The organism is Ramlibacter sp. WS9, from assembly GCF_003797765.1.
In the GTDB taxonomy this organism is placed as follows: domain Bacteria; phylum Pseudomonadota; class Gammaproteobacteria; order Burkholderiales; family Burkholderiaceae_C; genus Ramlibacter.
Genome location: NZ_RKMB01000007.1, coordinates 1 through 55792 on the forward strand (window position 1 = coordinate 1; position 55792 = coordinate 55792).

At 64.3% G+C, this 55792-nt stretch carries 53 protein-coding genes and 1 tRNA gene (1 of these 54 cut by a window edge); 30 read left to right on the forward strand and 24 right to left on the reverse strand.

What is annotated here, in order from left to right:
- The first annotated feature begins 55 nt into the window (after nt 1–55).
- The 5 genes from ugpA (at nt 56) to EEB15_RS12695 (ending at nt 6265) form a co-directional block, all read left to right on the forward strand.
- A complete protein-coding gene (gene ugpA, locus EEB15_RS12675; protein WP_141510231.1) occupies nt 56–937 on the forward strand; it encodes a sn-glycerol-3-phosphate ABC transporter permease UgpA in 882 nt (293 codons plus the stop codon).
- Between the two features lie 86 nt (nt 938–1023).
- On the forward strand, nt 1024–1878 hold the full coding sequence (gene ugpE, locus EEB15_RS12680; RefSeq protein WP_141510232.1) for a sn-glycerol-3-phosphate ABC transporter permease UgpE: 855 nt from the start codon (nt 1024–1026) through the stop codon (nt 1876–1878).
- Nucleotides 1879–1888: 10 nt separating this feature from the next.
- Nucleotides 1889–2893 (forward strand): sn-glycerol-3-phosphate import ATP-binding protein UgpC, encoded by a 1005-nt coding sequence (locus EEB15_RS12685; RefSeq protein WP_141510233.1) that lies wholly within the window; start codon nt 1889–1891, stop codon nt 2891–2893.
- On the forward strand, nt 2893–3651 hold the full coding sequence (ugpQ, locus tag EEB15_RS12690) for a glycerophosphodiester phosphodiesterase (protein WP_141510234.1): 759 nt from the start codon (nt 2893–2895) through the stop codon (nt 3649–3651). Before EEB15_RS12685 ends, ugpQ begins: the two co-directional genes overlap by 1 nt.
- A gap of 58 nt (nt 3652–3709) precedes the next feature.
- A complete protein-coding gene (locus tag EEB15_RS12695) occupies nt 3710–6265 on the forward strand; it encodes a UPF0149 family protein (protein WP_141510235.1) in 2556 nt (851 codons plus the stop codon).
- Nucleotides 6266–6268: 3 nt separating this feature from the next.
- Here EEB15_RS12695 and EEB15_RS12700 read toward each other — a convergent pair whose 3' ends face one another.
- The 3 genes from EEB15_RS12700 to EEB15_RS12710 all read right to left on the reverse strand — a co-directional run bounded on the left by EEB15_RS12700 (nt 6269) and on the right by EEB15_RS12710 (nt 8735).
- Nucleotides 6269–6859, reverse strand: a complete 591-nt coding sequence (locus tag EEB15_RS12700; RefSeq protein ID WP_141510439.1) for a DUF3501 family protein — start codon at nt 6857–6859, stop codon at nt 6269–6271.
- A 6-nt stretch (nt 6860–6865) separates the two neighbouring features.
- Nucleotides 6866–8221: a (Fe-S)-binding protein gene (locus EEB15_RS12705; protein WP_141510236.1), complete on the reverse strand. Its 1356-nt coding sequence runs from the start codon at nt 8219–8221 to the stop codon at nt 6866–6868.
- Between the two features lie 91 nt (nt 8222–8312).
- Nucleotides 8313–8735 (reverse strand): rubrerythrin family protein, encoded by a 423-nt coding sequence (locus tag EEB15_RS12710; protein WP_141510237.1) that lies wholly within the window; start codon nt 8733–8735, stop codon nt 8313–8315.
- Between the two features lie 245 nt (nt 8736–8980).
- On the opposite strand from EEB15_RS12710, the gene EEB15_RS12715 reads away from it, so the two are divergent.
- The 7 genes from EEB15_RS12715 to EEB15_RS12745 all read left to right on the forward strand — a co-directional run bounded on the left by EEB15_RS12715 (nt 8981) and on the right by EEB15_RS12745 (nt 17053).
- Nucleotides 8981–9601 carry a VOC family protein gene (locus EEB15_RS12715; protein WP_141510238.1) on the forward strand — a complete coding sequence of 207 codons (621 nt, stop codon included), beginning with the start codon at nt 8981–8983 and terminating at the stop codon, nt 9599–9601.
- Between the two features lie 15 nt (nt 9602–9616).
- Entirely contained in the window at nt 9617–11326 is a 1710-nt protein-coding gene (locus EEB15_RS12720) for an FAD-dependent monooxygenase (RefSeq protein WP_141510440.1), read from the forward strand.
- Nucleotides 11326–11514, forward strand: coding sequence for a DUF2783 domain-containing protein (locus EEB15_RS12725; protein WP_141510239.1), 189 nt, complete (start codon nt 11326–11328; stop codon nt 11512–11514). Before EEB15_RS12720 ends, EEB15_RS12725 begins: the two co-directional genes overlap by 1 nt.
- Before the next feature lie 88 nt (nt 11515–11602).
- Nucleotides 11603–12673 carry a dTDP-glucose 4,6-dehydratase gene (rfbB, locus tag EEB15_RS12730; protein ID WP_141510240.1) on the forward strand — a complete coding sequence of 357 codons (1071 nt, stop codon included), beginning with the start codon at nt 11603–11605 and terminating at the stop codon, nt 12671–12673.
- 10 nt (nt 12674–12683) lie between these two features.
- Nucleotides 12684–13580 (forward strand): glucose-1-phosphate thymidylyltransferase RfbA, encoded by an 897-nt coding sequence (gene rfbA, locus EEB15_RS12735; RefSeq protein WP_141510241.1) that lies wholly within the window; start codon nt 12684–12686, stop codon nt 13578–13580.
- Nucleotides 13580–14134: a dTDP-4-dehydrorhamnose 3,5-epimerase gene (gene rfbC, locus EEB15_RS12740; protein ID WP_141510441.1), complete on the forward strand. Its 555-nt coding sequence runs from the start codon at nt 13580–13582 to the stop codon at nt 14132–14134. Before rfbA ends, rfbC begins: the two co-directional genes overlap by 1 nt.
- Nucleotides 14135–14230: 96 nt before the next feature.
- Nucleotides 14231–17053 (forward strand): valine--tRNA ligase, encoded by a 2823-nt coding sequence (locus tag EEB15_RS12745; protein WP_141510242.1) that lies wholly within the window; start codon nt 14231–14233, stop codon nt 17051–17053.
- Nucleotides 17054–17067: 14 nt separating this feature from the next.
- Here EEB15_RS12745 and EEB15_RS12750 read toward each other — a convergent pair whose 3' ends face one another.
- On the reverse strand, nt 17068–18081 hold the full coding sequence (locus EEB15_RS12750) for a D-isomer specific 2-hydroxyacid dehydrogenase family protein (protein ID WP_141510243.1): 1014 nt from the start codon (nt 18079–18081) through the stop codon (nt 17068–17070).
- A gap of 106 nt (nt 18082–18187) precedes the next feature.
- On the opposite strand from EEB15_RS12750, the gene galU reads away from it, so the two are divergent.
- The gene (gene galU, locus EEB15_RS12755; RefSeq protein ID WP_141510244.1) at nt 18188–19081 is read left to right on the forward strand and encodes a UTP--glucose-1-phosphate uridylyltransferase GalU; all 894 of its coding nucleotides are present in this window, start codon (nt 18188–18190) and stop codon (nt 19079–19081) included.
- 19 nt (nt 19082–19100) lie between these two features.
- On the opposite strand, the gene EEB15_RS12760 is transcribed toward galU, so the two are convergent.
- The 3 genes from EEB15_RS12760 to cysM are packed head-to-tail and all read right to left on the reverse strand — an operon-like array spanning nt 19101 to nt 20784.
- Complete coding sequence (locus EEB15_RS12760) at nt 19101–19328, reverse strand: sulfurtransferase TusA family protein (RefSeq protein WP_141510245.1); 228 nt, start codon at nt 19326–19328, stop codon at nt 19101–19103.
- A 14-nt stretch (nt 19329–19342) separates the two neighbouring features.
- Nucleotides 19343–19879: an NUDIX domain-containing protein gene (locus tag EEB15_RS12765; RefSeq protein WP_141510246.1), complete on the reverse strand. Its 537-nt coding sequence runs from the start codon at nt 19877–19879 to the stop codon at nt 19343–19345.
- Nucleotides 19876–20784 (reverse strand): cysteine synthase CysM, encoded by a 909-nt coding sequence (cysM, locus tag EEB15_RS12770; protein WP_141510247.1) that lies wholly within the window; start codon nt 20782–20784, stop codon nt 19876–19878. Before cysM ends, EEB15_RS12765 begins: the two co-directional genes overlap by 4 nt.
- Before the next feature lie 40 nt (nt 20785–20824).
- Here cysM and EEB15_RS12775 point away from each other — a divergent pair.
- Nucleotides 20825–20909: transfer RNA gene (locus tag EEB15_RS12775), tRNA-Leu, on the forward strand.
- Between the two features lie 122 nt (nt 20910–21031).
- Here EEB15_RS12775 and EEB15_RS12780 read toward each other — a convergent pair.
- Nucleotides 21032–21394 carry a 4'-phosphopantetheinyl transferase superfamily protein gene (locus EEB15_RS12780; RefSeq protein ID WP_141510248.1) on the reverse strand — a complete coding sequence of 121 codons (363 nt, stop codon included), beginning with the start codon at nt 21392–21394 and terminating at the stop codon, nt 21032–21034.
- A gap of 61 nt (nt 21395–21455) precedes the next feature.
- On the opposite strand from EEB15_RS12780, the gene EEB15_RS12785 reads away from it, so the two are divergent.
- Nucleotides 21456–22466, forward strand: a complete 1011-nt coding sequence (locus tag EEB15_RS12785; protein WP_141510249.1) for a S1C family serine protease — start codon at nt 21456–21458, stop codon at nt 22464–22466.
- Here EEB15_RS12785 and EEB15_RS12790 read toward each other — a convergent pair.
- Together EEB15_RS12790 and EEB15_RS12795 are read right to left on the reverse strand one after the other, a co-directional pair.
- Nucleotides 22417–23631 (reverse strand): helix-turn-helix transcriptional regulator, encoded by a 1215-nt coding sequence (locus EEB15_RS12790; RefSeq protein WP_141510250.1) that lies wholly within the window; start codon nt 23629–23631, stop codon nt 22417–22419. The two genes, EEB15_RS12785 and EEB15_RS12790, sit on opposite strands and share 50 nt — an antisense overlap.
- A gap of 144 nt (nt 23632–23775) precedes the next feature.
- On the reverse strand, nt 23776–24705 hold the full coding sequence (locus tag EEB15_RS12795; protein WP_141510251.1) for an SDR family oxidoreductase: 930 nt from the start codon (nt 24703–24705) through the stop codon (nt 23776–23778).
- 42 nt (nt 24706–24747) lie between these two features.
- On the opposite strand from EEB15_RS12795, the gene EEB15_RS12800 reads away from it, so the two are divergent.
- The 3 genes from EEB15_RS12800 to EEB15_RS12810 all read left to right on the forward strand — a co-directional run bounded on the left by EEB15_RS12800 (nt 24748) and on the right by EEB15_RS12810 (nt 27607).
- Nucleotides 24748–25806, forward strand: coding sequence for a CDP-6-deoxy-delta-3,4-glucoseen reductase (locus tag EEB15_RS12800; protein ID WP_141510252.1), 1059 nt, complete (start codon nt 24748–24750; stop codon nt 25804–25806).
- Nucleotides 25807–25819: 13 nt separating this feature from the next.
- Entirely contained in the window at nt 25820–26791 is a 972-nt protein-coding gene (locus EEB15_RS12805; protein ID WP_141510253.1) for a tripartite tricarboxylate transporter substrate binding protein, read from the forward strand.
- Nucleotides 26792–26992: 201 nt separating this feature from the next.
- Complete coding sequence (locus EEB15_RS12810; protein ID WP_158290092.1) at nt 26993–27607, forward strand: outer membrane beta-barrel protein; 615 nt, start codon at nt 26993–26995, stop codon at nt 27605–27607.
- 13 nt (nt 27608–27620) lie between these two features.
- Here EEB15_RS12810 and EEB15_RS12815 read toward each other — a convergent pair whose 3' ends face one another.
- From EEB15_RS12815 to EEB15_RS12835, 5 genes are all read right to left on the reverse strand, one after another.
- On the reverse strand, nt 27621–28340 hold the full coding sequence (locus tag EEB15_RS12815; protein ID WP_141510255.1) for an ABC transporter ATP-binding protein: 720 nt from the start codon (nt 28338–28340) through the stop codon (nt 27621–27623).
- Between the two features lie 82 nt (nt 28341–28422).
- Entirely contained in the window at nt 28423–29232 is an 810-nt protein-coding gene (locus EEB15_RS12820; protein WP_141510256.1) for an ABC transporter ATP-binding protein, read from the reverse strand.
- A gap of 15 nt (nt 29233–29247) precedes the next feature.
- Entirely contained in the window at nt 29248–30342 is a 1095-nt protein-coding gene (locus tag EEB15_RS12825; protein ID WP_141510442.1) for a branched-chain amino acid ABC transporter permease, read from the reverse strand.
- A gap of 16 nt (nt 30343–30358) precedes the next feature.
- The gene (locus tag EEB15_RS12830) at nt 30359–31288 is read right to left on the reverse strand and encodes a branched-chain amino acid ABC transporter permease (RefSeq protein ID WP_141510257.1); all 930 of its coding nucleotides are present in this window, start codon (nt 31286–31288) and stop codon (nt 30359–30361) included.
- A 307-nt stretch (nt 31289–31595) separates the two neighbouring features.
- The gene (locus EEB15_RS12835) at nt 31596–32936 is read right to left on the reverse strand and encodes a replication-associated recombination protein A (RefSeq protein ID WP_141510258.1); all 1341 of its coding nucleotides are present in this window, start codon (nt 32934–32936) and stop codon (nt 31596–31598) included.
- A 146-nt stretch (nt 32937–33082) separates the two neighbouring features.
- Here EEB15_RS12835 and EEB15_RS12840 point away from each other — a divergent pair, with 146 nt between their 5' ends.
- Nucleotides 33083–33454 (forward strand): hypothetical protein, encoded by a 372-nt coding sequence (locus EEB15_RS12840; RefSeq protein ID WP_141510259.1) that lies wholly within the window; start codon nt 33083–33085, stop codon nt 33452–33454.
- Nucleotides 33455–33489: 35 nt separating this feature from the next.
- Here EEB15_RS12840 and lolA read toward each other — a convergent pair whose 3' ends face one another.
- The 3 genes from lolA to EEB15_RS12855 form a co-directional block, all read right to left on the reverse strand.
- A complete protein-coding gene (lolA, locus tag EEB15_RS12845) occupies nt 33490–34122 on the reverse strand; it encodes an outer membrane lipoprotein chaperone LolA (protein ID WP_141510260.1) in 633 nt (210 codons plus the stop codon).
- Nucleotides 34123–34198: 76 nt separating this feature from the next.
- Complete coding sequence (locus EEB15_RS12850) at nt 34199–36541, reverse strand: DNA translocase FtsK (protein WP_141510261.1); 2343 nt, start codon at nt 36539–36541, stop codon at nt 34199–34201.
- Nucleotides 36542–36622: 81 nt separating this feature from the next.
- On the reverse strand, nt 36623–37297 hold the full coding sequence (locus EEB15_RS12855; protein ID WP_141510262.1) for a Crp/Fnr family transcriptional regulator: 675 nt from the start codon (nt 37295–37297) through the stop codon (nt 36623–36625).
- Between the two features lie 159 nt (nt 37298–37456).
- Here EEB15_RS12855 and trxB point away from each other — a divergent pair, with 159 nt between their 5' ends.
- The 4 genes from trxB to EEB15_RS12875 all read left to right on the forward strand — a co-directional run bounded on the left by trxB (nt 37457) and on the right by EEB15_RS12875 (nt 39610).
- Nucleotides 37457–38410: a thioredoxin-disulfide reductase gene (gene trxB / locus EEB15_RS12860; protein WP_141510263.1), complete on the forward strand. Its 954-nt coding sequence runs from the start codon at nt 37457–37459 to the stop codon at nt 38408–38410.
- A gap of 218 nt (nt 38411–38628) precedes the next feature.
- The gene (gene rpmB, locus EEB15_RS12865) at nt 38629–38862 is read left to right on the forward strand and encodes a 50S ribosomal protein L28 (RefSeq protein WP_141510264.1); all 234 of its coding nucleotides are present in this window, start codon (nt 38629–38631) and stop codon (nt 38860–38862) included.
- A 17-nt stretch (nt 38863–38879) separates the two neighbouring features.
- On the forward strand, nt 38880–39050 hold the full coding sequence (gene rpmG / locus EEB15_RS12870; RefSeq protein WP_141510265.1) for a 50S ribosomal protein L33: 171 nt from the start codon (nt 38880–38882) through the stop codon (nt 39048–39050).
- Nucleotides 39051–39199: 149 nt separating this feature from the next.
- The gene (locus EEB15_RS12875; RefSeq protein ID WP_141510266.1) at nt 39200–39610 is read left to right on the forward strand and encodes a DUF3597 domain-containing protein; all 411 of its coding nucleotides are present in this window, start codon (nt 39200–39202) and stop codon (nt 39608–39610) included.
- 85 nt (nt 39611–39695) lie between these two features.
- Here EEB15_RS12875 and EEB15_RS12880 read toward each other — a convergent pair whose 3' ends face one another.
- The 3 genes from EEB15_RS12880 to purN all read right to left on the reverse strand — a co-directional run bounded on the left by EEB15_RS12880 (nt 39696) and on the right by purN (nt 42942).
- The gene (locus EEB15_RS12880; RefSeq protein ID WP_141510267.1) at nt 39696–40910 is read right to left on the reverse strand and encodes a fatty acid desaturase; all 1215 of its coding nucleotides are present in this window, start codon (nt 40908–40910) and stop codon (nt 39696–39698) included.
- A 131-nt stretch (nt 40911–41041) separates the two neighbouring features.
- The gene (locus tag EEB15_RS12885; RefSeq protein WP_141510268.1) at nt 41042–42313 is read right to left on the reverse strand and encodes an RsmB/NOP family class I SAM-dependent RNA methyltransferase; all 1272 of its coding nucleotides are present in this window, start codon (nt 42311–42313) and stop codon (nt 41042–41044) included.
- A gap of 41 nt (nt 42314–42354) precedes the next feature.
- Nucleotides 42355–42942, reverse strand: coding sequence for a phosphoribosylglycinamide formyltransferase (gene purN, locus EEB15_RS12890; protein WP_141510269.1), 588 nt, complete (start codon nt 42940–42942; stop codon nt 42355–42357).
- A gap of 60 nt (nt 42943–43002) precedes the next feature.
- On the opposite strand from purN, the gene EEB15_RS12895 reads away from it, so the two are divergent.
- From EEB15_RS12895 to EEB15_RS12910, 4 genes are all read left to right on the forward strand, one after another.
- Nucleotides 43003–43665: a YceH family protein gene (locus tag EEB15_RS12895; protein WP_141510270.1), complete on the forward strand. Its 663-nt coding sequence runs from the start codon at nt 43003–43005 to the stop codon at nt 43663–43665.
- 41 nt (nt 43666–43706) lie between these two features.
- Complete coding sequence (locus EEB15_RS12900) at nt 43707–44900, forward strand: acyl-CoA dehydrogenase family protein (protein WP_141510271.1); 1194 nt, start codon at nt 43707–43709, stop codon at nt 44898–44900.
- Between the two features lie 92 nt (nt 44901–44992).
- On the forward strand, nt 44993–46108 hold the full coding sequence (locus EEB15_RS12905) for an acyl-CoA dehydrogenase family protein (RefSeq protein WP_141510272.1): 1116 nt from the start codon (nt 44993–44995) through the stop codon (nt 46106–46108).
- Nucleotides 46109–46189: 81 nt separating this feature from the next.
- On the forward strand, nt 46190–47563 hold the full coding sequence (locus tag EEB15_RS12910) for an alpha/beta fold hydrolase (protein ID WP_141510273.1): 1374 nt from the start codon (nt 46190–46192) through the stop codon (nt 47561–47563).
- Between the two features lie 55 nt (nt 47564–47618).
- On the opposite strand, the gene EEB15_RS12915 is transcribed toward EEB15_RS12910, so the two are convergent.
- Nucleotides 47619–48176 (reverse strand): HNH endonuclease, encoded by a 558-nt coding sequence (locus tag EEB15_RS12915; RefSeq protein ID WP_141510274.1) that lies wholly within the window; start codon nt 48174–48176, stop codon nt 47619–47621.
- Nucleotides 48177–48347: 171 nt separating this feature from the next.
- Here EEB15_RS12915 and EEB15_RS12920 point away from each other — a divergent pair, with 171 nt between their 5' ends.
- The 3 genes from EEB15_RS12920 (at nt 48348) to lspA (ending at nt 52867) form a co-directional block, all read left to right on the forward strand.
- Nucleotides 48348–49370, forward strand: coding sequence for a bifunctional riboflavin kinase/FAD synthetase (locus EEB15_RS12920; protein WP_141510275.1), 1023 nt, complete (start codon nt 48348–48350; stop codon nt 49368–49370).
- A gap of 117 nt (nt 49371–49487) precedes the next feature.
- Nucleotides 49488–52376: an isoleucine--tRNA ligase gene (ileS, locus tag EEB15_RS12925; RefSeq protein ID WP_141510276.1), complete on the forward strand. Its 2889-nt coding sequence runs from the start codon at nt 49488–49490 to the stop codon at nt 52374–52376.
- Nucleotides 52376–52867 carry a signal peptidase II gene (gene lspA, locus EEB15_RS12930; protein WP_141510277.1) on the forward strand — a complete coding sequence of 164 codons (492 nt, stop codon included), beginning with the start codon at nt 52376–52378 and terminating at the stop codon, nt 52865–52867. The genes ileS and lspA overlap by 1 nt, the downstream gene beginning before the upstream one ends.
- A gap of 1070 nt (nt 52868–53937) precedes the next feature.
- On the opposite strand, the gene EEB15_RS12935 is transcribed toward lspA, so the two are convergent.
- Nucleotides 53938–54600, reverse strand: coding sequence for a carboxypeptidase-like regulatory domain-containing protein (locus EEB15_RS12935; protein ID WP_158290093.1), 663 nt, complete (start codon nt 54598–54600; stop codon nt 53938–53940).
- 160 nt (nt 54601–54760) lie between these two features.
- Nucleotides 54761–55792, reverse strand: the 3' end of a protein-coding gene (locus EEB15_RS12940; protein WP_141510279.1) for a hypothetical protein. It continues 1248 nt past the right edge of the window; only the last 1032 of its 2280 coding nucleotides appear in the window; the start codon falls outside the window, past its right edge — the gene reads right to left on this strand; it ends in the stop codon at nt 54761–54763.

A 55792-nucleotide genomic window follows, 5' to 3' on the forward strand; every position in this document is an offset into this window, starting at 1 on the left:
CCCTCCCCCGCCAAGCGGGTGCGGGGGCTTTTTCTTCACGAACAATAATCACGACATGGAAAAGAGGGTCACTTTCAAGTCGGCATGGCTGCCCTGGGTGCTGATCGCGCCGCAGATGGTGGTCATCCTGGTGTTCTTCTTCTGGCCGGCGGGCCAGGCGCTCTACCAGAGCGTGCTGCAGGAGGATGCCTTTGGGGCCACGCGAGAATTTGTGGGCCTGGACAACTTCCGCCGGCTGTTCGCGGACCCGGCGTACCTGGACTCGTTCCGGGTCACGGCGATTTTTTCAGCGCTGGTCGCCGTCGGCGGCCTTTCGCTGGCACTGCTGCTGGCCGTCATGGCCAATCGCGTGGTGCGTGCCGCGGGCGTGTACAAGACCCTGCTGATCTGGCCCTATGCCGTGGCTCCTGTGGTGGCCGGCGTGCTGTGGCTGATGATGTTCGCCTCGCCCTATGGCGTGATCCGCTATGCCCTGATCGAGATGGGCTTTGAATGGAACCACGTGCTCAACGGCAAGCACGCCATGGCGCTGATCGTCATGGCGTCCATCTGGAAGTACATCTCCTATAACTTCCTGTTCTTCCTGGCCGGGCTGCAGTCGATCCCGCATTCGCTGATCGAGGCCGCCACCATCGATGGCGCAACGCCCTGGAAGCGCTTCTGGAGCATCGTGTTCCCGCTGCTGTCGCCCACCACTTTCTTCCTGCTCGTCATCAACGTCGTGCATGCGTTCTTCGAGACCTTTGCAATCGTCGACGCCGCCACCAGCGGCGGCCCGGGCAAGGACACCTCGATCCTGGTCTACAAGGTCTACTACGACGGCTTCAAGGCACTGGACATCAACGGCTCGGCCGCGCAATCGGTGGTGCTGATGGTGATCGTCGTGGCGCTCACGGTCATCCAGTTCAAGTTTGTCGAGAAAAAAGTCCACTACTAAATGACCCCCACGCTCCTCACTACGTGTAGTTCGCTGCCCCCCGAGGGGGCCCAAGCCCGCCTTGGGGCGGCCCTGCGGAGGCTTGCATGATCGAACGCCACCCCGTACTCGACTTCGTCTCCCACGCGATCCTCATCCTCGGGGTGATCGTCGTGTTCTTCCCGATCTACGTCACGTTCATCGGTTCGACCCAGACCGCCGAGCAGATCTTGAGCAGCAACCCGATCTCGCTGCTGCCCGGCACCAACATCGTCGAAAGCTACCGCTTCGCGCTGTTCGGCGGCAAGACGGAGGCGGGGGCCACCGTTGCACCGGCCCTTCCGATGATGGGCATCAGCCTCGCCAGTGCCCTGATCATCGCCATCGGCAAGATCGCGATCTCCTTGCTGTCCGCATTTGCCATCGTGTACTTCCGCTTCCCGTTCAAGAACCTCGTGTTCTGGATGATCTTCGTCACGCTGATGCTTCCGGTGGAAGTACGCATCGGCCCGACTTACGAGGTCGTCTCCAACCTGGGCATGCTCAACACCATGTCGGGCTTGACCATTCCGCTGGTCGCATCGGCCACGGCCACCTTCCTGTTCAGGCAGTTCTTCATGACGGTGCCCGACGAATTGGTGGAGGCCGCGCGTGTCGACGGTGCCGGGCCGATGCGCTTTTTCAAGGACGTGCTGCTGCCGCTGTCCAAGACCTCGATGGCCGCGCTGTTCGTGATCCAGTTCATCTACGGCTGGAATCAATACCTGTGGCCGCTGCTGGTGACCACCGATGAATCCATGTATCCCATCGTGATGGGCATCAAGCGCCTGATCTTCGGAGAGGTCTATATCGAATGGAACGTGGTCATGGCCACCGCCATCCTGGCGATGCTTCCGCCGGCCGTCGTGGTGATGTTGATGCAGAAATGGTTCGTCAAGGGCCTCGTGGACACCGAAAAGTAAGAAGAATCAGATGGCATCCATACAACTCAAGAACATCGTCAAGAAGTACGGCAAAGGCAAGCACGAACTGCAGGTGATCCACGGCGTGAATGCCGACATCGCCGACCGCGAGTTCATCGTCATCGTCGGGCCCTCGGGCTGCGGCAAGTCCACGCTCCTGCGCATGGTGGCCGGCCTGGAAGAAATCTCCGGCGGCGAGATCTGGATCGGAGACCGCGTCGTCAACAAGCTCGAGCCGGCCGAGCGGGACATCGCCATGGTGTTCCAGAACTACGCGCTGTATCCGCACATGAGCGTGTTCGACAACATGGCTTACGGCCTGAAGATCAAGAAGATGCCGATCGAGGAAATCAAGCAGCGGGTCGACAAGGCCGCCGGCATCCTGGAGCTGGGCCACCTGCTGGATCGCAAGCCGCGCCAACTCTCGGGCGGCCAGCGCCAACGCGTCGCCATGGGCCGCGCCATCGTGCGCCAGCCGCAGGTGTTTCTTTTCGACGAACCGCTGTCCAATCTGGACGCCAAGCTGCGCGCCCAGACCCGGCTGGAGATCCAGAAGCTCCACCGCGAGCTGGGCATCACCTCGCTGTTCGTGACGCACGACCAGGTGGAAGCCATGACGCTGGCCCAGCGGATGATTGTGATGAACGCCGGCGTGATGGAGCAATTCGGCACGCCCGAAGAGGTCTATCACCGCCCCGCCACGACGTTCGTCGCCAGCTTCATCGGCTCGCCGCCCATGAACCTGCTGATGAATGCGCCGGGTGCGCGGCCCCGTTCGGTCATGGGCGTGCGGCCCGAGCACCTGGACATCGGAACCGAAGGCTGGTCGCTGCAGGTCGAAACGACCGAACTGCTCGGCGCTGAGCGCCTCATCTACGGGCGCCTGGGGACCGAGCAGGTGATCGTGCGCAGTGAAGAAAACCAGGCCGTGCCCGAGCCGGGCTCGATCATCCGCGTGAAGCCGCGCGAGGATCGCGTGCACTGGTTCGACGCCGCGACCCGCAAGAGGATGTGATGAAGGATTGGCCCTACCCACGCTGGGTAGCGCATCGCGGCGCCGGCAAGCTGGCGCCCGAGAACACGATGGCGGCGTTTCGCCTGGGTGCGCAGCACGGCTACCGGATGTTCGAATGCGACGCCAAGCTGTCGGCCGACGGTGTGCCCTTTTTGATGCACGACGCGACGCTGGCTCGTACGACCAATGCCCGTGACATTTTCGGCCCCGCGGCGAGCAACACCGGCGGCGACCATTCCTGGAGCGAACTGGCCAAACTCGACGCCGGTGGCTGGCACTCGCGCGCCTATGCAGGCGAGCCGCTGCCGACGCTGGAAAACCTCGCCCTCTTCTGCCTCGCGAACGGCTACCACCTGAACATCGAGATCAAGCCCACGCCGGGCACCGAGCGACGCGCCGGTGAAGTCGTTGCCCGCCATGCGGACCGGTTGTGGAACAACGCGCCGGTTCCGCCCCTGCTCACATCGTTTCAGCCGGAGGCGCTGGAAGGTGCGATGTCCACCGCGGCCAACCTGCCACGCGGGCTGTTGCTGGACACACTCTGGAAAGGCTGGCTCGAAACCGCACTCGCGCTGGAATGCGCGGCCATCGTCTGCAATCACACGCTCTGGGACACCAGCACCGTGACGCAAGCGCAGAGCGCCGGGTTCAAGTGCCTGAGCTACACGGTCAACGACGAGTGGGCGGCGCAGCGGCTGATCGCGCTGGGGACAGACGGGATCATCACGGATCGAGTCGACCTGTTCGCACCGGGTTGAGCCAACGGACGCGGCGGGTGGTTTACCATCGCCGCGACGAATTTCCAAGACGAACGTGATGCCCGGCTCCCTGCCCCCCGATCCTGCCTTCGATTCGATTCTGGCCACAGCAGTGCGCCGAGTGCTGCTGGGCGAGCCGTTGCAGCCGTTTTGCGACTGGTTCGCCCGTGACATGGGCGACCTTGTGATGTCGCAGCACCCAGTGGCACCGGCAGACGAAGAAGCCGCGCGGCGTTACCAGCGCTCGGTCGCGCGTACCCTGTGGGCCGCCCTGCCCGTGCCCTTCAATCGTTGGCGGCCGCGCGCCCTACCCAAGGTGGAGCGCAATGACCCATGCCACTGCGGCTCCGGGCGCAAGTTCAAGCATTGCTGCGCCGAGTTTGCGGGCTTGTCGCTGCCGTTCGAGCCCGAGAGCCTTTATGCGCTGGCGCTGGCACAGGCCGAGCCCGCCACGCTCACCCCCGACAACATTCGCCTTGTACCTCCCGCAGCGCTGGGCATGGCCGCAATGGACTGGAACGACGATGACCAGCCGGAGCGCACGGTTGCCGTCCTGGTGCCCTTGTTTCAGCAGCGCGACGATCTGGACGAACGTCATGAAGCGGCCTTCGATGCCTTGATGGATGCTCTGCACGCGCAAGGAAAGGAAACGCAGCGATGGGCACTGGTGCAGCGCGTCGGCCAGAGCCGCGCCCCCGCGCTCGCCACCGCCGCGCGCTGCCGTCAGGCCTCCATGCTGGCTGACCGGGGTGATTTCGACGCGGCCTGGGCCATGTTCCAGTCTGCACAGCGGTTGAGTCCCGGCGACCCGCAACTCCTGCACCTCGAAATGACCCTGCTGCTCGCGCAGGGTCGCAATGAAGAAGCGAAACTTCGGGCTCCTTTGCTGGCCGCCAAGGCACGCAAGTCGGGTTGGGACGACCTCGCGGCGCTGCTGCCGCAGCTGGCCGAAGGGGGCTTCGCGGCCGCCTTTCAACAAGGCGACGCCGGCGATATGGACGATCCGGCGGATCTGGAGTGGGTCGCCTTGTGCGAACTGGCTCCCCGCGAATTTGCGTCCCATGACTGCCGCGCCCTGTATCGCGTCGTTGAATCGCCCCCCGAACAGGCAGGGCGGCCACCGATCCTGTCGATCAAGCCGCAGAAGGCTCTGGTTGATCTCCAGCGGCGCTGGTCACGGCGTTTCCCGGTCAGCAAGCCCATGCTCACCCAGCTGACGGGCGACGCGGACCTGTTGCTGGCCGATCTGCCCGCGGCGACGCAATTCCTGCGCGAGAACCCGCAAGCCTGGCTCAGCGCGGACGTGCTGGACGACTTGCTGCTCGCTGCTGCAGAGATCTGCGATCGGGACGCGCCGGGGCCGATCGTGCGCGCGGCGCTTCGGCTGTCCCAGCATGCCCTGGCCGTGCTGCAGGCACTGGCAGGCCCGGCCGAGGGCTCCGTGTCGGCCGAACTCCACTGGGCCGATTCCGCAGCCCGGCCGCTGCTGCGCGTGCTGGCGCAGGCCATCGAGCTGGCCCGCCTGACGCAGGATGCCAAGGAGGAAGAAAGACTGGTGCGCTGGGGATTGGCACTGAATCCGAACGACAACCACGGCTGGCGCGGCCTTCTCGCGCCGCTCTATCTCGCGCGCAAGGCGTTCGACGAAACGCTCGCACTGCTGGAGCGTTATCCGGACGACATGCCCCCGGCGGAACACAGCAGGGCGCTCGCCTTGTTTGGCTTGGGCCGCCGGGACGAAGCGCAGGCGGTGCTGCGGCGCGCGCATGCGGAGTATCCGGCGATATTGTCCGCCCTGTGGCCCGAAACCCTGGACCTTCCCGAAGACGAGGGGGGTCCCGGTCTTGCGATCGGCGGCGCCCTGGCCGCGTTCTACTACCGCATCGAGACTCGGGCGGCCTGGGCGGGCACGGGCGCATTGGCGTGGAGCAAGACGCTGGACCTGCCGCAACCTGCGCCGAAGAAAACCCGCAAGCCGCAAGCTGGGGGCAAGCGCACCAGCCGGTCTCCCGCCGTGTCAGACCCGCTTGGCGGCAAGCAGGGAGCACATCTGCGCAAAGCCTTCCCCGACTATCCGCGATTGCACGGCTTGCTGACGGCTATCGGCTGGTCGCCAGACCTGATCATGCCCGGCAAGTGGGTGCAGATCGTCATGGACATGCGCGGCGAGCCGGTTTCGGGGTTGACGGAAAGCAAGGCGCTCAAAGCCGTGAATGCCGACATGGACGCGCTGATGGGTCTGCTGAACAGCATCAACGCCCGGGTCCTTGAAACACCTCCCGATCAGATGGCGCCCGCTCAGGATGTGCTGGCGCTGGCGGCGTCCGAGGCGGCCCTGTTCGCCTGGGCTGCTGGATTCGTGCAAGGCGCGGAGCTTGCTCCCGCCGGGTGGCGGCGGGCCGGGCGACCGGTCAGCAGCGACAAGGGCACCTTTGGCGAACTGTATGCGCTCGCCGCGCGAGCATCCGGAACACCCGATGCATGGCGCGCGACGCGTGACGGCGGCCAACCCCTGCTCACGGGACTGGACGACAGCCCGCCCGTGCCCGTTGAAACCCTGGTGCTGGTCCTGGGCGATCTGTGGCGCGTCGTTGCGCCGCTGCGGCAAGCCTGACCCCTAGGCAAGGTCGCCGGCGAGTGAGGCAAGAGTTTCCGGTGCGATGGTCGTGTGGGCCGGGTAGTTGCGGTGATCGCAGCCCAGCTTCACGTTCGCTCCCGCTTTCACCGCCGACACCATTGCCGGTGTGAACTCAAAGCGCACGAAATGCACGGCAGACGTCTTCTCGTCGTTTTCACGATCGAGGTCTTCGTCCGCGATCGCGTACACGCGATCGTGACCCTCGACCTCGACGAACATCCTGTCCTCGACCCCGATCAGCCGAGCCAGCTCGCGCTTGCGCTCGTTCTCGTCGGGATACTCGATCATCATCGTGGCCTTCCAGTTGCTGCCCTCGGGCATCAGCGGGACGTAGGCCTCTATCTCCTGTTCGATGCCTTCCTCTTCGAAGATCTTCTCGATGCGCAGCATCTCCTGGATCTGGTAGCGGATGGTCATCTCGCTTTCGAACTGAAGCGTGACGTGATCGCCTAGCGGCACACTGCGCAGCTTGCGATGGGCGATGACGTCGCCCTTGTGGGCCTTGCGGTACTTGCTGTACGCCTCGAGCGTCATCAGGCTGTCGCGGGTGATCTTTCCTGTCAACTGCATCATCTTCTACTCCAAACCGTACGCCATACGCACCAATGACAAGGGATGCTCGAGCCGCGGTGTGCCCAGCGAGTTGCGATCAAACCCCTGATCGATGTGGTGGCCGCCCAGGGGGCAGTCGGAGCTGATGAAGTCCGGCAATCCGCCGTCCGGGTGTTCGGCCATGCGCTTGAAGAGAGGCTTGCCGATCTTCATGGCCTGCTCGTGATAAGGCTTCTTCACGCCGAACGTGCCGGCGTGGCCGGAGCAGCGCTCGTTGGTCTGCACAGAGGTGCCGGGCACCATCTTGAGCATCTCTTCGGTTTTCTTGCCGATGTTCTGCACCCGGCTATGGCACGGAATCTGGTAGCTGATCTTGCCGAGTGGCTTGGAGAAATCCGTCTTCAGGAGGCCATCGCGTTTTCGCTGCATGAGGTATTCGAACGGGTCCCACATCGCATCCTTCACGGCCTGCACGTCCGCGTCGCCGGGGTACATCAGGGGCAGTTCCTGCTTGAACATCAGCGTGCAACTGGGCACGGCCGTGATGATCGCGTAACCGTCCTTGGCGTACTGCGCGAGCACCGGGATGTTGGCTTCCTTCGACTTGTTCACAGACTCCAGGTCACCCAGCTCCAGCTTGGGCATGCCGCAGCACTTTTCCTTGTTGACCAGAACGTAGGGCACCTCGTTGTGCTCCAGCACCTTCAGCAGGTCGTGGCCGATGCCCGGCTCGTTGTAGTTGACGTAGCAGGTGGAAAAGATCGCGACCTTGCCCGGCGTCTTGGCGCCTTCCTTCACGGCGAAGTCCTTCGACTTGGGCGCGCCGGAGCGGAACTTCTTCGTCGCCAACGCCGGCAGCCACGCGTTGCGGTCCACGTTCAGCAGGCTCTCCATCGCGGCGCGGGCCGGCTTGGTCTGGTTCACCGCATTGGCCACTTGCACGACGATGGGGATGCCGGCGAACTGGCCGTGCACGTCGGTGGACGACAGGAATTTCTCGCCGAAGCTCACGTCGCCCTTCTTGAACTTGATGGCCTTGGCGCGCAGCATGGTGTGCGGGAAGTCCACGTTCCACTCGTGCGGCGGCACGTAGGGGCACTTGGTCATGTAGCACAGGTCGCACAGGTAGCACTGGTCGACGACCTTCCAGTAGTCCCTGCGGTCGACGCCATCCACCTCACCCGTCTTGCTTTCGTCCACCAGGTCGAACAGTGTGGGGAACGAGCCGCACAGGCTCACGCAGCGGCGGCAGCCATGGCAGATGTCGAAGATGCGTTCCAGCTCGTTGAACGTCTTCGTTTCGTCGTAGTACTCGGGGCTCTTCCAGTCGATCGGGTGCCGGGTGGGCGCTTCGAGGTTGCCTTCGCGGGGTGCGGACATGGGTTGTCTCTGGTTTCTTGCAGGGCTGGGGTGAAGGCGCGCTTACGCCCTCACCCTAACCCTCTCCCAAAGGGAGAGGGGATAAAACCGATCAGTCGACCAGTTCGTTCAGCGCGCGGGTGTAGCGGTTGGCGTGGGAGCGCTCGGCCTTGGCCAGCGTCTCGAACCAGTCGGCCACTTCATCGTGGCCTTCTTCGCGTGCCGTCTTGGCCATGCCCGGGTACATGTCGGTGTACTCGTGGGTTTCGCCGGCGACGGCGGCCTTCAGGTTGTCGCGGGTCGGGCCGATCGGCAGGCCGGTGGCCGGGTCGCCGCACTGCTCGAGCCATTCCAGGTGCCCGTGCGCGTGGCCGGTTTCACCTTCTGCCGTCGAGCGGAACAGGGCCGCCACGTCGTTCTGGCCTTCCACGTCGGCCTTGTTTGCGAAGTAGAGGTAACGGCGATTGGCCTGCGATTCGCCTGCGAAGGCGGCCTTCAGGTTTTCTTCCGTCTTGGAGCCTTTGAGTGCTGCCATTTTGGAAATCTCCTAGTTGGGTTGATGAAACGTTTCGCCTTGAACACGGAGCTCAAAGACTGATGGAGATTAGACCCGTTGGAGATGTCCGTCTAATTGGCTGCGTCAATGCATTCGATTGATTAAGACTATCGCTATAGATTTATTGATAGTATAGATCAGCATACACAGTCTCGTCAATTGGAGGCGCACGTGAATTACGTTATAGTAAACTCGTTACGCATTAGTAAATCCAAGGAGAGCTCATGGCTGCCGTTCTCAAGGACGCCGGCGCCCTGCCGGCGCCCGCCCCCATCCACCAGTTGCACCACTTCGCCTACCGGGCCAAGGACGCCGAGGAAACCCGGCACTTCTATGAAGACATCCTGGGCTTGCCTCTGTATCACATCATCCAGAGCGACGTCGTCCCCAGCACCGGCGAGTACTGCCCGTACACGCACTTTTTCTTCCGGTTGCAAGATGGGTCGTTCATCGCCTTCTTCGACCTCGGCAATGACGAAGCCGCGCTGCCTTCGCCCAACACGCCGGCATGGGTCAACCACATTTCCTTCCGGGTCGACTCGCAACAGGCCCTGCTCGACATGAAGGCTCGGCTCGAGGCCCACGGCATCGAGGTGCTCGGCGTCACCGACCATCACATCTTTCACAGCATCTATTTCTTCGACCCCAACGGCGTGCGGCTGGAACTCACGGCCCAGCTGGCCGACGAATTCCAGATGCTGCAGGAGAGCAAGACGGCCCATGCCCGCCTGGCCGAGTGGACGGCCCGCAAGGAACGGTGGCGCGCTGACCGCGCCGCCGGCAAGGCGGCCGAGCCGCTCAAGCCGCAACAGAACGACCGCCCGGAATTCGCCCCCTCCAAGTGAACGCAAGTGAGCACGATGGCCTATGAGCAGAGCGCGCTGACGAACAGCTACGAATACGCGCAGGGCAGCGGCTACGTGCTGCCCGAATACCCTTTCGTCGAACCGCCGGAGATCCGCTCGGGCGAGACCAGCCATCACCCCATCGTCATCGTCGGTGGCGGGCTTGCCGGCTTGACCATGGCCTGCGCCCTGGCACGGTACGGGGTGGCCGCGGTGCTGCTCGATGAAGACAACACCGTTGGCGTCAAAGGTGCCTCTTCGCGCGGCATCTGCTACACGCAGAAGTCGCTTGAGATCTTCGAGCGGCTCGGCGTCTATGAGCGCATCGCCGCCAAAGGCGTCCAGTGGAGCGTGGGGCGAACGTTCGCAGGCCATGACGAGGTCTATTCATTTGACCTGCGCCAGCAGAGCGCCTATCACCTGTCCAGCCAGCCACCGTTCATCAACATCCAGCAGTTCTACATCGAAGGGTTTCTGGTCGATCGCATCAACGAGCTGGGGCATGTTCAGTTGCGCTGGAACAACCGTGTGACAGCATTCGAGCAGGACAGCGAAGGCGCGACGCTCACCGTCACCACACCGGCCGGCGACTATCGCCTGCGTGCCGATCACGTCATCGATGCCACCGGGTCACGCAGCCCGTTTCGCACCTGGGTCGGCGCCTCCGTCACGGCCAAGAAGGGCGACGACCGCTGGTGCATCGCCGACGTGCGCTTCAGCAAGCACCCGCCCGTCGAGCGCCATACCTGGATCGAAGCGCCTTTCAACGAGAACCGCGCGGTCTGGCAGCACCTGATGGGCGACGACGTCTGGCGCATCGACTACCAGATGCCGCCCGACGCCGACCCGGAATACGTGAGCCGCGAGGACGTGGTGCGCGAGCGCCTGGCGCGGCAATTCGGCGCCGACTGCGAGGTCGAGATCGTTTGGGTGGGCCCGTACGCGTACCGCAGCGAATGCATCGATCACATGCGCCACGGCCGCGTCTTTTTCATGGGCGACGCCGCCAAGGTCGTGAGTCCGTTCGGTGCGCGCGGCGGCAACACCGGCGTGGCCGATGCCGACAACCTGGCCTGGAAACTTGCCGCGGTTGTGCAGGGACGGGCCGCGCCGGCCCTTCTGGGCAGCTATCACGAGGAAAGGCATGAGGCCGCCCGCCAGAACGTGCTGGTGACCAACCGCACCGCGCGGTTCCTGCGGCCCGCCGACGGCGTGGAACGGCTTTTCCGCGACGCGGCACTGGGCCTTGCGCGGAAGTACGAGTTCGCGCGCCAGTTCGTCAACACCGGCCGGATGGCCGTTGCCAACCCCTACACCCGTTCGAGCGCCTGCGAGGCGACGGGCGGGCTGTCGGTTCAGAACGTGGGTTTCGAATGGACCGACGGCACGCGCGGAACGGTGAACGATCTCCTGCGCTGGGCTGATGGCCAGCTGCTCCTACTGGTGTTCGGCAACACCGGCCGCGAGGCTCTCGAGCGCGTGCGGGCACTGGCCGAAGCCGCGCCCTTGCGTTGCGTACAGGTCGTTGGCCCGGATGGCGCCGCTGCCGCGCACGAGCATGTGCGCGATCCACACGGCCACCTGCAGGGCGCCTGCCACGTGTTCGGCCATGCGTGGGCCCTGCTGCGGCCCGACAGCTACGTGGTCGCGACCGGTGAGTCCATCGACGCGGATCTCGTCCGCGCCATAGGCAAGGCCGTAGGCGCATCGGAGAAAGACGCATGATGAAAACAACGCTCCACCTGCAGGACGCCGATGGGTTCTACGAGCTGTTGCTGGACGCCCATCAGGGGCTGTCGAAAGAGCAGTCCGAACTGCTGAACGCTCGCTTGATCCTGTTGCTGGCCAATCAGGTCGGCGATGCCAAGGTGCTGCAGGAGTGCGTGGAGGCCGCCCGGCAGGCCGCCCCGTAGCCTCGAACGAGCCGCTCACGCGCCCGCATCGGGGGAGCCGGCCAGCGGTTTTGTTATCGTTGAGCCTTTGTTGCACGGTGGGCGATACATGCTTCTGGTCACGGGCGGTTGCGGTTTCATCGGATCGGCGTTCGTCCTGGAATGGCTGCGCCATAGCGACGAGCCGCTGGTCAACCTGGACCTGCTCACCTATGCGGGGCACCTCGGCAACCTGGCCGGGGTTGCGGAGCATCCTGCCTACCGCTTCGTGCGGGGCGACATCGCCGACGCGGACCTGGTCGGCCGCCTGCTCGCCGAGCACCGCCCCCGCGCCGTCGTGCATTTCGCGGCGGAAAGCCACGTGGACCGTTCCATCGCAGGCCCGCTGGCCTTCGTCCAGACCAATGTGCTGGGGACAGCGCGGCTGCTTCAGGCAACCCTGGCCTATTGGGAGTCCTTGCAGCAACCCGAGGCCCGGTCCTTCCGCTTCCTGAACGTTTCGACCGACGAGGTCTACGGATCGCTGGAGCCCGACGAGGCGCCGTTCGCGGAAACGCGCCAGTACGAGCCGAACAGCCCCTACTCCGCCTCGAAGGCCGCGGCCGACCACATGGTGAGGGCGTGGTTTCACACCTACGGCCTGCCGGGCCTCACGACGCATTGCTCCAACAATTACGGCCCCCGCCAATTTCCCGAAAAGCTCATCCCCCTGGTGATCCACAACGCCATCAAGGGTCTGCCCCTGCCGGTCTATGGCGATGGCCAGCAGGTGCGCGACTGGCTTCATGTCAATGACCACTGTTCGGCCATCCGCGCCGTGCTGGAGCGAGGCGCGCCGGGCGAGACGTACAACATCGGCGGGCGCTCGGAGCGCACCAACCTCACCGTCGTCAACACCATCTGTTCGGCGCTTGACACCTTGCGGCCGCGCGCGGACGGCCGCGGCTATGCAGGCCAGATCACCCACGTGGAGGACCGGCGCGGCCACGACCGCCGCTACGCCATCGACGACCGCAAGATCGCGGCACAGCTGGACTGGGGCCCCGCGACCCACTTCGACACCGGAATCCGCGATACGGTGAAGTGGTATCTGGGCAACGCGGCCTGGGTCGAGTCGGTCACCAGCGGCAGCTATCGCCAGTGGATCGAACAGCAATACCCCACGCCCCGCGGCGCCTGACCGGATGCACATGAGTTCTACGACCCGACCCCGCAAAGGCATCGTTCTCGCAGGCGGCGCCGGCACCCGGCTGCACCCGGCCACATTGGCCATATCCAAGCAGTTGCTGCCCGTGTTCGACAAGCCGATGGTGTACTACCCACTGGCCACGCTCATGCTCGCCGGCATCCGCGAAGTGCTGATCATCAGCACGCCGCAGGACACGCCGCGCTTCGAACAATTGCTGGGCGACGGGCGCTCCTGGGGCATGAAGATCAGCTATGCCGTGCAGCCGCGACCCGAAGGCCTGGCCCAGGCCTTCCTGATCGGCAGGGATTTCCTGGCCGGCGGGCCCAGCGCGCTGGTGCTGGGCGACAACATCTTCTTCGGCCACGACCTCGTTCGCCTGCTGGCGCAAGCGAATGCGCAGGAAAGCGGCGCGACCGTCTTTGCCTATCACGTCAAAGATCCGGAGCGCTACGGCGTCGTGGCATTCGACGCGCACGGCGGTGCGACATCGATCGAGGAAAAACCGAGCCAGCCGCAGAGCAACTATGCGGTCACCGGCCTGTACTTTTACGACGAACATGTTTGCGACATCGCGGCCGCCGTCAAGCCGTCGGCGCGCGGCGAACTGGAAATCACGACCGTCAACCAGGAGTACCTGGCGCGCGGCCAGTTGCGCGTACAGACCATGGGACGAGGTTTCGCCTGGCTGGACACCGGGACGCACGAGAGCCTGCTGGAGGCGTCGCACTTCATCCAGACCCTCGAAAAACGCCAGGGCCTGAAGGTTGCGTGCCCCGAAGAAATCGCCTGGCGCAGCCAATGGATCACCACCGGGCAGTTGCTGCAGTTGGCCGAGCCTTTGGGCAAGAGCGGCTACGGCGAGTACCTGCGCGCGCTGGTCGACGAGGACCGTTCATGATCAAGGTCACGCCCACCCGCCTGCCGGAAGTGCTCGTCGTCGAGCCCAAGGTGTTCGGCGACGAGCGCGGGTTCTTCACCGAAAGCTGGAACCAGCAGCGCTTCGACGAGGCCACGGGCGTCACCGCCCGGTTCGTCCAGGACAACCAATCGCGATCCGCCGGGGGCGTGCTGCGCGGCATTCACTACCAGGTCCGGCAGCCGCAGGGCAAGCTCGTTCGGGTGTTGGCCGGCCGCGTGTTCGACGTGGCCGTGGACTTGCGCCGCTCATCTCCCACTCTCGGCCACTGGGCCGGCGTCGAACTGACCTCCGACAACATGCACCAGCTCTGGATTCCGCCGGGGTTCGGCCATGGCTTCCTGGTGCTTTCACGCTTTGCCGACCTTTTGTACAAAACGACCGACTACTACGCGCCCGAGCATGAACGGGCACTTGCGTGGAACGACCGGCGCGTGGGCATCCGATGGCCGCTGGGTGACGTCCCGCGCGAGCCGATCCTGTCCGGCAAAGACGCTGCGGCGCCCTCCTGGGACGCTTGCGAGCTGTTCGACTAGGCCCCAAGGCGACGCCGGGCGCGTCGGGCGAATAAAATGAGTGACGTGACTGTCGGCGGCATCGATCGATGCCGCTTTTTGATTCTGCCTATCCCCATGAGCGAAACGCCCCAGCAACCCGGCCTGAACAGCCTGTCCAAATCATTCGAACCCGCCGCCATCGAGGCGAAGTGGGGGCCGTTGTGGGAAGAGCGCGGCTACGGCCGTGCCGGCCACCGCGGCACGGGTGAATCCCAGGCCGGTGAACCCGCCTTCGCCATCCAGCTGCCGCCGCCCAACGTGACCGGCACTCTGCACATGGGCCATGCGTTCAACCAGACGATCATGGACAGCCTCGCGCGCTATCACCGCATGCGCGGCTTCAATACGCTGTGGGTCCCGGGCACCGACCATGCGGGCATCGCCACCCAGATCGTGGTGGAACGCCAGTTGCAGGAGCAGGGCCAATCTCGCCACGATCTCGGCCGCAAGAACTTCGTCTCGAAGGTCTGGGAGTGGAAGGAAAAGTCCGGCGTCACCATCACGACGCAGATGCGCCGCATGGGCGACAGCGTGGACTGGTCGCGCGAGTACTTCACGATGGACGAAGGCCTGTCGAAGATCGTCACGCTCACCTTCGTGCAGTTGTACGAGCAGGGCCTGATCTACCGCGGAAAGCGCCTGGTGAACTGGGATCCGGAACTCAAGACGGCCGTGAGCGACCTGGAAGTGGTGAGCGAGGAGGAAGACGGCTTCCTCTGGCACATCAGCTACCCGCTGGTGGACGGATCCGGCGCCCTCGTGGTCGCGACGACGCGGCCCGAGACCATGCTGGGCGACGTCGCGGTGATGGTCCATCCCGAGGACGATCGCTACAAGCACCTGATCGGCAAGCTCGTGAAGTTGCCGCTGTGCGATCGCGACATCCCTGTGATCGCTGACGAGTACGTCGACAAGGAATTCGGTACCGGCGTCGTGAAGGTCACGCCCGCCCACGACGCGAACGACTACGCCGTCGGCCAACGGCACCAGTTGCCCATCATCGGCGTGCTGACGCTCGACGCAAAGATCAACGACAACGCCCCCGCGAAGTACCGCGGCCTGGATCGTTTCGTTGCGCGCAAGCAGGTCGTCGCCGACTTGGACGCGCTCGGCCTGCTGGTCGAAACCAAGAAGCACAAGCTCACGGTCCCGCGTTGCGAGCGCACCGGCCAGATCATCGAGCCCATGCTCACGGACCAGTGGTTCGTCGCCATGAGCAAGGTGAGCGACAAGGACCCGACGGGCAAGTCGATCGCGCAGAAGGCGATCGACGCTGTGCAGTCGGGCGCGGTGAGCTTCGTGCCGGAGAACTGGGTCAACACCTACAACCAGTGGATGAACAACATCCAGGACTGGTGCATCTCGCGCCAGCTGTGGTGGGGCCATCAGATCCCGGCCTGGTATGACGAAGACGGCAACGTCTACGTCGCCAAGGACGAGGCGCAAGCCCAGGCCCAGGCGCCCGGCAAGAAGCTGCGCCGCGACGAGGACGTGCTGGACACCTGGTACTCGTCGGCCCTCGTACCCTTCTCGACACTGGGCTGGCCCGAGAAGACGAAGGACCTGGACCTGTACCTGCCTTCTTCGGTGCTGGTGACCGGCTACGACATCATCTTTTTCTGGGTCGCCCGGATGATCATGATGACGACGCACTTCACCGGCCAGGTGCCCTTCCGCCATGTCTACATCCACGGCCTGGTGCGCGACTCGCACGGCAAGAAGATGAGCAAGTCCGAAGGCAACGTGCTCGACCCCGTGGACCTGATCGACGGCATCTCCCTTGCCCCGCTGCTGGACAAGCGCACCACCGGTCTGCGCCGGCCGGAAACGGCGCCGGCCGTGCGCAAGAACACCGAGAAGGAATTCCCGGAAGGCATCCCGGCTTTCGGCGCCGACGCATTGCGCTTCACGTTCGCGTCCCTCGCCTCGCTGGGCCGCAGCATCAACTTCGACGCCAAGCGCTGCGAGGGCTACCGCAACTTCTGCAACAAGCTCTGGAACGCCACGCGCTTCGTGCTGATGAACTGCGAGGGCCATGACCTGGTCGAGCAGGACAGCACGCTTACCGATGCCGACCATTGGATCGTTTCCACGCTGCAGCGGGTGGAAGCCGAGGTGGCGAAGGGCTTCGCCGAGTACCGCCTGGACAACGTCGCCAACACCCTCTACCAGTTCGTGTGGGACGAGTTCTGCGACTGGTACCTGGAGATCGCCAAGGTGCAGATCCAGACGGGCGATGCGGCGCAACAGCGCGGCACTCGCCGTACGCTGATCCGCGTGTTGGAAGCGATCTTGCGTCTTGCGCACCCGGTGATCCCATTCATCACCGAGGAGCTGTGGCAAACCGTGGGGCCCATCGCCGGCAAGACCGGGGACTCGATCAGCGTCGCGCCCTACCCGGCCACCAATGCCGCTGCGATCAACACAGAGGCCGAGGCTTATGTTGCCCGCCTGAAATCCGTGGTCGTTGCGTGCCGCACTTTGCGTGGAGAGATGAATGTCGCCCCCAGTACCCGGCTGCCGGCCTATGTGCTGGGCGATGCCTCGTTCATGCGCCAAGCGGCACCTGTTCTTCAGGCCCTCGCCAAGCTGAGCGAAGTCAAGGTCTTCGAGGACGAGGCTTCGTGGGCCGCCGCCTCAAAGGCTGCGCCGGTGGCAGTGGCGGGTGAAGCGCGGATGTGCCTGTACATGGAGATCGACGTGGCGGCCGAGAAGACCCGCATCGGCAAGGAAGTCGCCCGCTTGCAAGGCGAGCTGGCCAAGGCCCAGGGTAAGCTGTCCAACGAAGCCTTCGTAGCCAAGGCGCCGCCAGCGGTGATCGATCAGGAGCGCAAGCGAATCGCCGATTTCACGGCCACCATGGGCAAGCTGCAGGACCAGTTGAAGCGTCTGGGCTAATACCCGCAGGGCACCTATCTAATGATGAATTGGGGCGTTTTTGGCCCCGTGTTTCCGCCCGTGCCGTCCAGTTCCATAGGCCCGCTCGCCAGCTGATCGAGCTGGCTGAGGCGCGGCGCGGCCAGCGTTTCATGGATGCGATGCGCGACGTACCAACTGGCACGTAACCGCGACTCGCGCGTATGCGAGCCCAGCCGCGGCGTGAGGAAGAGGTTGCTCAGCTCGTGCAACGGCGAGCCTTTCGAGGCGAAGCCTGACTCCGCACCATCCAGCATGCAGGCCTCGATACGGCCATCGGACAGCGCGCTGGCGAGCGCTTCTGCGTCGAACAGGTGGGAGCGGCTGATACCCACCCAGAGCTGCCCCTGCTTGCAATGCGCGAGCATCTTGTCGTTGATGAAGCCCTGGTAGCGCGACGCATACATCACCTGGACGGAGATCGCGTCCGCGTGCGACATGAGCTCCTGCAGGCTCACGGGCTGAACCTGCAGGCGGCTCCAGATCGGCGCCGTGTGGTGGACAGCGGGGTCATACCCGATCAGCTTGGCGCCCAGCGCGTGCAGCATCAATGCCAGGGTATGGGCCGTGGGCGCGAGGCCGAAGATGCCGACCACACTGCCGTTGAGCTCGCGGCCGAGCCGGATGTCCGCATGCCGGTCGCCGATGAGTGAAGAGCCGATTCCACGGCGGTACAGCAGCAGCAAGCTTGCCAGCAGGTATTCGGCATTGGAGCGCACATTGGCGGTGGTGGCCTGGATCACGCGGACCTTGCGCTCGCGGCAGGCTTCCAGGTCGGTGTTGTCGGTTCCGACGTGCATGCGGGCCACAGCCTTGAGCATCGGCGCGAAATCGAGGAATTCCTGGGTGACCACGACCTTGCGCGGCAACACCACGGCTTGAGCTTTGTAGGCCGCCTTGCGCAGGGCGACGGGTTCTGCCGCCAACTCCGGACGGCACTCGACCGAATGACGTGCCTCGAGCCACGAAAGGGCCTCGGGAACCAGCCGTTCGAGAAGTAAGATGTCCACCGGGGTTGCGTCCTTGTCTTACAAAAGCCCCTGGCTTTTGGCCAGATAGTCGGAGCTCGTGGCCCCAGAATTGGGCAAACTTTAGCGGTAATTGTTGAGCAAGTCGATGAACAAAGTCACAAAAATTAACAAGGCCGTTTTTCCCGTGGCCGGACTCGGAACCCGTTTTCTGCCGGCCACCAAGGCGCAGCCCAAGGAAATGCTCCCGATCGTCGACAAGCCCCTCATCCAGTACGCCGTGGAAGAGGCTTACGCCGCCGGGATTCGGCACATGATTTTCGTGACAGGCCGCAACAAACGTGCCATCGAAGATCACTTCGACACGGCCTACGAGCTGGAGAGCGAACTCGAGGCTTCGAACAAGGATGAATTGCTGCGCGCCGTGCGCGCCATGCATCCGGACGACATGGATTGCTCCTATGTGCGGCAGCCGCGTTCGCTGGGCCTGGGCCATGCGGTGCTGTGCGCCCAGCCGCTGGTGGGCAACGAGCCCTTTGCCGTGCTCCTGGCCGACGACCTGATGTGCGGCGAGGACGATGGCCCCTCGGTACTGACGCAAATGGTCGACGTTTTCCAGGAAATACCGACATCTTTGTTAGCCGTCCAGGAGGTTCCCCTCGACCACGTCCAGCGCTACGGCATCGTCGCGGGCAAGCCGGCCGGCGACCGCATCCTCAAGGTCGACCGGATGGTCGAGAAACCCAAGCCCCAGGATGCGCCTTCGCGCATGGGTGTGGCGGGCCGGTACATCCTGACGCCAGGGGTCTTCGAGCACATCCGCAACAACCCACGCGGCGCCGGCGGCGAGATCCAATTGACCGACGGCATTGCCAAACTCATGGCGACGGAAGGCGTGCACGCTTACCAGTACTGGGGCAAGCGCTACGACTGCGGCAGCAAGCAGGGCTTCCTGGAAGCCACAGTGGAATTGGCGTTGAAGCACGCCGAGGTCGGCCCCGGCTTCCAGGAGTACCTGCGCACTTTGTCGACGCGCGCCTGACGCGGTCTTTTCCTGTCTGTCAGCGCCGCTTGAGCACGTGGATGAACTCCGCGCCGACGGTGCGCTGCTCGATCAACTCATTGCCGGTCTGCTTGGCAAACGCCTGGAAGTCGCGAAGCGAACCCGCGTCCGTCGACACCACCTGGAGCACTTGGCCACTCTGCATGTCCGTCAGCGCCTTCTTGGCCTTGAGGATGGGCAGCGGGCAGTTCAAGCCGCGGGTGTCGATTTCCTTGTCGATGTTCATGGAGGCTTTCTTCGTCAATCGCGGCGGGGCATCTCGATGAATTGGGGATCGACGCCGCGGCTGCGCAGCCAATCCGCCAAGGCGTAGCCGGTGCCGGCCGGCCAGCACTTCACCCCTTCGTACGGGTAAAGCTTGTAGTCGACCAACTCGGGCGAGAGCTTCACTTCGCCGTCGGCCACCGCATGGTAGGCAATGATCACCTGGTTCATGCGCTGGAAATCGTAGACACCGATCAGGTTGAGCTCCGTCGCGTCGAGGTTGGTTTCTTCCTTGATCTCGCGCGCGATGCCTTGTTGCGGCGTCTCGCCCGCCTCCATGAAACCGGTGATGAGCGCGTACATCTTGTGCGTCCAAGCCGCGTTGCGCGCCAGCAGGATCTGGTCCCGGTACTGGATCACCGCAGCCAACACCGGGGTCGGATTGTTCCAGTGCGTCCATTGGCAGGCCCGGCAGCGCAGGCGCTGCTTCTCGCCGCCGTCCTCCATCTGGGCGACCAGGGCCAACGGCGTTGCGCAGTTGGGACAGAAATTGAAGGCGTGCGGCGCGGTCATGCGGGGAACACGCCAGTGGAAAGATAGCGGTCGCCACGGTCGCACACCACGAACACGATGGTCGCATTCTCGACCGTCGCCGCGATCTGCTGGGCCACCCAGCAGGCGCCCGCCGCCGAGATGCCGCCGAAGATGCCCTCATCGCGGGCGAGACGGCGGCACATTTCTTCCGCGTCGTCCTGGCTCACGTACACCAACTCGTCCACAGTGCTGGGGTCGTAGATCTTCGGCAGGTATTCCTGGGGCCACTTGCGAATGCCCGGGATGCGCGAACCTTCGCTCGGCTGCGCGCCGACGATACGCACGGCGGCGTTCTTCTCTTTCAGGAACCGCGAAACACCCGTGATGGTGCCGGTCGTGCCCATCGCGCTCACGAAGTGGGTGATCCTGCCACCGGTCTGTTCCCACAGTTCGGGGCCGGTCGTCTCGTAGTGGATGCGCGGGTTGTCGGCGTTGGCGAACTGGTCGAGCACGCGTCCCTTGCCTTCGCGCTGCATGTTGTCGGCGAGATCTCGTGCGTATTCCATGCCGCCGCTCTTGGGCGTGAGCACGAGTTCTGCGCCGAAAGCCTTCATCGTCTGGGCGCGCTCGATCGACAGGTCCTCCGGCATGATGAGGACCATGCGGTAGCCCCGGATCGCCGCGGCCATGGCCAGCGCGATGCCGGTGTTGCCCGATGTGGCTTCGACGAGCGTATCGCCGGGCTTGATCTCGCCGCGTTCCTCTGCCCGCTTGATCATCGACAGCGCCGGCCTGTCCTTGACCGACCCGGCCGGGTTGTTACCCTCGAGCTTGCCCAGGATGACGTTGCCGCGCTGCTTGTTCTCGGCCGCGCCGATGCGCTGCAATGCCACCAGCGGCGTCTTGCCGATGGCGTCTTCGATGGTCGGGTAAGAGGGGTTCATGCGCCTCACTGTGCCATAATTTCCAATTCCCTTATCCGTTGCCGGAGTGGTGAAATTGGTAGACGCAGGGGACTCAAAATCCCCCGCCGCAAGGCGTGCCGGTTCGATTCCGGCCTCCGGCACCACAGTGCCTCGTCCGGAATCAAACCGGCATGGCCTGTACTGAAAGCGCACTTCGTGCGCGGATTCCTGCCTCCGGCACCACCCGCATGACCCAGCGCGTCAACCCACGACGCCGCGTCGCCGATCACGCTGAAGACCACGTCTCGCATGTGATGCGGGGCATCCAGCGCCACCGAAACGAAATGGTCCGCCGTGGCCCTACGGCACGCCAGTGCCATTCGTGCACCGGTTCCGGTTCCATCGCTGGGGCCACTGCGGGCACTGCGGCTCGCATCGAACGCCGGTCCACTGAAAACGTGCTGGGCGCGTGGTTGAGCCCCGGGCCCTTCGCATTCAACAGCGCCTCCTTCAAGGTCCAGAACGCATTGAAGCGTTCGGCATCCGATCTCAGCAGCGCATGGGCGGCAGCGTATGCGAACGCATCTTTCTCGAAGTGAAACGCCCCGGTACGGTTGCGTTCGTCTTCACCCAGCACGACATTGAGCACAGGTAATCAGCCCACAGCCAGGGTACTTGTAACCTGGCCGATTCGGGTGCATTCTTCCTGCATGCTTGCTCGAATCCTTCTTGCGGCTTTGCTGGTCACGTGCGGCCTCGCGGGTGCGGCCACGGCCCCGCCCGCCGGCGCGCAGGCCACGATCGAAGCGCTGACGCGCGCGCACGCCGCGGTGGTGGGCGTCCAGGTGACAGCGGCGGAGGGCGCGCGCTCCGCGGAAACGCTGGGCCGCCAGCGCAGCGGTTCGGGTGTGGTGATCGGGCCCGACGGCCTCGTACTCACCATCGGCTACCTGCTGCTCGAGGCCGACACGATCCAGGTGCAGACGCAGGACAACCGCACGTTGCCGGCACGTGCGGTCGGCTATGACCTCGCTACCGGCTTCGGGCTGGTCAGGCCCTTGTTGCCGCTGCGCGGGGTGAGTCCTGTGGCACTGGGCACCCTCAAGGATGTGGGCACCGGCGACGCGTTGATGGCCGCCACGGGCGGCGCCGACGGCGACGTGGCCATGACGCAGCTCGTCAGCAAGCGCGCGTTCTCCGGCTATTGGGAATATCACATCGAGTCGGCGCTCTTCACCAGCCCGCCCATCGGCAACCACAGTGGGGCACCGCTCTTCAACCAGCGCGGCGAGCTGCTGGGCATCGGCAGCCTGTTCGTCAGTGACGTGCTGGGCGGAATGCCGCGCGTGCCCGGCAACATGTTCGTGCCGGTGGACCTGCTCAAGCCCATCCTGGCCGAGATGCAGAAAACCGGCACCAGCAGCGCCAGCCGCCGGCCCTGGCTGGGGCTGACGTCGGCCGAACAGGGCGGGCGAGTCCAGGTGGTGCGGGTCGCGCCAGGAAGCCCCGCGCAGGCCGGCGGGATCGAGGCGGGCGACGTGGTGCTGGCGATCGATGGGGCGCGTGTCGCGACGCTCGAAGAGTTTTACAAGCGCCTGTGGGCCCACGCCAACCCGGACGACGAGATCGTGCTGACGGTGCTGCAGGGCGCGGACATCCGCACCCTCAAGATCAAAGCCGTGGACCGGATGTCGACGATGGCCAGGCCGGCCGGGATTTAGCAGCCGGCGAAGCGTCGTCGAACAGGGAGCTCGAGAACGCCGACTCCGGCAACACGCTCGCGCTGAACGACGCCATCAGTTCCTTTTGCGACTTGAACCCGGTCTTCTCGAGGATCGCCACGATCTGGCTGCGCACGGTGTTCACCGATGCGTTGCGGCGGGTCGCGATGGCCTTTGCCGGCAATCCCTTGAGCAGCCCGGCGAGCACCTCCACCTCCGCCCGCGTGAGCCTTGCGGTCGATGCCATCGAGCCGGGCTGCAGCTGTGCGTGGTGCTCCCCGGCCTTCTCGCTGAAAACCACCAGGATCATCCGTTTGTCGACCACGTCGGTCTGGCCGACCAGTGGCAACCAGGGAATGAGGTGGGCCGTCCATTCGTTGTGCGCCGGGTCGGTGAACGACATCTTGCTGGCGGCTGCGGTGGTGTGCACCTGGAACAGCGCCGATTCCCATTGCGCCTGCAGTTGCGAATGCGTGAACCGCACCCTGCCTGTCGCAAGGCGCAGGGACATCGGCTCCATGATGCGGCTGAACGCCTCGTTGGCCTCGAGGCAGCGCCCGGCCTGGTCGGTGAACAGGCAGGGCGTCGGAAGCATCCTCAGCATCTCCGTGGCGGCATGAACGGCGGCGGCTTGGCGCTCGAGCCGCAGACTCACCGCCGCCGCCTGCTGGAAATGGGGAAGCAATTGCTGCAGCATCGTGAACGCGGCGGCCTCGAAGGGGGGCCGCCCCGGCGCACGCATCACCGCTATCACCGATTCCACCCCGGGCGCGCTCGGAAACTTCGCCGCAAGCGACCAGCGCAATCCGTGAGGGACCAGGAAGTCGCGATAAAACTTGTTGGTGTCGACGAACTCTTCGTCGAAGTGTTCATGGCAGCGCAATATCTGACTCGCGGGCCGCGCGGCCAGCCACTGCGCGCGCGGGTCCGACGGTCCCCAGTCGCGTGCGTAGCGCCGATTCGCATCATCGAATCCATCGCCCATGTCGGAATGCGAGACGACCCCTGTCGCGATGTCGCGAAGGAACAGGTGCGCGGTGGTGGCTGCCAGCGTCGCCGCCGTCTGGCATAACAGCTGGCGGGTCTTCGCCGGCTCCGCAGCCGAGGCATGGACGAGGCCCACGAGCTGAACCATCTCATCGGTATTCGAGGGACGGTGTGTCATGCTTCGGCCCGTATCAAAATGTAAGTCACATTTTGATACTTCCGGGTCGGCTTGGCTAGCTCAAATGCCGGAAATCTCCCGCGATTTCGGTGACCTAAGTCACCGCGACTGCCTTCGCCCCACCAAACCGCCTTCACTCGGCCTTCACCCGGCCTTCAATCCGCCCTCCACGTCCGGATAGAGCAAGCTCAGCCTCAGCTCGTTCTTCAGCCGCCGGTTGTCCAACCGCCGCGACTCGCTCATGAAGCTGAGCAATACCAGTGGCAACTCGTCCTGCGCCGTACTGCGGGGCACGCGCGGCGGGCGCGGCAGGCCATACAGGTCGGCCGCCAGATCGAAGTAGTCGCCCATCTTCATCTCGCTGTCGTCCGAGGCGTTGTAGACCCGCTGCGGCTTGCCGCGCCACAAGGCCGCCAGGACGGCCCGGGCCAGATCATCCGCGTGGATGTGGTTGGTGTAGACGTCGTCTTGCGCGGCCAGCACCGGCGTGCCCTTTTGCAGCCGCTCGCGCGGGGTCCCGCCCTCCCGATCAGGCGCATAGATGCCCGGGATGCGCAAGATGCTCGCGCGCACATGCGCAGCCCTGCCGAAGTGCCTGATCGCCTGTTCGGCATCGATGCGCCGCTGCGCCCGCGGCGTGCGGGGATTGGGTCGGCGGGTTTCGTCCACCCGCTCGCCCCCGCAGTCGCCGTAGACCCCACTGGTCGAGGCGTACACCAGCGACTGGGGCGGCCCGCGCCGGCGCAGCACGCGCAGCAGGGCGGCCGTGCGCCGGTCGCGCCACCATTGGGGATCGCCTTCCGCCGCCGGCGGCGCCAGGTGAATCACGCGCGTGGCGAGCCCGGCCAGCCGTCCCAGGCCGAGCGGCCGGTCCAGATTTCCGCCCAAGGGCGTGATGCCGCGCGCCCGAAGCTCATCGACCCGGCCGGGCGACGAAGTCAGGGCCAGGATGCGAACCCGGCCGGCAAGGTTGCGGGCCACCCGAAGGCCCACGTCACCGCAACCGACGATCAGCAGGCGCTCACGCCGGAAGCGGGCTGGCAGCGCGCCGAGGGGGCTTAGGTTTGAAGGCAAAATCGGGCGTAGACAACAAGAGAGCCCGAGGATACTCAAAAGATGACGAGCGCCACGGCCCCGGCCGGCCCCTTCCAGGTCACTGTACAGCCCAGCGGACGCTCGTTCAGCGTCAACGCGGAGGAAGCCATCCTCCCCGCCGCCATCCGCCAGGGCGTCGGCATGCCCTACGGCTGCAAGGATGGCGCCTGCGGCTCCTGCAAATGCAAGAAGCTCGAAGGCGTGGTCGTGCACGGCCATCACCAGACCAAGGCGCTGAGCCCCGAAGAGGAAGCCGCTGGCTTCATCCTCACCTGCTGCGGCGTGCCGCAGACCCATATCGTCCTCGAGTCTCGCCAGGTCACCGACGAAAGCGCGTTCCCGATCCGCAAGATGCCCTCACGCGTGCTGTCGCTGGAAAAGAAGTCGCCCGACGTGATGGTGGTCAAGCTGCAGCTGCCGGCCAACGACACCATGCGCTATCACGCCGGGCAATTCGTCGAGTTCATCCTGCGCGACGGTGCACGTCGCAGCTACTCGATGGCCAACGCGCCGCATAACGGCCCGGGCGTCGAGCTGCACATCCGCCACATGCCCGGCGGCAAGTTCACCGACCACGTGTTCACCGCGATGAAGGAAAAAGAGATCCTGCGTGTCGAAGGCCCGTTCGGCGCCTTTTACCTGCGTGAGGACTCCGACAAGCCCATCATCCTGCTGGCCTCCGGCACCGGCTTCGCGCCGATCAAGGCTGTCATCGAGCACATGCATTTCAAGGGCATCACGCGCCCGGCCACGCTGTACTGGGGCGGACGCCGCCCGTCCGACCTGTACCTGGACGACTGGGTCCAGGGCAAGCTGGCCGAAATGCCCAACCTGAAGTACGTGCCTGTCATCTCCAACGCGTTGCCGGAAGACAACTGGACCGGCCGCACGGGCTTCGTGCATCGCGCGGTGCTCGAAGATTTCCCCGATTTGTCGGGCCACCAGGTCTATGCCTGCGGCGCCCCCATCGTCGTCGACTCGGCACGTGCCGAGTACAGCGCCGCCGCGAAGCTGCCGCCCGACGAATTCCATGCCGACTCGTTCACGACCGAAGCCGACAAGCATGGTCCCGGCACCTGAACGGGCTCACGCCATGAAACGCAGAATCCTCATCGCTTCCGCCTTTGCCGCCGCGGCGGCGTTTTCGTCTTCGCCCGCGTTGGCGCAAGCCAGGCCGATCCGGTTGATCGTGCCTTATGCGGCCGGCGGCCCCATCGACGTCACAGCACGCGTTCTGGCCGAACGCGTCAAGGACAGCCTGGGCACCGTGATCATCGAGAACCGTCCCGGCGGCGGCGGCAACATCGGCGCGGACGCGGTCGCGAAGGCCGCACCCGACGGTTTGACGATCGGCATTTCGGCCGTCGCGACGCACGCGATCAACCCCTGGCTCTTCTCGAAGATGCCCTACGACGCCGCGAAGGATTTCGCGCCCATCACGCAGATGGTGCGCGTGCCCAATGTGCTGGTGATGAACGCCGACACCGCGGCGCGGCTGAAGATCAACACGCTCGCCGACTTGATCGCCTACGCCAAGGCCAATCCCGCCAAGCTGAACTACGGCAGCGGCGGCAATGGCAGCGCCGGCCACCTGGCGGGTGAGCTGTTCAAGCAAGGCGCGGGCATCTTCGCCGTGCACATTCCGTACAACGGCGGCAACCCGGCGCAGCTGGCGCTGCTGTCGGGCCAGGTCGATTTCAACTTCGACAACCTCGCCACGGCCGCACCCAACATCCGTGCCGGCAAACTCAAGGCGATTGCGGTCACCACGCTGCAACGCTCGCCCGCGCTGCCGGACGTCCCGCCGGTTGCCGACACGCTCAAGGGTTTTGCGATCGACACCTGGTGGGGGCTGGTGGCGCCAGCAGGCACACCCAAGGATGTGGTGGCCAAGCTCAACCAGGCATTCGTGGCCGCATTGCAGTCGCCGGAAGCGCGCTCCCGGTTTGCCGGTTTGATGGCGGAGCCGGTGAACAACACGCCGGAAGACTTCGGCAGCTTCATGCGGGCCGAGCTGGCGAAGTACGAAAAAGTTGTAAAGCTCTCCGGGGCGAAGGTCGACTAGCTGGTTGCCCTCGGGAAACCTCGGGGGTCCATGGCTCTCCCCCGCTTTCCTGCCTGCGTGGCATACCAGGCGTTGCTCGCATGCTATCTGATGGATAGCAGCCGCCGGGTGTCCTACGTCCGTGTGCGGTTTGTCCGACAAAACGGTCCAGTTACCACTTGGTACATTGGCTCTTCCAGAACGACAAGCAGGAGCCCGGCCATGACAGCGCTACGCACCCTTCTTTGTGTTGTCTCCGCCACCTCGGCGCTGGCCTTTCCTCTTGACGCCCTATCGCAGGTTGCCGCCCCAGGCACTTCTTCTTTCAGCTTCGCCAACGGCTGGCAAACGACCGGGCGCAGTTCCCTCGGCTTGAACATTGGCGCGTCGCGGACCGGCGGCGGCTGCGGCACCACCGCACTGATCTGCGACATCCCCGAGCGCACCGCGCGGCTCTATGCCAACACGATGATTGGCAATCATTGGGGCGTCGAAGTGGGCTATCTGGACATGGGCCGCATTGCGGCTGCCGGCGGCGAAACGCGCGCGCAGGGCTTGAACCTCAGCCTGGTCGGCAAAGCACCAGTTTGGCAGTCACTCGGCGTATTCGGGAAAGTCGGCACCACCTACGGCCGCACGGAAACATCGATCGTGGCCCCGGGCGCAGCCTACGGCTCGGACCAGGGCTTCGGTTTATCGTACGGCGCAGGCGTGAGCTTCGCGTTCACGCCGCGCTTGTCGGCAACTCTCGAATGGGAAAGCACCGACTTCCGTTTTGCGGGCGGCACCCGCGACCCCGTTCGTTCTACGAGCCTGGGGTTGCGGTACCGCTACTAAGGGTTGGCTGGAGCTATTCGCCCAGGTACGCCGCGCGCACTTTCGGGTCGCTGAGCATCTGCTTGGCGTCGCCCGACATCGTGATGATGCCCGACTCCATCACATAGCCGCGGTCGGCGATCTGCAGCGCACGGCTCGCGTTCTGCTCCACGAGCAGGATGGTGACGCCCTGCGCATAGACTTCGCGCACCACCTCGAAGATCTTGTCGACCATGATCGGCGACAAGCCCATCGACGGCTCGTCCAGCAAAAGCACTTTGGGTCGGCTCATCAGCGCACGGCCCATCGCGAGCATCTGCTGCTCGCCGCCGGACATCGTGCCGGCCAGCTGGTCCTTGCGCTCCTTCAGCCGCGGAAAGATCGTGAAGACCTTGTCCATGTCGGTCGCGATGTCCGCCTTGTCGTTGCGAATGTGCGCACCCATCTGCAGGTTCTCGGTGATCGTCATGCGTGTAAACACGCCGCGGCCTTCCGGCACCATGGCCAGGCCCTGCTTGACCATGTCCCAGGCGCCCTTGCCCTTGATACTCCGGCCCAGGTATTCGATGTCGCCTTCGTTGATCCCGAGCAGGCCGGTGATGGCCTTCATGGTCGTGGTCTTGCCGGCGCCGTTCGAACCGATCAGCGTGACCAGTTCGCCCTCGCGCACTTCGAAGTCGACACCCTTGACGGCCTGAATGCCGCCGTAAGCGACCTTCAAGCCACTGACTTTCAACAACGTAGCGGAAGTCATAGCACCCCCACGTTTGCCGCCAAGGCGGCTGCACTGCCCCCCGAGGGGGCGCGATTTTGCTTGAAGCGGTTCTGCGCTGCAATCATTCTTTTTCTCCAGTCGCCGCAGCCGCGGCGGGGGCCGCAGAATGGCCGTGGCCGAGGTAAGCCTCGATCACTTTCTCGTTCTTCTGCACGTCCGCCGGCGTGCCTTCGGCGATCTGCTTGCCGTAGTCCAGCACGGTCACGCGGTCGCACAAGCCCATCACCAGCTTCACGTCGTGCTCGATCAAGAGGATGGTGCGGTTGTCGTTTCGGATGCGGTCGATCAGCTCGCGCAGCATCACTTTTTCGGTGGCGTTCATGCCGGCCGCGGGCTCGTCGAGCGCGATCAGCTGCGGGTCGGTGGCAAGGGCGCGCGCAATCTCCAGGCGGCGCTGGTCGCCGTACGACAGCGTGCGTGCCTTGTAGTCGGTGTATTTGCCGATGCCCACGTAGTCCAGCAGTTCCTGCGAACGCTTGGCGATGGCGGCCTCTTCGTTCTTGAAGCTGCCGGTGCGGAAGATCGCGCCCAGCAGACCCGAGTGAGTGCGGATGTGGCGGCCGACCATCACGTTTTCCAGCGCGGTCATCTCGGCGAAGAGGCGAATGTTCTGGAACGTGCGGGCGATGCCCGCCTTGGCCACTTCATGCACCGCCGTGGGCTGGTAGGGCTTGCCGGCGAGTTCGAAGGTGCCGCTGTCGGGCGTGTAGAGACCGGTGATGACGTTGAAGAAGGTGGTCTTGCCGGCGCCGTTGGGGCCGATCAGGCCATAGACCTGGCCACGCTCGATGGTGATGCCGACGTCGCTGAGCGCTTGCAGGCCGCCGAAGCGTTTGGAAATGCCGGCGACGCGGAGAACTGTATCTGCCATTCGTGTGTCTCCGGCTCAGTTGGGCTTGGTCTGCAGCGACTTGCCGTGTTCCGGCGTCGGCCACAGGCCGCGCGGACGCCACAGCATGACGATGATCATCGCCAGCGCGATCAGCAGCTGGCGCAGGATGGCGGCGTCGAGACGGCCGCCCGTCATGGCCTGGAGCGGCCCGGCCACGTAGCGCAGCACTTCCGGCAACGCCGACAGCAGGATGGCGCCGAGGATCACGCCCGGCAGGTGGCCGATGCCGCCCAGCACCACCATGGCGACGATCATCACCGACTCCATCAGGCTGAACGACTCGGGCGACACGAAGCCCTGAAAGGCCGCGAACATCGAGCCCGACACGCCGCCGAAGGTCGCGCCCATGCCGAATGCCAGCAGTTTCATGTTGCGGGTGTTGATGCCCATGGCCTTGGCCGCGATCTCGTCCTCGCGGATCGCCATCCAGGCGCGGCCGATGCGCGACAGCTCCAACCGGTGGCAGATGACGATGCTGACCAGCACCAGCGCCAGGAACAGGTAGTAGTACAGCGACACGGCCGCGATCTCGAAGCCCATCACCGTCAGCGGCTTGCCCAGGTTCAGGCCCCAGAAATGGATCGGGTCGATCTGGTTCAGGCCCTTGGGCCCGTTGGTGATGTTGACCGGGTGATCCAGGTTGTTCAGGAACACGCGGATGATTTCGCCGAAGCCCAGCGTCACGATGGCCAGGTAGTCGCCGCGCAGCTTCAGCGTCGGCGCGCCCAGCAGGATGCCGAAAATGCCGGCCAGCGCCGCCGCCGCCGGGATCACGATGTACAGCGGCAGGTGCAGGCCCTGCGGGAACATCGCGGCGATGGCCGGGAACGTCTCCGTCAGGTGCGGCGACGCCAGCAGGCCGAACATGTAGGCGCCGAGCGCATAGAACGCAACGTAGCCCAGGTCCAGCAGGCCCGCGTAGCCGACGACGATGTTCAGGCCCAGGGCCAGCAGCACATACAGCAGTGCGGCATCGGCGATCCGCACCCAGGCGTTGCCGCCCTGCTGCAGGATCAGCGGTAGCACCAGCAGCGCGAGCGCCGCCACCGCGTAGACGGCGTATTTGTTCTGGCGATTGATGAAGTTCATCATGATGCAGCTCCCGTCAAGCTCTGTCGGCCACACGCTCGCCCAGCAGGCCGGACGGTCGCAAGGTCAGCATGATGATCAACACGATGAAGGCGAAGATGTCCGAGTAGTGGCTGCCCAGCACACCACCGGTGAGGGCGCCTATGTAGCCCGAGCCGATCGACTCGACCAGCCCCAGCAGGATGCCGCCGACCACCGCGCCGGCCAGGTTGCCGATCCCGCCGAACACCGCCGCGGTAAAGGCCTTCAGGCCGGGCAGGAAGCCCATGGTGTGCTGCACGGTGCCGTAGTTGGAGGCGTACATCACACCGGCGATGGCCGCGAGGATGGCACCGATGATGAAAGTCGCCGAGATCACCATGTCTGGCTTCACGCCCATGAGGGCGGCGACGCGCGGGTTCTCAGAAGTCGCGCGCATCGCGCGGCCCAGTTTGGTGTAGTTGACCAGGTAGGTCAGCACCGCGAGCGACACCGCCGTCAGGCCCAGGATCAGGATCTGCGTGGTGGTGATCACCGCGCCGCCGACCTGGAACGGAACCACCGGCAGCAGGGTGGGATAGGGTTTGTAGTTCGGCTTGAAGATGATCATGGCCAGCGTCTGCAGCAGGATCGACATGCCGATGGCAGTGATCAGCGGCGCGAGCTTCGGGCTGTTGCGAAGCGGCCGGTACGCGACTTTCTCGATGACGAAATTCAACACCGCCGCCACCACACAGGCGATCAGCAGCGAGATGAGCAGGATGATCCAGCCGGGCGTGCCGGGCATCGACTCCTGCATGGTCACGATGATCGACCAGCTGGTGAGCGCGCCCACCATCAGCACGTCGCCGTGCGCGAAGTTGATCAGGTTGATGATGCCGTACACCATGGTGTAGCCCAAGGCCACCAAGGCATACATGCTGCCGAGGATCAGACCGTTGATGATCTGTTGCAGCAGAGTTTCCATAAGAAGCTTCTCCGTTTCTTTGCCGGCCGCTTGCCGGCCTGGGTGGGCACCGCTGTCATGGGCAGTGCCGTCATTTTCGGGTGTCACGCGGGCTTTGTGAGCCCCCCAGGCACCTAGCAAAAAACCCGCCATGCGCGCAGGACGGGTTTTGTGGTGAGCGATTGTAGCCAGCGGGCCCAAGAATGAAAAAGGCCTCTTGGCGGGGTTTACCCTCGTGTTTGCGGCCGGATCAGCAGCTTTGCCGTTCGATTAGTCATTGTGATTAACCTTGCGGTATCAAGCCATGCGCTAATTGAATAACGGCGGCCTAGGCGCCGTCCTTGCCCAGATTCTTGGTTGCCGCGTTGCGCTCGCGCAGTTCGGCGAGCTTCTGCCCGATCTTGATCTCGAGGCCGCGATCCACAGGGCGGTAGAACTGCGGCGGCGCCATGCCTTCGGGAAAGTAGTTTTCGCCGGCCGCGAAGCCGCCCTCCTCGTCGTGCGCGTAACGGTAGTCCTTGCCGTAGTCCAGCTTCTTCATCAGTTGCGTCGGCGCGTTGCGCAGGTGCAGAGGCACGGGCCGGGTGCCGTCCTGCTTGATGAAGGCCTTGGCTTCGTTGAACGCGTTGTAGACCGCGTTGGACTTGGGCGCCATCGCGAGATAGACCACGCATTGCGCCAGCGCGAGTTCGCCCTCGGGCGTGCCGAGGCGTTCGTAGGTTTCGGACGCGTCGAGCGCCATGCGCAGCGCGCGCGGATCGGCCAGACCCACGTCTTCAGCCGCCATGCGGATCAGTCGGCGCGCCATGTAGCGCGGGTCGGCGCCGCCATCGAGCATGCGCATGAACCAGTACAGCGACGCGTCGGGGTCGGAGCCGCGCACGGATTTGTGCAGCGCGCTGATGGTGTCGTAGAACTGCTCGCCGCCTTTGTCGTAACGGCGCATGCGCTCGCCCAGCACCTTGAGCAGCCACTCGTCGCTGATTTCCTTGCGCTTCTCATTGGTGGCGGCGACGGCCAGCGTCTCCAGCGTATTGAGCAGGCGCCGTGCATCGCCGTCCGCGTAGGCTACGAGCCGATCCAGTGCCTTCTTCTCGACCGGTGGCACGGCATCGATGGCCTGGGCCTTGGCCACGATCCGTTCGAGGTCGGATTCGGTGAGCGGCTGCAGCACATAGACAGCGGCCCGCGACAGCAACGCCGAGTTCACTTCGAACGACGGGTTCTCCGTGGTCGCGCCGACGAACGTGAACAGGCCCGATTCGACGTGCGGCAGAAAGGCGTCCTGTTGGCTCTTGTTGAATCGATGCACCTCGTCGACGAAGACGATGGTGCGCCGACCGTCCGCGCCCGAGGCGGCCTCCAGCGCCGTGCCTTGGGCGATCTGCGCCTGCTCCACGGCCTCGCGAATGTCTTTCACGCCGCCCAGCACCGCGCTGATGGTGATGAACTGGGCGTCGAATGCGTCGGCCATCAGCCGCGCGATGGTGGTCTTGCCGGTGCCGGGCGGCCCCCAAAGGATGCAGCTGTGCGGCTGGCCGGATTCGAAGGCGATGCGCAGCGGCATGCCTTCGCCCAGCAGGTGTTGCTGGCCGATCACCTCGCCCAATGTCTTGGGGCGCAGGCGTTCGGCCAGGGGCGGATGGGTGGAAGGGACGCTTTGGGCCACGTGTGTATTTTCTCCGTCATTCCCGCGAAGGCGGGAATCCAGGGCATTAAAGATGCGGAAGCACTGGGCACCCGCCCCCGCCTTCGCGAGGGCAGGCTCTGCGCGGGGATAACGGCCCCGAGGCCGTCATTTATAGTGCGTCCACCATGGAAGCCGCACTCTGGTCCACCTTTTCCGCCTTGCTGGGCGCGCTCGTCGGCGGCGGCATCAGCTACTTCCTCAACCGCCAGCAATTCGCCAACCAGCTCGCGCTGGCGCGCGAACAGCACCGCACCGAATTCATGGCCGAGGAAACGGCGCGGCACTTCCTCAGCCACAAAGGTTTCACCGATCGTTCTTTCGACACCTTGCGCCAGCACTTGGGCGGATTCGAGGACGACGAGCTGCGCAAGATTCTCGTGCGCGCCGGCGCGATGCGCGTTTTCCGCGAGGACGGAAGCGAATGGTGGCGCCTGCTGTCTCGCATGGACGAATTCATCGAACGCAAGGACCTGGACCGGATCACGCGCGAGATTTAGGTGGAGTGCCGGATCCACTCCGACATGACAGGCTTTTACTGCCGCGAAACGTCCGTATTCGGCGGCGGCTTGAAGTGGAACGACTCGGCCGGCACCGCGGCATTCATCTCCATCTTCGTGAACGTCAGTACCGACCGTTGGCCAAAACTGTCCTGGATTTCCAACACGGCTAGGTCGTTGCCCCGAAAGCCCACCTTCATGCTGTGAAGTTGGCCTTCCTTGGCCTTGGGCGTCGCCTGCACCCACTGCACGCCGTCTTTCTCGCCCGCGGCTTCGAGGTTGAACTCCTTGCGCAGCGTCGCCAGGTCAGGCGCCGAAGCGATCAGCGCCGCCGGCGTCGATCCCAGCACCGCAGCCTGCTTGCGCTGCGTTACCTGATTCAGGTCCACGTCGTGCATCCACAGCATCTGGCCGTCGGCGACGATGACCTGCTCGAAGGGCTTCTTGTAGACGAAGCGAAATCGGTTGGGCCGCGAGAACTCGAAAGTGCCCGACGACGTCTTGCTGCGCGCGGCCTGGCCGTCCCTGGCTGGCGCCGTGACGACCTGGGTGAAATCGGCGCGGCCAGTCTTGGCGGTCTTGACGAAGTTTTCCAATGCGTCCAGGCCCGAGGCATGAGCCCAGAGCGGCGCGGACAGCAATGCGGTGATGGTGAGAAATCTTTTCATGGCGCCCATTGTGGCGCGGCGCCACGCGGCGCGTATGAAGCCGACGCCAACGGCTCGCGTAGGACGTTACCGAAAGTTATTCGGTGCCGCGGTTCGGCACCAGGATCTCGCGTTGCCCGGCCCCGCTCATGGCACTGACGAGCCCGGCCTTCTCCATGTCTTCCACCAGGCGTGCCGCCCGGTTGTAGCCGATCTTGAGGTGACGCTGCACCAGCGAGATGCTGGCCTTCTTGTTCTTGAGCACGACCTCCACCGCCTGGTCATACATCGGATCTTTTTCGCCGCCACCGCCCCCTTCGCCGAGCAGGTCGCCATCGTCATCGACTGTGCCACCTTCGAGAACGCCTTCGATGTAGTTGGGCTCGCCGCCCTGCTCCTTGAGATAGGCGACGACGCGGTGCACTTCCTCGTCGCTGACGAAAGCTCCGTGCACGCGCACGGGAAAGCCCGTGCCGCTGGGCATGTACAGCATGTCGCCCATTCCCAGCAGCGCCTCGGCGCCCATCTGGTCGAGGATGGTGCGGCTGTCGATCTTGCTGGAGACCTGGAAGGAAATGCGCGTCGGGATGTTGGCCTTGATCAGGCCGGTGATCACGTCAACGCTCGGGCGCTGCGTTGCAAGGATCAGGTGGATGCCCGCCGCACGCGCCTTTTGCGCGAGACGCGCAATGAGCTCTTCGATCTTCTTGCCCACCACCATCATCAGGTCGGCGAGTTCGTCGATGATGACCACGATGTGCGGCAGCCGTTCCAGCGGTTCGGGGCTGTCGGGCGTGAGGCTGAACGGGTTGTAGATGAACTGCTCTTTGGCCTTCGCTTCGTCGATCTTGACGTTGTAGCCGGCCAGGTTGCGCACGCCCATCTTGCTCATGAGCTTGTAGCGCCGCTCCATCTCGCCCACGCACCAGTTCAAGCCGTGCGCCGCCTGCCGCATGTCGGTGACGACGGGCGCCAGCAGGTGCGGAATGCCCTCGTAGACCGACATTTCCAGCATCTTCGGGTCGATCATCAGCAGGCGCACGTCGCGCGCCTCGGCCTTGTACAGCAGCGACAGGATCATCGAGTTGATGCCCACCGACTTGCCCGAGCCCGTCGTGCCGGCCACCAGCACGTGCGGCATCTTCGCGAGATCGGCCACCACGGGGTTGCCGATGATGTCTTTGCCCAGGCCCATCGTGAGCATGGACTTGCCGTCGTTGTACACCTGCGACCCGAGGATCTCCGACAGGCGAATCGACTGCCGTTTGGCGTTGGGCAGTTCCAGCGCCATGAAGTTCTTGCCCGGGATGGTTTCGATCACGCGGATCGACACCAGGCTGAGCGACCGCGCCAGATCCTTCGCGAGGTTGACGATCTGCGAGCCCTTCACGCCGGTGGCGGGCTCGATCTCATAGCGGGTGATCACAGGCCCCGGCTGGGCCAGCACCACCCGCACCTCGACGCCGAAGTCCTTGAGCTTCTTCTCGATGAGGCGGCTGGTCATCTCCAGCGTTTCGGGCGAGACGGTTTCCTGCCGGCCCTGCGGCCCATCGAGCAGATCCACCTGCGGCAGCTTCGAATCCGGCATTTCGGTGAACAGGGGCTTTTGCCGCTCCTTGGCGACGCGCTCGCTCTTGGGCACGTCGATCACCAGGGGCTCGATCAGCACGGGCGTGGGGTGATGTTCCTCGATCTCGATGCGCTCTTCGACCAGGATTTCCTCGCGCTGGCGGGCGGCTTGCTGGCCGAAGGCCAGGTCCTGCGCCATCTCGCGCTTTTCCCGGCGGCCTTCTATCAAGCCATCGATCCGCGCGCCCAGGCGCTCCGCCACGTGGCTCCAGGAGAAGCGGAACGTGAGCGCGGCCCCCAGCACCACCAGCGCGACGAACACCAGGCCCGAGCCGGTGAACCCCAGCCACTTGACGCCTGCGGGACCCACCAGGTAGCCCAGCGCGCCGCCCGCGTGGTCTGGCAAGTGGCCGAGCGCGACGCCTTCGAACCGGTACAGGCGCGACCATTCCAGCGCGGTGCTGGCGCAAAGCAACACCGCAAGCCCGATCCAGAACGCCCAGCGCGTGCGCGCCAGGTGCGGCGACTCGTCCTGCGGCTCCACGCCACCGCGCATCCACCGCGCCAGTGCGGCCAGCCAGGCACGCACACCGGCCGCGAAGCACCACCAAATCGAAAATCCCAGCAGGAAATAGCTAGCGTCGCCCAGCCAGGCACCCAGGCGCCCACCCCAGTTGTGGATATCGGCGCCGGTGCCCGAAGTCGAAAACGCCGGGTCCTGCGCCGAGTACGAGACCAGCGCGAGCAGCCAGAACACCAGGGCCACCAGGCCGACCACCAGTGCGAATTCATGGGCGAACCGGCCCGCCCCTGAGCGCGCAGGCGGGGCCTTGCCGCGGGTGTCCGTCAGGGTGTTGAGCGAGTAAGTCATTGCTGGATTGTCATGCCGGAGTCGACCCGGCATCCACTGGTGCCGGCGAAATTTGGATGGCCCGGCAGGGGCGGCCGTTCGCTACCCCAGCGTCGTCAGCCTGTCCTTGATCAGCATGGAGCCGTCTTCGCGGGTCTCGATGAAGCCGCGGTCTTCCAGATCCTTCATCACGCGGCTGACCATCTCGCGGGACGCGCCCACCATCTTGGCGATGTCCTGGCGCGAGATGCGGTCGCGGATGGTCATCAGTCCGTCCTTGTCCGGCACCGCGAATTCGAGAAGCGCCCGCGCGACCCGGCCGTAAACGTCCATCAGCGCCAGCGACTCGATCTTGCGGTCCGCCTGGCGCAGCCGCTGCACCAGCCCCTTCATGATGGCGTAGGCCATCGAGCTGTTTTCGGGCAGGCATCGCGCGAACTCCGCGCGGCCCAGCGCCAGCATGTCGGTCTGCACTTCCGCGCGTACCGTGGCCGAGTGCGCCTCGTTGTCGATCAGGCTCATTTCGCCGATGTAGTCGCCAGGTTGCAGCGTGGCCAGGATGACTTCGCGCCCGCGCTTGTCGGACGTGACGACGCGCACGCGGCCAGTCAGGATGATGAAGAGCGTGTTGGACTTTTCGCCCTGCTCCACCACGATTTCGCCGCGCTTGAAGCGCCGCTTGCTGACCGCCTCCGACACAGACTCGGCCTGCACTGCTGTCAATAGTGCGAACAGCGGCACCCGGCGAATCAGTTCCAGATTGGACAACATCGACATTTTCTCAATTCCCTCCTGGCGCGGGGCAGAAGCAATGGGTTCTTACAATCGGGGCCATTGATATTGACAAGGATCATTCGCCCGTCACCGGGTTGATACTTGCCGATCGGCCCCGAAATGTACACCCACGTGTGGCCCTTTCCACACAGGTCTTCTACCATGCCCAACGCCAAACACACCAAAGTTCTGATCCTCGGTTCCGGCCCCGCCGGCTACACCGCCGCGGTCTACGCAGCACGCGCCAATCTCAACCCGCTGCTCATCACCGGAATCGCACAAGGCGGCCAGTTGATGACGACGACCGACGTCGACAACTGGCCGGCCGACGTCCATGGCGTGCAAGGGCCCGAGTTGATGCAGCGCTTCCTCGAACACGCGGAACGCTTCAAGACCGAGATCGTGTTCGACCATATCAACGAGGTTGATTTCAGCAAACGCCCGTTCACGCTCAAGGGCGACAGCGGCGAATACACCACCGACGCGCTCATCGTGGCGACCGGCGCCTCCGCGAAGTACCTGGGCCTGCCGTCCGAACAGGCATTCATGGGCAAGGGTGTTTCCGGCTGCGCGACCTGCGACGGGTTCTTCTATCGCGGCCAGGTCACCTGCGTGATCGGCGGCGGCAATACAGCAGTGGAAGAAGCCCTGTACCTGTCCAACATCGCAAGCAAGGTCTACCTCGTGCATCGCCGGGACAAGTTCAAGGCTGAGCCCATCCTGGTCGACAAGCTCATGGAGAAAGTCAAGGCCGGCAAGATCGAGCTCAAGCTCTTCAATACGCTGGACGAGGTGCTGGGTGACGCAAGCGGCGTCACGGGGGTGCGCCTGAAAGACACCAAGACGGGCGCCACCGAAGACCTGATGCTGCATGGCTGCTTCATCGCCATCGGCCACCAGCCCAACACCGACATCTTCAAGGGCCAGCTGGAAATGAAGGATGGTTACATCATTACCAAGTCCGGCTTGCAGGGGTTCGCGACCATGACGAGCGTCCCTGGCGTTTTCGCCGCAGGCGACGTGCAAGACCATGTCTACCGCCAGGCGATCACCAGCGCCGGGACGGGCTGCATGGCGGCTCTGGACGCCCAAAGGTTCCTGGAACAAGAAGCCTAGTCCCCTGCGGGTTGTTTCAGCGGCAACCGCGGATCCGGCTTCGCCGGGCCGCTGGTTGCGCCCCCTTGAGGGGGGAGGCGGCGCAGCCGCTTCGGGGGTGGGTTATAATCGCAGGCTCTGCCAAAAGTCCGTCCGGGGTTTTGGCCGGTTACCGCCCCCGATAGGGCGAGGTGAGGCCCGCACTTGCAGTAGTGCCGGCCGGTGATAGGAATTTCCTCATGTCACGCGTCTGCGACGTAACGGGCAAAGGCCCGATGGTCGGGAACAACGTTTCCCACGCCAACAACAAAACCAAGCGCCGGTTCCAAGTGAACCTGCAATACCGCCGTTTCTGGGTCGAGACCGAAAACCGTTGGGTGCGCCTGCGCATCTCCAACGCCGGCCTTCGCCTGATCGACAAAAACGGCATCGACGCCGTGCTCGCAGACCTGCGTGCACGTGGTCAAGCCTAACCCCAAGGAGCACGACCATGGCAAGCAAAGGCGGACGTGAAAAGATCAAGCTGGAATCCACCGCGGGTACCGGCCACTTCTACACCACCAGCAAGAACAAGAAGACAATGCCCGAGAAAATGGCGATCATGAAGTTCGATCCCAAGGCTCGCAAGCACGTCGAGTACAAAGAAACCAAATTGAAGTAACCGCTGCGCAGCAGCGCCCAAGGAAAAGCCCCGCGTGCGGGGCTTTTTTTTCGCCTCCAACTAGCGGGTTTGTCCGACACGCGTTCGACCCGGCTTGTAGGACGATCCGGATGAGCCGGCATTCCCGCAGGCGCAATGGAGCAGAAAACATGAGCATCTTCAGCAAGATCTTCGACAAGATTTTTCACCGCACGGACGCCGCCGACGCGCCCACGGGTGCGGCCACGACGGCCGCCGCAGGTGGAGTCGCCGCCGGGCAGGCGGCCGATGCGGCCAGCGCCGCCGCTCCCGCGGCAGTTCAACCAGTGGATGTCGAAGCGGTGCTTACGGCAATGGCGGCCAACAATCCGCAAAAGCTCAACTGGCGCACGTCCATCGTCGACCTGATGAAGCTCGTTGGCATGGAAAGCTCATTGGCCGAGCGCAAGGAGCTGGCCACCGAACTGGGCTACAGCGGTGCGAAGGACGGCTCGGCCGAGATGAACATCTGGCTGCACAAGGCCGTGATGAAGAAGATGGCTGAGAACGGCGGCAAGGTGCCGGCTGAACTTCTGGACTGACTTCCCGACTGCAAAGCAGTCGCCACAAGCACAAGGACAAAGCCCCGCGAAGCGGGGCTTTGTTTTGTCCTCGGCCCGGAGGGCGTTACGCGTGTGCGGCGCGCAGTTTCATCGAGAACTGCTGCAGCGCGACGATGCCGCTCTCTTCGGCGCGGCGGCACCAGGCTTGCAGGTCCAGGGCCAGCTGTTCCCGCGACTGCGACGTGTTGAGCCACATCTGGCGCAGCTCTTCGCGCATCGTGACCATCTTGTCGAGCACCGGGTGCGCCGCGCGCGCCTGGGCCAGCTGCGGGCGGGCGGCCGCCGGCACCTTGTCGTCGTCCCGGTGCAGCCACCGCTTGGCGGCCTTGAGCGGCGACAGGTCGGCTTGCTTTTCCTTGAGCGTCGCGATCTCGTCCTTGCAAGCCCGGCGCATTTCACGCGCATAGCCAGCCATGACTTCGTAGCGGTTGGCGATCAGCGCTTCCAGCGTCTTTTCGTCGGCGACCGGCTTGATGGCGCCCAGTTGCAGCTTCGGCACGGTCTTCTTGACCTTGGCCCAGCCGATCTTCTCCATCAGCGAGATGTAGAACCAGCCGATGTCGAATTCATACTTCTTGACCGAGAACTTGGCCGAGGTGGGGTACGTGTGGTGGTTGTTGTGCAGCTCTTCGCCGCCGATGACGATGCCCCAGAACGAAACGTTGGTGCTGGCGTCCGGCGATTCGAAATTGCGGTAGCCCCAGTAGTGGCCGATGCCGTTGATGACGCCCGTGGCCATCACCGGGATCCAGGCCATCTGCACGGCCCAGACGGTGAGCCCGATGCCGCCGAACAGGGCCAGGTTCAGGATGAGCATCAGGCCCACACCTTGCCAGGTGAAACGGCTGTAGAGGTTGCGCTCGATCCAGTCGTCCGGCGTGCCGGTGCCGTACTTCACCATCGTTTCGGCATTCCTGGATTCAGCGCGGTACAGCTCGACGCCTTCGAGCAGCAACTTTTTCAGGCCGCGGGTCTGCGGGCTGTGCGGGTCTTCTTCGGTCTCGACCTTGGCGTGGTGCTTGCGGTGGATGGCCACGAATTCCTTGGTGACCATGCCCGTGCCGATCCACATCCAGAAGCGGAAGAAGTGGAAGGGGATGGGGCCCAGGTCCAGCGCCCGGTGCGATTGGGAGCGGTGCAGGAAGATCGTCACGCCGCAGATCGTGATGTGCGTCGTCACCAGGGTGTACAGAACGATCTGCCACCAGGACAGGTTCCACAGGCCATTGGCCAGCCAGTCAATCGACGAATTCAATACAGCCCAGTCGGGAAGCAACATAAACGGAAGGTCTCTTTCCTAGAAAAACGGCGTCCTGTGACGCCGCGTTTTGATTGGAAGCATTTTACGGTCGAAGGTTCAATCAGGGGCTGTGGTTATCCACAGCCGAGGCGGATTGCACATGACGCACGTCAATTTTTCACCCATATGGCGGCGAAGAAACCGTCTGTCCGGTGCCGATGCGGCCACAACCGAAGGAAATCCGAACCCTGCGCGCCGCCGGTGCACAGGCCGGCCGCGCCTTCGACCTTCAGATTGGACAGGACTTCAGCGGCCGGAAGTGGGCTGAACTCCCTATTGGCCTCGGTGAAAGCGTTCGCGATCTCCTCGTTTTCCTGCGGCAAAAGGCTGCAGGTGGCGTAGACCAGCCGCCCGCCGGGTTTGAGCAGGCGCGCTGCGCTCTGCAGGATCGCCGTTTGCTTGGCCGTCATCTCTTGCACGCCCTGCAGCGACTGGCGCCACTTCAGGTCGGGATTGCGCCTGAGCGTACCCAGGCCCGAGCAAGGGGCGTCCACGATGACGCGGTCGATCTTGCCGGCCAGCCGCTTGATGCGATCGTCGCGCTCATGGGCGATCGCCGCGGGATGCACGTTGGACAGCTTGCTGCGCGCCAGGCGCGGCTTGAGCGCATCCAGCCGGTGCCCGGAGGTGTCGAAGGCGTAGAGCCGGCCGGTGTTGCGCATCGCAGCGCCGATGGCCAGGGTCTTGCCGCCTGCGCCTGCACAGAAATCGACGACCATTTCGCCGCGCTTGGCGTCTAGGAGCAGCGCCAGCAATTGCGAACCCTCGTCCTGCACCTCGACGGCGCCGCGCGCGAAGGCATCCAGCTTGTTGAGCGCCGGCTTGCCGTCGATGCGCAGGCCCCATGGCGAATACGGCGTCGGTCGCGCGTCGATCCCCGCGAGCTTCAACTCCTTCTGCACGTCAGGGCGCTTGTCGTTCAGCGTGTTGACACGCAGGTCCAGCGGGGCCGGCTGGTTCATGCTGTCGACCAGCGGCCAGAACTCGGCGCCCAACTGGTCTTTCAGCGGCTGCACCAGCCACTCCGGCAGGTTGTGGCGGTGGCGCTCCAGCAAATCGTCGGGTTTGATCGAGTCGCATTGGTCCAGCCAGTTTTTCTCCTGGTCGGTGAGCGCGCTCTTGAGGAAGTCACGCGGGCCGTGGAACCCGAGGATCGCCATGCGCCGCTCCTTGGGCCCACTGCCCGAGGGCGACAGATGATCGAACAGCAGCTTCTTGCGCAGGACGGTGTAGACGGTTTCGGCCAGCGTGGCGCGCTCGCGCGGGCCCAGCGAACGGTTGTCGCGGAAGTAGCGGGACACCACGGCGTCGGCCGGGTGGTCGAACTTGAGTGTGAGCTTGACGAGTTCAGCGCAGGCGTCGAGCAGGGCTTTGGGATGCATGGAAACCTTGTTACTTTGCGGGACAGGCCTTGAGCCTGTCCTCAACCGTTCAAAGAGGGCAGCAGCGCCGCAATGGCCCGCGGATAGATGAGGTGTTCCTGTGTCAGCACGCGGGCAGCCAGCGCGCCGGCGGTGTCGCCGGGAACGATCGGCACGACGGCCTGTTCGAGGATGGGGCCGTAATCGAGTTCGCTCGTTACCTGGTGCACGGTGGCGCCGGCAAACTTGCAGCCGGCGTCGATCGCGCGCTGGTGCGTGTGCAAACCCGGGAAAGCCGGCAGCAGCGACGGATGGATATTGATGAGCCGGCCCTGGTAGCGCCCCACGAAACCCGGCGTCAGGATACGCATGAACCCCGCCAGCACCACGAGGGTCGGCTGGCGCCTGTCGATCACATTGGCCAATTCGGTGTCGAAAGCCTCGCGCGACTCGAAACGCTTGTGGTCGACCACGTCCGTGGCGATCATGTGATCGCGCGCCAGGGCCAGCCCGCCGGCATCCGGCCGGTTGCTGATAACGGCCGCCACCTGGGCTCCATAGGTCTTGCGCCAACCTTCGCGCTGGGCGCATCGGACGATGGCCGCCATGTTGGAGCCGCCGCCGGAGATCAGAATGACGATGTTCTTCATTTTTTAAACCTTGCGGGACAGACGTTCAACGCTGTCCTTAACTGACTGATTATCCCAGCCATGCCTCTGCGCCCTCTCAGCCCGATCGAATCTCGCGTCCTCGCCACCTTGATGGAGAAAGCCCGCACCGTCCCGGACAGCTATCCGCTGACGCTCAATTCGCTGGTTTCGGGCTGCAACCAGAAGACCAGCCGCGACCCGCTGATGAACGTCACCGACGCCCAGGCGCAAGAGGCGCTCGATTCGCTGAAGCTGTTGAGCCTGGTGTTCGAGTCGAGCGGCAGCCGCGTCGCGCGCTGGGAACACAACTTCCAGCGCGGGGTCGGTGTGCCCGAGCAGTCGGCGGTGCTGCTGGGCCTTTTGATACTGCGGGGCCCGCAAACTGCCGGTGAGCTGCGCATCAACAGCGAGCGCTGGTACCGCTTCGCGGACATTTCGTCGGTCGAGGCGTTTCTGGAAGAGCTGCAGGATCGTGCTGAAGAAAAGGGCGGCCCGCTGGTGGTCAAGCTGGCCCGCGCGCCCGGCATGAGGGAGCAACGCTGGGCGCACTTGCTCTGCGGCCCCGTGGACCCGGGCGAACATCAGTCCGAGCCATCAACAGCCGTCTCGGGTCACCTGGAAGCGCGCATCGAAACCCTGGAAAAGCAGGTGGCGCAACTGGGCGCGACGGTGCGGGACTTGTGCGAACAACTGGGCATGTCACAACCCGGACACTCGGAATAGAACGACCGTGCTAATAATGTTGCAGTTCTTGGAGACACGTCATGGATTTAGCTTTTACCCCTGAAGAACAGAAGTTTCGCGAGGAAGCGCGCGCCTGGGTGCGCGACAACCTGCCGAAGGACATCTCGGACAAGGTTCACAGCGCGATGCGCCTGACGCGCGACGACATGCAGCGCTGGGCCAAGATCCTGGGCAAGAAGGGCTGGCTCGGCTACGGCTGGCCCAAGCAGTTCGGCGGCCCGGGCTGGAGCGCGATCCAGAAGCATCTGTTCGAAGAAGAATGCGCCCTGGCCGGCGCGCCCCGCGTGGTGCCGTTCGGCCCGGTGATGGTGGCGCCGGTGATCATGGCCTTCGGCAGCCCCGAGCAGCAGCAGCGCTTCCTGCCCGGCATCGCCAGCGGCGAAGTGTGGTGGAGCCAGGGTTACAGCGAGCCGGGCTCCGGCTCCGACCTTGCTTCGCTCAAGACGCGTGCGGAAAGAAAAACAATACCCGGCAAGGGCGACGTCTACATCGTCAACGGCCAGAAAACCTGGACGACGCTCGGCCAGTACGGCGAGTGGATGTTCAACCTGGTGCGCACCTCCACCGAGGGTAAGCCCCAAACCGGCATCAGCTTCCTGGTGCTCGACATGAAGTCACCCGGCGTCACTGTGCGCCCCATCAAGCTGCTGGACGGCGACTTCGAAGTCAACGAAGTCTTCTTCGACAACGTCGAAGTGCCGGCAGAGAACCTGATCGGCGAAGAGAACAAGGGCTGGACGTACGCCAAGCACCTGCTCTCGCACGAGCGCACCAACATCGCCGACGTCAACCGCGCCAAGCGCGAGCTCGAGCGCCTGAAGCGCATCGCGAAGACCGAAGGCCTCTACGACGACCGGCGCTTCCGCGACGAGATCGCGCGCCTCGAAGTGGATGTCGTCGCGCTGGAGATGCTCGTTCTGCGCGTGCTCTCCGCCGAAAAATCCGGCAAGAACTCGTTGGACATCGCCGGCCTGCTGAAAATCAAGGGCAGCGAAATCCAGCAGCGCTACAGCGAGCTGATGATGCTGGCCGCCGGCCCCTATGCCATGCCCTACATCCACGAGGCGATGGACGCCGGCTGGCAAGGCGATTTTCCCGGCGGCATCGCCAACGCACCGCTCGCGTCGACCTACTTCAACATGCGCAAGACCACGATCTACGGCGGCAGCAATGAAGTGCAACGCAACATCGTGGCGCAAACGGTACTGGGCTGAAGCCCAGTACCGTTGCGCGAAGCGCCGTATGTTTCGCTCCCCCGGGCCCCCTCCAAGAGGGGGTTCCAGTCAGATGAATGCAGGAGAAAAAAATGGACTTTGATTTTTCCGACGACCAGCAACAGCTGCGCGACGCGGTCCGCAAATGGGTCGACAAGGGCTATGACTTCGAGCGCCGCCGCGGCATCGTGAATGCGGGCGGCTTCGACCGCGCGGCGTATGGCCAGCTGGCCGAACTGGGGCTCACGGGCCTCTACATCCCCGAAGAGCACGGCGGCATGGGCATGGGCCCGGTCGAAGGCATGGTGGTGATGGAAGAACTGGGCCGCGGGATCGTGCTCGAGCCCTTGGGCCAGACACTCATCGCGGGCGGCGTGATCAACGGCTATGCGCCGGACGCGGTGAAGGCCGATTGGCTGCCGAAGATCGCGAGCGGCGAAGCGCTGATCGTGCTGGCGCAGCAGGAACGCAAGGCGCGTTACCGCCTCGACGTCTGCGACACGCAAGCCGCAGAAGCGGGCAATGGCTGGACGGTCACTGGCGCCAAGAGCATCGTGCCGGCCGGCGACCAGGCCGACGCCTTCCTGGTGCCCGCGAAGGCCAACGGCAAGATCGCGCTGTTCCTCGTCGGGCGTGGCGCCAGCGGCGTCACGACCCAGGGCTATGGCACGCAGGAAGGCGGCCGTGCCGCTGAAGTCACGTTCAAATCGACTCCGGCCGTGTTGGTCACGCTGGACGGGCTCACGGCCCTGGAGCACGCCGTGGACATCGGCATCGCCTCGGCTTGCGCCGAAGCCGTGGGCGTCCTGGACAAGACGATGGATGTCACCGTCGAATACATGAACACGCGCAAGCAGTTCGGCGTGGTCATCTCCACCTTCCAGGCGCTGCGGCACCGCATTGCCGACATGAAGATGCAGCTGGAGCTGGCCCGCTCCATGAGCTACTACGCGTCGCTCAAGCTGAACGCCCCGGCCGACGAGCGCCGCCGTGCACTGGCGCGCGCCAAGTACCAGCTGGGTGTGGCGATGCGCTTCATCGGCCAGAACTCCGTGCAGTTGCATGGCGGCATCGGCGTGACGGACGAATACATCGGCAGCCACTACTTCAAGAAACTCACGCAGCTGGAACTCAGCTTCGGGGATACCCTGCACCAGTTGGGCGAAGTCTCGGAAAGAATGCAGGACACCGCCGGGGTGTTTGCTTGAGTTGTGGTCTGATCAGATGAAAGAAGCCCGGCTTGCCGGGCTTCTTTCATCGTGTGTGGGGAAGAACAAAGAGGAGATCTCATGATGTTTCGCCGTCTGTTTCTTGGACTTGCGCCTGTCGTTCTGGCCGGCTACGCCGCGAGCGTTTCGGCGCAGGCGACCCAGCATCCACCCATCGTCTTCGTTCACGGCAATGGTGACGGTGCTTCCATCTGGCAGTCCGTCATCTGGCGCTTCGAATCCAATGGCTGGCCGCGCGACCGGCTGCATGCGATCGACGTTCCTTACCCGCTGGCCCGCGACGATGACACCAAGGCGCAGCCGGGCCGCAGCTCGGCCGCCGAGAACGCCGCGCATTTGAAGTCCGAGGTCGACAAAGTGCTGAAGGCAACCGGCGCACGGCAGGTTGCCCTGGTCGGACTTTCGCGCGGCGGCTACGCGATCCGCCATTACATCCAGCATGGTGGCGGCGACACGACGGTGAGCCATGCGGTGCTGGGCGGCACGCCCAATCATGGCGTGCAGGCCATCCAGGGACGCACCGAAGGCAATGAATTCTCCGGCACCGGCCCCTACCTCACCGCGCTCAACGCACCGAAGAACGCGGCGGGCGACGAAGTAGCCGGGCCAGTGAAGTGGATGACCATCCGCTCCGACAACAACGACAAGTTCGCCCAGCCTGACGGCCTCTGGATCGGTGCGCGCGGCACGCCGACCAACATCACCTTCAGCGCACCTGAGTTGAAGGGCGCGACCAACATCGTCATCCCGCGGATCGACCACCGGGAAACCAGCACGTCGCCCGCGGCCTTCACGGCGATGTACCGCTTCATCACGGGCAATGCGCCCACTTCCACCGACATCGTTCCGGAACAGCGGGTGGTGCTGGCCGGGGAAGTCAGCGGCTTGGGCGTTTCTTCCACCGACCCCGCGTCCGGGAATTCGCCCAACAACCTGCCCCTGCCGGGCGCGAAGTTCCAGGTGTTCGAGATCGACGGCATCAACGGCGAACGCCGGGGCCTCGCCGTGTACGAGAAGACGATCGGCGCGGACGGCATGTGGGGCCCGTTCAACGCAAAGCCGGATGCGCGCTACGAATTCGTCATCGCCGCGCCGGGTTACGCGACGACGCACATCTACCGCAGCCCGTTCCCTCGGTCGAGCAACGTCGTCAACATGCGGCCGGAGCGCGTGCCGGAAGCCGACAAGAACGCGCCCGCGCTCGTCATCATGGCACGGCCGCGCGGCTACCTCGACCCGGGGCGCGACAAGATGGCGTTCGACGGGCAAACGCCTCCGCCCGGCGCGGTGCTGGGTGCGGGAGTCGCTTCGTCCCGCATCAAGCCCACCGGTTTGCCGCGTGCCGTCACGGCCGAATTCAACGGTGAACGCGTGACCGGCCGCAGCTGGCCGCTGGCTGAGAGCCACATTTCCGTTCTCGAACTAACCTATTGAATGTCATTGCGGACCGAGCCCGGAGGGATCTCCGGATCCGCCGCAACGACACGCCTCAGGCGTGCAGCCGCGACGTCTTGGGCAGGTGCGCCATCAGAAACTCCATCTGGTCCGCCAGGATGCGGCGGTTGCGCAGGATGAAGTCTTCCCACAGGCTGGGCACGTAAGGCGCGTACAAGAGCGGCATGCGCGCCTGCTCGGGCGTGCGGTTGCTCTTGCGGTGGTTGCAGCAGCGGCAGGCGGTGACGACGTTCATCCAGTGGTCGCGCCCGCTCTGCGCGAAAGGGATGATGTGTTCGCGCGTCAGCTCTTCTTCGTCGAATTCGTCGCCGCAATAGGCGCACACATTGCGGTCTCGCGCGAACAGCTTGCTGTTGGTGAGGCCGGGCTTGAGGTCGAAAGGATTGATGTTCGGCACGCCCTTGGTGCCGATGATGCTGCTGACGGCGATCTGCGACTGGTGGCCCGTCATGGCGTTGTGGCCGCCGCGAAACAGCGCCACCTGCGCGCCCACTTCCCAGCGCACTTCGTCAGCGGCGTAGTGCAGCACGGCCTGCTCCAGCGAAATCCACGACTGGGGCAGCCCTTGGGCAGACAGCTTCAAGACCTTCAAAACACGCCTCCTAGAAAACCGAGGAAACCACGTAGAAGTAAGCGCCAGCGCCCCGCGGCGCTCTACAGCACAATATACCCTGTTTTCGTGACCTTCTGCCCTGGGGAGAATGCCCCGCGGCGCTTGCCGCATGGTCACGAGCTGCTATCAAAAAGATACCAACCCAGCGCGATGCAGATCTTCAGAGGCTTCCACCATCCCGGGATCGCCCCCGCCTGCGCGCTCACGATCGGCAACTTCGACGGCGTGCACCGTGGCCACCAGGCCATGCTCGCGCTGCTGAACAACGAGGCGCGGCATCGCGGCGTGCCCAGCTGCGTGCTCACTTTCGAGCCGCATCCGCGCGACTTTTTCGCGGCGGTCGCCCGCAAGCCTGAGCTTGCGCCGGCACGCATCGCCACCCTGCGCGACAAGCTCACCGAACTGGCCAACTGCGGCGTCGACCAATGCGTGGTGCTTCCGTTCGATGCCCGGCTGTCGTCCCAAGTTCCCGAGGCCTTCATCGACAACGTCCTCGTCAAGGGGCTGGGCGCGAAATACGTCCTGGTTGGCGACGACTTCCGCTTCGGCGCCAAGCGCGCCGGTGACTACACGATGCTCGACGCAGCCGGCCAGGCCAAGGGCTTTGACGTCGCGCGCATGAACAGCTACGAGGTCCATGGCCTGCGCGTTTCCAGTTCGGCTGTGCGCGAGGCACTGAGCCGTGGCGACATGGACGGCGTCGCCGCCTTGCTGGGGCGTCCGTACAGCGTCAGCGGCCACGTGGTGCATGGGCGCAAGCTCGGCCGCGAACTGGGGCGCGACGCCGAGCATCCCATGGGAATGCGGACTGTCAACCTGCGGTTCTCCCACTGGAAACCGGCGGCCAGCGGCATCTTCGCCGTGCAGGTCGACGGCCTGGGCGACGGCCTTCTGCCTGGCGTGGCCAATTTGGGCATTCGCCCCTCGTTGGACCCGCAGGACGTCAACGGCGGCCGGGTGCTGCTGGAGACCCATTGCCTGGAATGGCCGCAAAGCCTGGGCGCCGAGGGGGCCTACGGTAAAATCATCCGGGTGGAACTGCTGCACAAACTGCACGACGAGCTGAAGTACGACAGTCTGGACGCCCTGACCCAGGGCATCCGCAAGGACTGCGACGACGCGCGCGCGTTCTTTGCGTCCACCCGCCGCCAGACGACGCGCGACCGAATTTGAGTCTGTCATTGCGGGCCGACCCCGGAGGGATCCTCCGAATCGCCGCAATCCATCGCCGAACTCCCAACATCCTGGATTCCGGGTCAAGCCCGGAATGACAACTCGCAAGGCATTTCCATGACAGACAAGACCGCCGACAAAACCGACTACCGCGCCACGCTCAACCTGCCCGACACCCCCTTCCCCATGCGCGGCGACCTGCCCAAGCGCGAACCGGGCTGGGTGAAGGAGTGGGAAGACCAGGGGCTGTACAAGAAGCTGCGCGCCGCGCGCTGCGGCCACGAGAAGTTCGTGCTGCACGACGGCCCGCCCTACGCCAACGGCCAGATCCACATGGGCCACGCCGTCAACAAGATCCTGAAGGACATGATCGTCAAGGCGCGCCAGCTCAAGGGCCTGGACGCCGCGTACATCCCCGGCTGGGATTGCCACGGACTGCCGATCGAGAACGCGATCGAGAAGAAGCACGGCCGCAACCTGCCCCGCGACGAGATGCAGGCCAAGAGCCGCGCCTTCGCCACCGAGCAGATCGGCATCCAGATGGCCGACTTCAAGCGGCTGGGCGTGCTGGGCGAGTGGGACAACCCGTACCGCACGATGGACTTCAAGAACGAAGCGGCGGAAATCCGCGCGTTCAAGCGCGTGGTCGAGCGCGGCTTCGTCTACCGGGGCCTGAAGCCCGTGTATTGGTGTTTCGACTGCGGCTCTTCTTTGGCTGAGTTCGAGATCGAGTACGCCGACAAGAAGTCGCAGACGCTGGATGTGGGCTTCAAGGCAGACAAGCCGGAGGAGGTCTTCGCGGCCTTCGGCGTGCCCCCACCCCAACCCTCCCCCGGAGGGGGAGGGAGTGATGTATTCGTCGTCATCTGGACCACGACGGCCTGGACCATCCCCGCGAACCAGGCGCTGAATCTCAACCCGCAGATCATCTATGCGCTGGTCGACACCGAGCGCGGCCTGCTGGTGCTGGCCGAATCGCTGGTGGAGAAGTGCATGGAGCGCTTCGGCCTGCAAGGCAAGGTGCTGGCCACCGTGGAAGGCGAGGCCCTGGCCGGCCTGAACTTCCAGCATCCGCTGTACGACGTCAAGAATGACGACGGGACATACGGCTACTGCCGCCTGTCGCCCGTGTACCTGGCCGACTACGCCACCGCCGAAGACGGCACCGGCATCGTCCACTCGTCGCCCGCCTACGGCGTGGACGACTTCAACTCCTGCGTCGCGCATGGCGTGGCCTATGACGACATCCTCAATCCGGTGCAGGGCAACGGTGCCTATGCGCCCGACTTCCCGCTGTTCGGCGGCCTCAACATCTGGAAGGCCGTGCCCCAGATCATCGAGGCGCTGAAGAACGCTGGCCGCCTGTTCGCCACAGAGAACATCTCGCACAGCTACCCGCACTGCTGGCGCCACAAGACGCCAGTGATCTACCGCGCTGCGGCGCAGTGGTTCATCCGCATGGACGAAGGCGAAGGCGTCTTCACCAAGGACAAGGCGCCCAAGAGCCTGCGCCGCATGGCGCTGGAAGCCATCGAGGAGACCAGCTTCTTCCCCGAGAACGGCAAGACCCGCCTGCGCGACATGATCGCCGGCCGGCCCGACTGGTGCATCAGCCGCCAGCGCAGCTGGGGCGTGCCCCTGCCCTTCTTCCTGCACAAGGACTCGGGCGAACTGCATCCGCGCACCATGGAGATCCTCGACATCGCCGCCGACATGGTCGAGCAAGGCGGCATCGAGGCCTGGAGCAAGGCCACGGCCGAATCCATCCTCGGCGCCGAGGACGCTCAGGCCTACACCAAAAGCACCGACATCCTGGAAGTGTGGTTCGACTCCGGCACCACGCACACCACGGTGCTGAAGTATTCGCACGCCGGCGCGGCCCACGAGAACGGCCCCGAGGCCGACCTGTACCTCGAAGGGCACGACCAGCACCGCGGCTGGTTCCATTCTTCGCTGCTCACGTCATGCGCGATGTACGACCGCGCGCCCTATCGCGGGCTGCTGACCCATGGCTTCACCGTGGACAGCCAGGGCCGCAAGATGAGCAAGTCGCAGGGCAACGGTGTCGATCCGCAAGAGACCAGCAAGAAGCTGGGCGCCGAGATCATTCGCCTGTGGGTTGCTGCGTCGGACTATTCCGGTGACATCGCCGGCGACGACAAGATTCTCGCCCGCGTGGTCGATGCCTACCGCCGCATCCGCAACACGCTGCGCTTCCTGCTCGCCAACGTCAGTGACTTCGACCCGGCGAAGGACGCCGTGCCGCTCGCCGAGATGCTGGAGATCGACCGCTACGCGCTCTCGCGCGCGGCTCAGTTCCAGGCCGAGGTGCTAGCGCACTACGAGGTGTACGAGTTCCATCCGGTGGTTGCGAAGCTCCAGGTGTATTGCTCCGAAGACTTGGGCGCGTTCTACCTCGACATCTTGAAGGACCGCCTCTACACGACGGCCCCGAAATCGCTGGCCCGCCGCAGCGCGCAGACGGCGCTGTGGAACATCACGCATGCCATGCTGCGCTGGATGGCGCCGTTCCTCAGCTTCACGGCCGAGGAAGCCTGGAAGCTGTTCGGCACCTCGGAGTCGATCTTCTTCGAGACCTATGCCGAGATCGGCGCGCCAGATGCAGCGCTGCTCGACAAGTGGACGCGCATCCGCGCGGCGCGCGAGATGGTCAACAAGGAAATCGAGTCCCTGCGCGAAGGCGGCAAGGTGGGTTCCTCGCTCCAGGCCAACGTCGAACTCACGGTGCCAATGAGCACGCACGGCGACCTGTGGGCGGCTCTGGCGAGTTTGGGCGACGACTTGAAGTTCGTCTTCATCACCTCCGCCATCGGCTTGGCCGCAGGCGATGCGATGGCAGTGAAAGTCACCGCGTCCGAGGCGGTCAAATGCGACCGCTGCTGGCATTGGCGCGACGACGTCGGGATCGACGCGGCGCACCCGACCATCTGCGGCCGCTGCACGAGCAACCTGTTCGGCGCCGGCGAAGACCGGAAGTTCGCCTGATGGCCCGCGGCGCTCCCGCCGGCAGCTGGCTGCCGTGGCTGGCCCTGTCGCTGGCCATCTTCATCGCCGACCAGTTCACCAAGGTGCTGATCCTGGGCTACTACCAGCTCGGCGACAGCACCCCCGTGACCAGCTTCTTCAACATCGTGCGGGCCCACAACACCGGCGCGGCGTTCTCGTTCCTGGCGGGCGCATCGGGGTGGCAGCGCTGGTTCTTCACCGCGATCGGCGTCGCAGCCGCCGTCTTCATCATCTGGATGCTGCGCTCGCATGCCGGCCAGAAGCTGTTCTCTTTCGCCCTCGCCTGCATCCTGGGCGGCGCCATCGGCAACGTGGTGGACCGGCTGGTGCACGGCTACGTGGTCGACTTCATCCAGGTGCATGCGGGCGGCTGGTACTTCCCCGCGTTCAACGTTGCCGACAGCGCGATCACCGTCGGCGCGGCGTGCTTGATCCTGGACGAGCTGTTGAGGGTGAGGCGCTCGCGCTGACAGCTCAGGCTCGCGACTCAGCGTCGGAGCTCCCGTCTACCTCCCATCCGCCAGATTACCCAGAAAGTCAAAGCCGAGATGACACCTATGAGCGCGTTGCCAGGAAGGCGATAGGACGCCGACTCCCAGGAAACCTCTCCATGCAGACTGGCAAAAGACAGTACCGCAGCGATTAGCAATCCTGTTCCCAGAGCCGTCCAGAAGTTAACCGCGCCGAAGCGGCGGGCAACCAGGTACGCAGGTACACCAAGCACCAGTACATAAAGCCCGACGATGCAATATCCGGCGGCCAGCCAAAAGCCCAGGGTTGCAATGCCTTCGCGGCCCCATGATGATTGTGTAAGCGCGACGACGAACGCGGGGACGATCGGCGCACCGCGGGGCGACAGCAGTGGACGTCTTTTGTCTCGACATCGGTAGCCCAGGGCTTCCGCGCGGCTTAACGCGCGCCTGCGCGCGAGGTACTTTCGCGGACCGCGTTGATTTGCTCGCTCAATCCATCCACCCTCGATGTGCCCTTCGAAAAGTCTTCAATGTATGCGTGGCAATTGACTCGCCCCTCTGGATTTGGGCCTGACAGAACGTCTTGCATCATTGCCGTTTGAGAGCCACGAGCCGCTTGCTTGGCCGATCGAATGCGCGCTTCATCACCGCCGTATACGCGCTTCAAGTGCACTTGGCACGCCGACTTAAGGAGTTTGAGGTCGGCTGCGTTTCGCCCTTCCCATTTGCGTCGCGCTTCGTTCAATTGAGGTTCCCAAGCGGGATAGACCCGCTTGCAAACCTCTACAGTTGGATCAGGCTCATCGACCGCGAGGCAAAGGTACGTTCCCACATCAGGAGCCGCAGCAGGCTGAGAGCAGACGGCACTTGCTACCAAGAAGAGCGTAGGCAATAGAACAATTCGCTTGATATCCGCATTCATGAGTGCGCTCCTACACAAAAAAGAGAGCGGACCGCCACCCTTGCGGCGAAGCCGCTTCCTGCAGGTGTGGATCCGTGTCGATTGATAAGCATTCGTGCTTGCCGGCCCTGCTTGGTTTCTGCGAACAGGAGGATTGACGTTCTTTTCATTTGAGATATTCAGCGAAAAAGTCTTTCACGGAGCCGCAAGCCTCTCTGACCGATGCGTTCTCAACCCGCTGTATCGTTGGCAGGTCATTGAAAATCTTTTGCTGCCACAGGCGCGCTGACTCCCTGTCCAAAGCGACCAGCATGCGAGGAATCTGCTTCCAGCGGCAATTGCTGCCCCAACTCACGCTGGTAAGCACGCCGCTGACAACGGAGCCATACCGATCCAGGGTGTCCTCGAACTTCTTCAATTCGAAGGTCTTGCCGTTCCAGTCCGACGTTCGCACGAGCGGACCGGGGCCGGGCTGTGGGCCCTTGGTTTCATTGGATACCGCATTCCACCAATAGTCCTTCTTGTAGAAGATGAGTTCCGGTGACTGGCTCTTCATCCGCGCCTCCCAGGGCCGGCCCACAGGCAACTGCGTTGGCCCCCAACCAGGAAACGCGTAGCGGCCGTTCCTATCGGTGACCGTCTCCATCAACATCAGGTCAGTACCCTGACCGCCTTCCATTCCGAAGTTCACAACCCAATGCGCGACGACGTTCACGCCCTCAAGTGGCTGCTTGGTTGCCGCATCGACCACCCACCCTTCGATCGGTTTGGCGGAGTAAGCTAGACCGCAGGCTTGCAGTGGCAGCATGAGGGCAAGCAGGAGAAGCAAGTGGCACTTGTAAGAATTTCTCATGGCATACCTATGAGCGTTCTGCCACTGTAGAACGCCACGCAGGCGACGCCGTCGTCACTGTCAGCCGCGTTGGCATTCAACACGAAAGGCTCTAGCGCAAAGCTCGTCATAGCGCCTTGCGGACTGCTGCTCACGTTCAGAGACCCCCGGGCCCACCGGTGCAGGACGCGCACGGGAAATCGACGTCCGAAGCTTTCGGCGTGAGCGGCCCCACGTTGGTAGGCGCGCCGATGAACTGCGCTTCCGACGGCGAAACGTACAGGCCTCGCGCGAGCGCCCAGGTGTGGCTCGGCGTCAGCGTACCTGTCGCACGATCGACCTGGTTTTTGGCGGCCCGGAAGGTACCGCCCAACCAGTAGAAGATGTGGGACGAAGGGCCGTTCCAGTCTTCCACCAAGATAGCTGCGTTGGTGGGCACGGGGTCCGTGAGATAGGCAACGCGGGAATAACTGCCTGTCGGCCCGAACAAAGTGAATACCGGTTTCAGCACGGGCTGCTGGGAGAAGTCGGTCCACTCTCCCGGCGGAATGGTCGGGTTGGCCGGATCCCAGCCAGGAATTGCCGCGCTTGTCGGGCTGAACTTGAAGGCCCGCTTGGCTGGCCACAGGCGCGCGTTGCACTCGGCCGGCGAACTCACGGAGCCACCGGCAATGGCCTGGTCGCACCACTGCGTCCAAGTGTAGGGCTGGCTACTGCTTGAGACTTGAGGGTAGTGCGGGTACATGTACTGGTCGTGCACATCGTAGAAATACTGATACGTGGGCTCCGAGATGTCCTTGGTGGCCACGGCGACCGCATCCGTCTCGTCGCCCAACGGGCCACGATAGACCACTTGCAGGAACAGATCCGTTGCGTTGATTGGAATAGGTGTCGGGAAGACGAATGTCAGCGACTCGGGCGAGGCCGTGTTTACGCTTGCAGGGACATCAACCTCATCAGACACGATGATTTCTTGCACGGAGTCGTCGAGATCCACTGGCCCGCTGGGCTCAACCTTTCTACGGCATGTTGTCCAGTCTCTGCCAGGTGCTCCGTACTCGCCCGACAAATCGGACTGATAGCAAGTGTTGCGATGGAATTTGGCGACTGCTCGGAGCTTGCCGGGGGCCGTCATGGGCTCGATTCCGGTGCCGCGTGGCGTGATGTTCTTGACCTTCAGCCTGATCTT

What these genes read in the sequence shown, in the direction of transcription:
- EEB15_RS12805 (WP_141510253.1), top strand. Translation starts at nt 25,820, where the DNA reads ATGAAACGCAGAATCCTCATCGCTTCCGCCTTTGCCGCCGCGGCGGCG.
- rfbA (WP_141510241.1), top strand. Translation starts at nt 12,684, where the DNA reads ATGAGTTCTACGACCCGACCCCGCAAAGGCATCGTTCTCGCAGGCGGC.
- lolA (WP_141510260.1), bottom strand. Translation starts at nt 34,122, where the DNA reads ATGAAAAGATTTCTCACCATCACCGCATTGCTGTCCGCGCCGCTCTGG.
- EEB15_RS12785 (WP_141510249.1), top strand. Translation starts at nt 21,456, where the DNA reads ATGCTTGCTCGAATCCTTCTTGCGGCTTTGCTGGTCACGTGCGGCCTC.
- EEB15_RS12820 (WP_141510256.1), bottom strand. Translation starts at nt 29,232, where the DNA reads ATGGCAGATACAGTTCTCCGCGTCGCCGGCATTTCCAAACGCTTCGGC.
- EEB15_RS12715 (WP_141510238.1), top strand. Translation starts at nt 8,981, where the DNA reads ATGGCTGCCGTTCTCAAGGACGCCGGCGCCCTGCCGGCGCCCGCCCCC.
- ugpA (WP_141510231.1), top strand. Translation starts at nt 56, where the DNA reads ATGGAAAAGAGGGTCACTTTCAAGTCGGCATGGCTGCCCTGGGTGCTG.
- EEB15_RS12720 (WP_141510440.1), top strand. Translation starts at nt 9,617, where the DNA reads ATGGCCTATGAGCAGAGCGCGCTGACGAACAGCTACGAATACGCGCAG.
- EEB15_RS12905 (WP_141510272.1), top strand. Translation starts at nt 44,993, where the DNA reads ATGGACTTTGATTTTTCCGACGACCAGCAACAGCTGCGCGACGCGGTC.
- EEB15_RS12900 (WP_141510271.1), top strand. Translation starts at nt 43,707, where the DNA reads ATGGATTTAGCTTTTACCCCTGAAGAACAGAAGTTTCGCGAGGAAGCG.
- EEB15_RS12910 (WP_141510273.1), top strand. Translation starts at nt 46,190, where the DNA reads ATGATGTTTCGCCGTCTGTTTCTTGGACTTGCGCCTGTCGTTCTGGCC.
- EEB15_RS12885 (WP_141510268.1), bottom strand. Translation starts at nt 42,313, where the DNA reads ATGCATCCCAAAGCCCTGCTCGACGCCTGCGCTGAACTCGTCAAGCTC.
- EEB15_RS12725 (WP_141510239.1), top strand. Translation starts at nt 11,326, where the DNA reads ATGAAAACAACGCTCCACCTGCAGGACGCCGATGGGTTCTACGAGCTG.
- ugpQ (WP_141510234.1), top strand. Translation starts at nt 2,893, where the DNA reads ATGAAGGATTGGCCCTACCCACGCTGGGTAGCGCATCGCGGCGCCGGC.
- EEB15_RS12765 (WP_141510246.1), bottom strand. Translation starts at nt 19,879, where the DNA reads ATGACCGCGCCGCACGCCTTCAATTTCTGTCCCAACTGCGCAACGCCG.
- rpmG (WP_141510265.1), top strand. Translation starts at nt 38,880, where the DNA reads ATGGCAAGCAAAGGCGGACGTGAAAAGATCAAGCTGGAATCCACCGCG.
- trxB (WP_141510263.1), top strand. Translation starts at nt 37,457, where the DNA reads ATGCCCAACGCCAAACACACCAAAGTTCTGATCCTCGGTTCCGGCCCC.
- EEB15_RS12880 (WP_141510267.1), bottom strand. Translation starts at nt 40,910, where the DNA reads ATGTTGCTTCCCGACTGGGCTGTATTGAATTCGTCGATTGACTGGCTG.
- galU (WP_141510244.1), top strand. Translation starts at nt 18,188, where the DNA reads ATGAACAAAGTCACAAAAATTAACAAGGCCGTTTTTCCCGTGGCCGGA.
- ugpE (WP_141510232.1), top strand. Translation starts at nt 1,024, where the DNA reads ATGATCGAACGCCACCCCGTACTCGACTTCGTCTCCCACGCGATCCTC.
- rfbB (WP_141510240.1), top strand. Translation starts at nt 11,603, where the DNA reads ATGCTTCTGGTCACGGGCGGTTGCGGTTTCATCGGATCGGCGTTCGTC.
- EEB15_RS12810 (WP_158290092.1), top strand. Translation starts at nt 26,993, where the DNA reads ATGACAGCGCTACGCACCCTTCTTTGTGTTGTCTCCGCCACCTCGGCG.
- EEB15_RS12920 (WP_141510275.1), top strand. Translation starts at nt 48,348, where the DNA reads ATGCAGATCTTCAGAGGCTTCCACCATCCCGGGATCGCCCCCGCCTGC.
- EEB15_RS12815 (WP_141510255.1), bottom strand. Translation starts at nt 28,340, where the DNA reads ATGACTTCCGCTACGTTGTTGAAAGTCAGTGGCTTGAAGGTCGCTTAC.
- EEB15_RS12875 (WP_141510266.1), top strand. Translation starts at nt 39,200, where the DNA reads ATGAGCATCTTCAGCAAGATCTTCGACAAGATTTTTCACCGCACGGAC.
- EEB15_RS12800 (WP_141510252.1), top strand. Translation starts at nt 24,748, where the DNA reads ATGACGAGCGCCACGGCCCCGGCCGGCCCCTTCCAGGTCACTGTACAG.
- EEB15_RS12840 (WP_141510259.1), top strand. Translation starts at nt 33,083, where the DNA reads ATGGAAGCCGCACTCTGGTCCACCTTTTCCGCCTTGCTGGGCGCGCTC.
- EEB15_RS12705 (WP_141510236.1), bottom strand. Translation starts at nt 8,221, where the DNA reads ATGTCCGCACCCCGCGAAGGCAACCTCGAAGCGCCCACCCGGCACCCG.
- EEB15_RS12695 (WP_141510235.1), top strand. Translation starts at nt 3,710, where the DNA reads ATGCCCGGCTCCCTGCCCCCCGATCCTGCCTTCGATTCGATTCTGGCC.
- EEB15_RS12790 (WP_141510250.1), bottom strand. Translation starts at nt 23,631, where the DNA reads ATGACACACCGTCCCTCGAATACCGATGAGATGGTTCAGCTCGTGGGC.
- EEB15_RS12855 (WP_141510262.1), bottom strand. Translation starts at nt 37,297, where the DNA reads ATGTCGATGTTGTCCAATCTGGAACTGATTCGCCGGGTGCCGCTGTTC.
- EEB15_RS12745 (WP_141510242.1), top strand. Translation starts at nt 14,231, where the DNA reads ATGAGCGAAACGCCCCAGCAACCCGGCCTGAACAGCCTGTCCAAATCA.
- EEB15_RS12830 (WP_141510257.1), bottom strand. Translation starts at nt 31,288, where the DNA reads ATGGAAACTCTGCTGCAACAGATCATCAACGGTCTGATCCTCGGCAGC.
- ileS (WP_141510276.1), top strand. Translation starts at nt 49,488, where the DNA reads ATGACAGACAAGACCGCCGACAAAACCGACTACCGCGCCACGCTCAAC.
- EEB15_RS12685 (WP_141510233.1), top strand. Translation starts at nt 1,889, where the DNA reads ATGGCATCCATACAACTCAAGAACATCGTCAAGAAGTACGGCAAAGGC.
- cysM (WP_141510247.1), bottom strand. Translation starts at nt 20,784, where the DNA reads ATGAACCCCTCTTACCCGACCATCGAAGACGCCATCGGCAAGACGCCG.
- EEB15_RS12760 (WP_141510245.1), bottom strand. Translation starts at nt 19,328, where the DNA reads ATGAACATCGACAAGGAAATCGACACCCGCGGCTTGAACTGCCCGCTG.
- EEB15_RS12710 (WP_141510237.1), bottom strand. Translation starts at nt 8,735, where the DNA reads ATGGCAGCACTCAAAGGCTCCAAGACGGAAGAAAACCTGAAGGCCGCC.
- purN (WP_141510269.1), bottom strand. Translation starts at nt 42,942, where the DNA reads ATGAAGAACATCGTCATTCTGATCTCCGGCGGCGGCTCCAACATGGCG.
- rpmB (WP_141510264.1), top strand. Translation starts at nt 38,629, where the DNA reads ATGTCACGCGTCTGCGACGTAACGGGCAAAGGCCCGATGGTCGGGAAC.
- EEB15_RS12700 (WP_141510439.1), bottom strand. Translation starts at nt 6,859, where the DNA reads ATGCAGTTGACAGGAAAGATCACCCGCGACAGCCTGATGACGCTCGAG.
- EEB15_RS12825 (WP_141510442.1), bottom strand. Translation starts at nt 30,342, where the DNA reads ATGAACTTCATCAATCGCCAGAACAAATACGCCGTCTACGCGGTGGCG.
- EEB15_RS12850 (WP_141510261.1), bottom strand. Translation starts at nt 36,541, where the DNA reads ATGACTTACTCGCTCAACACCCTGACGGACACCCGCGGCAAGGCCCCG.
- EEB15_RS12895 (WP_141510270.1), top strand. Translation starts at nt 43,003, where the DNA reads ATGCCTCTGCGCCCTCTCAGCCCGATCGAATCTCGCGTCCTCGCCACC.
- lspA (WP_141510277.1), top strand. Translation starts at nt 52,376, where the DNA reads ATGGCCCGCGGCGCTCCCGCCGGCAGCTGGCTGCCGTGGCTGGCCCTG.